Annotated in this window: 35 protein-coding genes and 1 riboswitch; of the genes, 16 read left to right on the top strand and 19 right to left on the bottom strand. The window is 59.2% G+C overall.

What is annotated here, in order from left to right; all coding sequences use genetic code 11:
- The first annotated feature begins 611 nt into the window (after positions 1–611).
- From ppk1 to I4W07_RS03400, 5 genes are all read left to right on the top strand, one after another.
- Positions 612–3,014: a polyphosphate kinase 1 gene (gene ppk1 / locus I4W07_RS03420; protein WP_230317455.1), complete on the top strand. Its 2,403-nt coding sequence runs from the start codon at positions 612–614 to the stop codon at positions 3,012–3,014.
- A 98-nt stretch (positions 3,015–3,112) separates the two neighbouring features.
- Positions 3,113–4,441: a 23S rRNA (uracil(1939)-C(5))-methyltransferase RlmD gene (rlmD, locus tag I4W07_RS03415; protein WP_195403982.1), complete on the top strand. Its 1,329-nt coding sequence runs from the start codon at positions 3,113–3,115 to the stop codon at positions 4,439–4,441.
- Between the two features lie 178 nt (positions 4,442–4,619).
- Positions 4,620–5,162: a DJ-1 family glyoxalase III gene (locus I4W07_RS03410; protein ID WP_195361188.1), complete on the top strand. Its 543-nt coding sequence runs from the start codon at positions 4,620–4,622 to the stop codon at positions 5,160–5,162.
- On the top strand, positions 5,159–5,740 hold the full coding sequence (locus tag I4W07_RS03405; protein WP_195361189.1) for a Maf family protein: 582 nt from the start codon (positions 5,159–5,161) through the stop codon (positions 5,738–5,740). Before I4W07_RS03410 ends, I4W07_RS03405 begins: the two co-directional genes overlap by 4 nt.
- Before the next feature lie 101 nt (positions 5,741–5,841).
- Positions 5,842–6,843 carry a P1 family peptidase gene (locus tag I4W07_RS03400; protein ID WP_195361190.1) on the top strand — a complete coding sequence of 334 codons (1,002 nt, stop codon included), beginning with the start codon at positions 5,842–5,844 and terminating at the stop codon, positions 6,841–6,843.
- A gap of 369 nt (positions 6,844–7,212) precedes the next feature.
- On the opposite strand, the gene I4W07_RS03395 is transcribed toward I4W07_RS03400, so the two are convergent.
- Both I4W07_RS03395 and glf read right to left on the bottom strand, forming a co-directional pair.
- Positions 7,213–8,244, bottom strand: a complete 1,032-nt coding sequence (locus I4W07_RS03395) for a glycosyltransferase family 2 protein (RefSeq protein WP_196025615.1) — start codon at positions 8,242–8,244, stop codon at positions 7,213–7,215.
- Positions 8,237–9,439, bottom strand: a complete 1,203-nt coding sequence (gene glf / locus I4W07_RS03390) for a UDP-galactopyranose mutase (RefSeq protein WP_196025614.1) — start codon at positions 9,437–9,439, stop codon at positions 8,237–8,239. Before glf ends, I4W07_RS03395 begins: the two co-directional genes overlap by 8 nt.
- 231 nt (positions 9,440–9,670) lie before the next feature.
- On the opposite strand from glf, the gene pta reads away from it, so the two are divergent.
- Complete coding sequence (gene pta, locus I4W07_RS03385) at positions 9,671–10,651, top strand: phosphate acetyltransferase (RefSeq protein ID WP_006234296.1); 981 nt, start codon at positions 9,671–9,673, stop codon at positions 10,649–10,651.
- Positions 10,652–10,749: 98 nt separating this feature from the next.
- On the opposite strand, the gene I4W07_RS03380 is transcribed toward pta, so the two are convergent.
- The 9 genes from I4W07_RS03380 to rnd form a co-directional block, all read right to left on the bottom strand.
- The gene (locus I4W07_RS03380) at positions 10,750–11,928 is read right to left on the bottom strand and encodes an acetate/propionate family kinase (protein ID WP_117820680.1); all 1,179 of its coding nucleotides are present in this window, start codon (positions 11,926–11,928) and stop codon (positions 10,750–10,752) included.
- A 164-nt stretch (positions 11,929–12,092) separates the two neighbouring features.
- Positions 12,093–13,271, bottom strand: coding sequence for an acetate/propionate family kinase (locus I4W07_RS03375; RefSeq protein ID WP_196025613.1), 1,179 nt, complete (start codon positions 13,269–13,271; stop codon positions 12,093–12,095).
- Positions 13,272–13,391: 120 nt separating this feature from the next.
- Positions 13,392–14,552, bottom strand: a complete 1,161-nt coding sequence (locus I4W07_RS03370; RefSeq protein WP_196025612.1) for an MFS transporter — start codon at positions 14,550–14,552, stop codon at positions 13,392–13,394.
- 119 nt (positions 14,553–14,671) lie between these two features.
- On the bottom strand, positions 14,672–15,562 hold the full coding sequence (locus tag I4W07_RS03365) for a LysR family transcriptional regulator (protein WP_196025611.1): 891 nt from the start codon (positions 15,560–15,562) through the stop codon (positions 14,672–14,674).
- Positions 15,563–15,603: 41 nt separating this feature from the next.
- A complete protein-coding gene (locus I4W07_RS03360; RefSeq protein ID WP_035137921.1) occupies positions 15,604–15,939 on the bottom strand; it encodes a histidine triad nucleotide-binding protein in 336 nt (111 codons plus the stop codon).
- Between the two features lie 49 nt (positions 15,940–15,988).
- Positions 15,989–16,255: an exodeoxyribonuclease VII small subunit gene (xseB, locus tag I4W07_RS03355; RefSeq protein ID WP_006234311.1), complete on the bottom strand. Its 267-nt coding sequence runs from the start codon at positions 16,253–16,255 to the stop codon at positions 15,989–15,991.
- A gap of 42 nt (positions 16,256–16,297) precedes the next feature.
- The gene (xseA, locus tag I4W07_RS03350; RefSeq protein WP_412766503.1) at positions 16,298–17,749 is read right to left on the bottom strand and encodes an exodeoxyribonuclease VII large subunit; all 1,452 of its coding nucleotides are present in this window, start codon (positions 17,747–17,749) and stop codon (positions 16,298–16,300) included.
- Positions 17,750–17,864: 115 nt separating this feature from the next.
- Entirely contained in the window at positions 17,865–18,569 is a 705-nt protein-coding gene (locus tag I4W07_RS03345; RefSeq protein ID WP_196025610.1) for a zinc metallopeptidase, read from the bottom strand.
- A gap of 64 nt (positions 18,570–18,633) precedes the next feature.
- Complete coding sequence (gene rnd / locus I4W07_RS03340; RefSeq protein ID WP_006234315.1) at positions 18,634–19,767, bottom strand: ribonuclease D; 1,134 nt, start codon at positions 19,765–19,767, stop codon at positions 18,634–18,636.
- Positions 19,768–19,865: 98 nt separating this feature from the next.
- Between rnd and I4W07_RS03335 the strand changes: the two genes are divergently transcribed.
- The 5 genes from I4W07_RS03335 to I4W07_RS03315 all read left to right on the top strand — a co-directional run bounded on the left by I4W07_RS03335 (position 19,866) and on the right by I4W07_RS03315 (position 26,799).
- Entirely contained in the window at positions 19,866–20,783 is a 918-nt protein-coding gene (locus I4W07_RS03335) for a diacylglycerol/lipid kinase family protein (RefSeq protein ID WP_196025609.1), read from the top strand.
- A 408-nt stretch (positions 20,784–21,191) separates the two neighbouring features.
- Positions 21,192–23,123, top strand: a complete 1,932-nt coding sequence (locus I4W07_RS03330) for a C69 family dipeptidase (protein ID WP_196025608.1) — start codon at positions 21,192–21,194, stop codon at positions 23,121–23,123.
- 399 nt (positions 23,124–23,522) lie between these two features.
- Complete coding sequence (locus I4W07_RS03325) at positions 23,523–24,095, top strand: hypothetical protein (protein WP_196025607.1); 573 nt, start codon at positions 23,523–23,525, stop codon at positions 24,093–24,095.
- A gap of 213 nt (positions 24,096–24,308) precedes the next feature.
- Positions 24,309–26,060: an ABC transporter ATP-binding protein gene (locus tag I4W07_RS03320; RefSeq protein ID WP_196025606.1), complete on the top strand. Its 1,752-nt coding sequence runs from the start codon at positions 24,309–24,311 to the stop codon at positions 26,058–26,060.
- The gene (locus I4W07_RS03315) at positions 26,053–26,799 is read left to right on the top strand and encodes an energy-coupling factor transporter transmembrane component T family protein (RefSeq protein WP_196025605.1); all 747 of its coding nucleotides are present in this window, start codon (positions 26,053–26,055) and stop codon (positions 26,797–26,799) included. Before I4W07_RS03320 ends, I4W07_RS03315 begins: the two co-directional genes overlap by 8 nt.
- Before the next feature lie 124 nt (positions 26,800–26,923).
- On the opposite strand, the gene I4W07_RS03310 is transcribed toward I4W07_RS03315, so the two are convergent.
- Together I4W07_RS03310 and I4W07_RS03305 are read right to left on the bottom strand one after the other, a co-directional pair.
- The gene (locus I4W07_RS03310; protein WP_040358337.1) at positions 26,924–27,670 is read right to left on the bottom strand and encodes an aspartate/glutamate racemase family protein; all 747 of its coding nucleotides are present in this window, start codon (positions 27,668–27,670) and stop codon (positions 26,924–26,926) included.
- An 84-nt stretch (positions 27,671–27,754) separates the two neighbouring features.
- The gene (locus tag I4W07_RS03305; protein WP_195361204.1) at positions 27,755–29,011 is read right to left on the bottom strand and encodes a carboxylate--amine ligase; all 1,257 of its coding nucleotides are present in this window, start codon (positions 29,009–29,011) and stop codon (positions 27,755–27,757) included.
- Positions 29,012–29,263: 252 nt separating this feature from the next.
- On the opposite strand from I4W07_RS03305, the gene I4W07_RS09305 reads away from it, so the two are divergent.
- Entirely contained in the window at positions 29,264–29,866 is a 603-nt protein-coding gene (locus tag I4W07_RS09305; protein WP_328291086.1) for an MOSC domain-containing protein, read from the top strand.
- 234 nt (positions 29,867–30,100) lie between these two features.
- The gene (locus tag I4W07_RS03295; RefSeq protein WP_196025604.1) at positions 30,101–31,234 is read left to right on the top strand and encodes a coiled-coil domain-containing protein; all 1,134 of its coding nucleotides are present in this window, start codon (positions 30,101–30,103) and stop codon (positions 31,232–31,234) included.
- 39 nt (positions 31,235–31,273) lie between these two features.
- Here the strand turns inward: I4W07_RS03295 and I4W07_RS03290 are convergent, their stop codons facing one another.
- The 5 genes from I4W07_RS03290 to I4W07_RS03270 all read right to left on the bottom strand — a co-directional run bounded on the left by I4W07_RS03290 (position 31,274) and on the right by I4W07_RS03270 (position 35,335).
- Positions 31,274–32,671: a serine/threonine protein kinase gene (locus tag I4W07_RS03290; protein ID WP_196025603.1), complete on the bottom strand. Its 1,398-nt coding sequence runs from the start codon at positions 32,669–32,671 to the stop codon at positions 31,274–31,276.
- A 71-nt stretch (positions 32,672–32,742) separates the two neighbouring features.
- Positions 32,743–33,003: a hypothetical protein gene (locus I4W07_RS09130; RefSeq protein WP_230317453.1), complete on the bottom strand. Its 261-nt coding sequence runs from the start codon at positions 33,001–33,003 to the stop codon at positions 32,743–32,745.
- A gap of 210 nt (positions 33,004–33,213) precedes the next feature.
- On the bottom strand, positions 33,214–33,657 hold the full coding sequence (locus I4W07_RS03280; protein ID WP_195544165.1) for an FxLYD domain-containing protein: 444 nt from the start codon (positions 33,655–33,657) through the stop codon (positions 33,214–33,216).
- 164 nt (positions 33,658–33,821) lie between these two features.
- Positions 33,822–34,145, bottom strand: a complete 324-nt coding sequence (locus I4W07_RS03275; protein WP_195502970.1) for a hypothetical protein — start codon at positions 34,143–34,145, stop codon at positions 33,822–33,824.
- Between the two features lie 2 nt (positions 34,146–34,147).
- A complete protein-coding gene (locus I4W07_RS03270) occupies positions 34,148–35,335 on the bottom strand; it encodes an amidohydrolase (protein ID WP_196025602.1) in 1,188 nt (395 codons plus the stop codon).
- Between the two features lie 145 nt (positions 35,336–35,480).
- Positions 35,481–35,649, top strand: a riboswitch (Lysine riboswitch).
- Between the two features lie 65 nt (positions 35,650–35,714).
- Here I4W07_RS03270 and dapA point away from each other — a divergent pair.
- Genes dapA through dapD form a run of 3 tightly spaced genes read left to right on the top strand, consistent with a single transcriptional unit; the run spans position 35,715 to position 39,516 of the window.
- Entirely contained in the window at positions 35,715–38,024 is a 2,310-nt protein-coding gene (dapA, locus tag I4W07_RS03265) for a 4-hydroxy-tetrahydrodipicolinate synthase (protein ID WP_196025601.1), read from the top strand.
- Positions 38,017–38,757: a 4-hydroxy-tetrahydrodipicolinate reductase gene (gene dapB / locus I4W07_RS03260; RefSeq protein WP_196025600.1), complete on the top strand. Its 741-nt coding sequence runs from the start codon at positions 38,017–38,019 to the stop codon at positions 38,755–38,757. Before dapA ends, dapB begins: the two co-directional genes overlap by 8 nt.
- Positions 38,758–38,796: 39 nt before the next feature.
- Positions 38,797–39,516 (top strand): 2,3,4,5-tetrahydropyridine-2,6-dicarboxylate N-acetyltransferase, encoded by a 720-nt coding sequence (gene dapD / locus I4W07_RS03255; protein ID WP_230317452.1) that lies wholly within the window; start codon positions 38,797–38,799, stop codon positions 39,514–39,516.
- Between the two features lie 133 nt (positions 39,517–39,649).
- On the opposite strand, the gene I4W07_RS03250 is transcribed toward dapD, so the two are convergent.
- Positions 39,650–40,654, bottom strand: coding sequence for a nucleoid-associated protein (locus I4W07_RS03250; RefSeq protein ID WP_022094136.1), 1,005 nt, complete (start codon positions 40,652–40,654; stop codon positions 39,650–39,652).
- Between the last annotated feature and the right edge of the window lie 261 nt (positions 40,655–40,915).

The raw sequence follows: 40,915 nt of genomic DNA, 5'->3' as shown, positions 1-40,915 counted from the left end.
GCAGACCTTCCTGAGCTTGCCGATCTCGGAAGGCACGTGCAGACCTTTCGTCATGGCCTCCTACCTTTCTTTCGGGCCTTACTGGCCGAATGTATCAGCGCCCCTCCATATGGGACGCTGCTTGCTGACAGCTCTAGTTATATCCAAATTCCATTCGTAATGCTACCTCGCCCCCGAACGGTCAGCAAAGTGCGATGAACGGTATATCTCATATGATTCCCCCATGATGCACTTCGGTTCTCTAAAGCAGGTTTTCAAAGGTAAATGTTCTTTTTTCTAAGGAATTAAGCTAGATTGCACAAATATTTTCATGTTTAGGAATTGCATAGCTAAAACGGTTTTCTGCATATATATGTCGTTTGTTCATGATTCAATTTGGATTCGATTATATTCAGCTCGCAATCATTCTTATTCATACATCCTCACCAATTGAGTATGGATATAGATTGTTTCTAAACGAGTTGGGCAGTTAGTTGCATGCCTTGGCAGCGTAAGAAGTAGGTAAAGATACCGTTCACGCAATACGTCCGTGCCACAGGTCGACTAAATTGAGACAATAGTGAATAGTGTTAGGCTACCGTCCCCTGTGGGGACTGAACGGACAGATGCATATGCCGAGCAAAATCGAAAAGAAGCAAGCCGCCGCAAAGCTGCGCAAACCGCCGCGCGACTTCTCATACACGCAAAACCGAGAGCTCAGCTGGCTACGCTTTGACAACCGCGTGCTCGACGAAGCCTTCGACGAAACCGTTCCGTTATTCGAGCGACTAAAGTTCGTCTCGATCTTCGAGTCCAACCTCGACGAGTTCCTTATGGTGCGCGTGGGCGGCCTGTCCGATCTGGCGGAGCTCAAAAAACAACCTGTCGACAACAAGAGCAATATGACCGCCTCCGAACAGGTCGATGCTGTCATGGCCGAAATGCCCGGGCTCCTTACCCGTTGGGAGTCCATCTTTAAGAGCATCGAGGGCAAGCTCGACACCTTGGGCGTTCACCGCGCCCACATCGATTCGCTTACGCCCGAGGAGCGTACCTTTGTAACCCGCTACTTCCAGGCCTACGTGTCGCCGGTCATCTCGCCGCTGGTCATCGATCCTCGCCACCCCTTCCCCAACCTGCGCAACGGCGCGCTCTATCTGGCCTGTGGTCTGGACGGCGCCACCGACGAGGAGAGCCTACTGGGCCTTATCGAGATTCCCGCCTCGATGAACCGCGTGGTCGAGATCCCCTCGCCCACCGGCACCTACTCCTACATCTTGCTCGAGGACGTCATCCTCGCCTGCCTGGACAGCTGCTTTGGCTCCTATAAGCCGCTGGATCGTGCGCTGATCCGCGTCACCCGCAACGCCGACATCGATCCGGACGGCGAGGGCGTCGAAGAGGAAGAGGACTACCGCCAGCACATGAAGCGCATTCTCAAGAAGCGCCTGCGCCTGCAGCCGGTAGTGCTCGCGGTCTCGGGGTCGCTCGAGAAGGCGACGCTCAAGACTATCCGCAAGGCGCTCGAGCTTTCGCGCCGCTCTGTCTTTACCTGCGATATCCCGCTCAACCTGGGCTACGTCTTTGGCATTGAGGGCAAGATTCCCGAGCGCCTGCGCAACGAGCTCCTCTTTACGCCGTTTAAGCCACAGCCCAATCCCACCATCGACATGACCCGCTCCATCCGCGAGCAGGTGCTGCAGCACGACAAGCTGCTCTTCTACCCTTACGAGGCCATGAATCCGTTCCTGGATCTGGTACACGAGGCAGCCTACGATCCCGAGTGCATCTCGTTGCGCATCACGCTCTACCGCGTGGCCAAGCAGAGCCGCCTATGCGAGTCGCTGATCGATGCCGCCGAGAACGGCAAAGAGGTCACGGTGCTCATGGAGCTCCGCGCCCGCTTTGACGAGCAGAACAACATCGAGTGGGCCGAGCGTCTGGAAGAGGCAGGCTGCACCGTCATCTACGGCTCCGAAGGCTTTAAGTGCCACTCCAAGATCTGCCAGCTCACCTATCGCGAGGGCATGGCGCTCACCCGCCTCACGCTTTTGGGCACCGGCAACTTTAACGAGAAGACGGCCAAACTCTACAGCGACTTTATGCTCATGACAGCCCATCCCGGCATCGGTGAAGACGCCAACCTGTTCTTCCGCAATCTGTCGCTGGGCAACCTGCGCGGCGACTACCGCTTCCTGGGTGTGGCGCCCGTCGGACTGAAACCGCTCATCATGCGCGGGCTTGACCGCGAGATCCAGCGCGCCCTTGCCGGCGAGCCCGCCCGCGTGTTCTTTAAGCTCAACTCACTGACCGACCGCGAGGTTATCGACAAGATCGCCGAGGCATCGTGTGCCGGCGTGCGCGTAGACATGATCATCCGCGGCATCTCGTGCCTCAAGCCCGGTGTTCCGGGCAAGACCGAGAACGTGCATGTCCGCTCCATCGTCGGACGCTTTTTGGAGCACGCGCGCGTCTATGCTTTCGGCGTGGACTCGGACATGATTTACCTGAGCTCGGCAGACATGATGACGCGCAACACCGAGCACCGCGTGGAGATTGCCTTCCCCGTGCTCGACCCCACCTGCCGCGCTCTGGTGCACGAGTACATGGGCATGCAGCTGCGCGACAACGTGAAGGCCCGCAGCCTCACGAGCGACGGCACCTGGGTCCCCGTGGAGCGTGCAGAGGGTGAGAAACCCTTCAACTCACAGGAAGCCCTGCTGGAGCGCGCCTATCGCAACGCCGAGGCCGCGCCCGAGCCCGTCATTGAGGCGGAACCTGCCCCCGAGGCCGAGCCGCAGCCAGTAGCACCCAAGGTCCAAGAGGTCCAGGCGACCGTCATTGAGCCCGAGCCTGCACCTGCACCTCAGCCCGAGCCGCAGGTCACCAAGCCCGCACCCGAGACGAGCGCCCGTCGCGATAAGCCCGCCGGCAAGACCAAGGCCATCGAGCGCCATCGCCCCGGTCGCGTGCGCATAGGCCTGGGCCTGATCGGCCTGGGTCTTAAGACGCTCATTACCGGCAAGACGAAATAGTCGTTTGTAGAAGCAGTTTGTAGAAGCGCCCCGCATTTGAGGAAAGCCTCGGATGCGGGGCGCTTTTCCCTGCTACCATGGTGCGAACAACAACGCGAATGACAGGCAGGAATATGAAGCTCACTATAGAATCGATGACCTACGGCGCCGACGGGCTGGCACACGCCGACAACGGCAAGGCCGTCTTTGTGCAGGGCGCCGTGGCAGGCGACACCGTCGAGGCCGAGGTCGTACAGGACGGCAAGTCGTTCATGCGTGGCCGCACCACCGAGATTCTGGAGCCAAGCCCCGATCGCATTCAGCCTCCCTGCCCCTTCGTGGGCATCTGCGGCGGCTGCTCGTGGGGCAATCTCTCACGCACGGCACAGCTCGCCGCCAAGGAGCAAAACCTACGCTCCACGCTCGAGCGCATCGGCAAGTTCGCTCCTGAGCAGGTCGATGAGTTGGTACAGCCCATCTGCCACACCAAGGACGACTGGGGCTACCGCAATAAAATCGAGCTCGAACCGACCGTCGTCAACGGTCGCGTGCGCCTTGGCATGCACGGTGTCGATCCTCGCAAGATCGTGACCGTCGATTCGTGCCCGTTGTTCGACAAACGCTTCCCCAAGGCACTCAAATCGGTCGTCGGCGCGCTCAATTATCTGAGCGGCAGCCACGACCTGGGCCTTGAGCGCGTGGGCATTCGCGCCTCGCGTCGCACCAAGGCACTCGAGGTGGCGCTCTGGACGCCTACGGGCTCTTTCCCGCGCTCGCAAGTCTCGCGCGTGTTGGCAGACGCCGCGCACCCCACAAGTGTCGTGCGCGTGATGAGCAAGGGCGAAAAGAAGGCCCGCCGTGTCTCCAAGGTCGAAATGCTCGCCGGAGAGGGCTCATGGACCGAGAATATCGCCGAGGGTCAGATGCGCTTGTCTGCCCCGTCTTTTTTCCAGGTCAACACCAAGGGTGCCGAGATTTTGATCGAGCTTGTCATGGAAGCGCTCGACCCGCAGGAAGACGAGCTTGCCGTGGACCTGTACTGCGGTGCCGGCACCTTTACCCTGCCGCTCGCCCGCCGCTGCGACTTTGTCGCCGCCGTCGAGGCCTACGGCCCCGCCGTGCGCGACCTGCGCCGTAACCTGGAGATCAACAAGCTTGATAACGTCGACGTCATTGGCGGAGACGCGGTACGCGAGTTCCCCGACCAGGATGCCGACGTCTTGGTGGTCGACCCGCCGCGCGCAGGCCTCGCCCCCGAGGCGATCGACCTTATCGCCAGCACGAGTGCCCGCGACGTCGCCTACGTGAGCTGCGACCCGGCCACCCTGGCGCGAGATCTCAAACGCTTTGTCGAGGAAGGCACCTTCTCCCCCGTAAAAATCACGCCAGTCGACCTGTTCCCACAAACCTTCCACTGCGAAACCGTCGTCCACCTCAAGCGCAACTAGACTGTTTGCCCAAGACCACGCCCGATGATTTTTCTGGGACGGGGATTAAATAATCAATTTGCACCGAATGATTATTTAATCCCCGTCCCTTTTTAAACATTGGGAAATCGAGCGTGGCAAGCGGAGGTCTTCGGGGTATAAGACGGCTAATTGTATGCCGTCTATGAAAGGAACCCTCATGCCCAGCGTTGCCGTTCTCGCCGCCGATGGCTTTGAAACTATTGAATGCTTGACCATGGTCGATGTCATGCGTCGCGGCGGCGTGCGCGCCACGCTCGTCTCGATCATGCCCACGCGTGAGGTCGTAAGCTCGCTGCAGATCCCCGTGACCTGCGATGCGCTCTTTGATGAGATCGACTTTGACGAGTACGACTGCGTCGTGCTGCCCGGCGGCCTGCCCGGTGCCACCAACCTGCGCGCCGATCAGCGCGTCTGCGACGTGGTCTGCGAGTTCGCCGCGACCAAGTACGTCGCCGCCATCTGCGCCGCCCCGTTTATCCTGGGCGAGCTCGACCTGCTCGAGGGACGCCATGCCACGTGCTTCCCTGGCTTTGAGAAAAGCTTCCCCGAAGGCGCCTATACCGGCGAGAAGGTTACGCAAGACGGCAACATCATCACCGCCAGCGGCATGGCCCAGTCGCTCCCCTTTGCGCTTGAGCTGCTGCGCACGCTCGCCGGCGACAAGGCCGTCGAGAAGGTCGCCGAGGGCATCCAACTATGATTTTGGCTTCGCAATCGCCGCGCCGCATCGAGTTGATGCGCGAGGCAGGCTACAACATTCGCGTGATTCCCGCGGATATCGACGAAACGCCCTTTGATGGCGAGGCCCCGCTCACGCTTGTCGAACGCTTGGCACGCGCCAAGGCGGCTGCCGTTGCTGCCGAGTATGCCGAACCCAATGAGCTGACGGTCGCGGCCGACACCATCGTCACCTTTGACGGCAAGATTCTGGGCAAGCCAGCAACCGAGGACGAGGCGCGCACCATGCTCCGTGAGCTTTCGGGCCGCACGCACCAGGTCGCAACCGGCGTCTGCATCGTTAAGGCAGGCGATACGGCCGCCCCGCATGCCGCCGAGAGCCTGTCCTTTGTCGATGTGACCAACGTGACGTTCTACGAGCTCACCGACGAGCAGATCGAGCACTACGTTGCCTCGGGTGAGCCCATGGATAAGGCAGGCGCCTACGGCATCCAGGGCACAGGCGGCCGCATGCTCGTGAACGATATTTCGGGCGACTTCTATAACGTGGTGGGCCTACCCATCGCCCGCGTCGCACGTGCCATTCAAAAACTCTCGTAATTGCATCTGGCGCCGGGTGTCCCCCAGCGCCTACAATTTTGGCGTACCGTACGGATCCCGACCGGGCACAAGGCGCGGCGGAAAACCGATAGGAGTTAAACATGGATACACTGCTCGAGGCCATTGACGTCTGCGATGTCGATGGCTTTTGCTATGGCAACTATACGGACGAGGAGGCCGGCACCGGTTGCACCGTAATCGTGGCACCCGAGGGCGCCACCGGCGGTGTTGACGTTCGCGGCGGTGCTCCCGCTTCGCGCGAAACCGACCTGCTGCGACCTGAGAACACCGTCGACAAAGTCCACGCCGTCTGCCTTTCGGGCGGATCGGCCTTTGGCCTCGAGGCTGCAAGCGGCGTCGCTCGCGAGCTTGAGAGCCGCGGCATCGGCCTTCCCGTCGGCCCCACGCAGGTGCCTATCGTGTGCTCGAGCTGTATCTTCGACCTCGCCTTTGGTAACCCCACCGTTCGCCCCGACATTGAGGCCGGCATCGCCGCCGTGCGCGAAGCACTCGACAACACCCCCACCAAGCTCGAACAGGGCAACGTAGGCGCCGGCACGGGCGCTACCGTGGGTAAGCTCATGGGCCCCGCTACCTGCATGAAGGCCGGCCTTGGCGCTGCCGCCGTGGCGCTCGGCCCCATCAAGGTGGGCGCCGTGGTCTCGGTCAACGCCTGCGGCAACGTTGTCGACCCCTTCACCGGCGAGTGGGTCGCCGGTATGCGCGCCGCAGCCGATAGCGACCAGATCGTCGACATGGAACTCGCAGCCTTTGCCGCCGCCGGATCCATGCAGATGCCGCTCGACCGCACCAACACCACCATCAGCTGCATCGTCACCAACGTGGAACTCACTAAGGCACAAGCCACCAAGGTCTCCCAGATGGCTGCAGACGCCTACGCACACGCCATCCGTCCCACGCACACCACCAACGACGGCGACACTATCTACACCCTCGCCAGCGGCAAACTGGGCGCCCAGGCAAGCGCCACCGTTCCCCTAGACCTGCTGGGCATGCTCGCAGTAAGGGCCCTGGAAACTGCCATCGTAAACGGAGCGAAAACCGCCAAAACCTCCCACGGCATCCCCGGTGCCGCAAAGTAAACTAGCTCGTCCGGTTGCCCGGTGGGCCTTGGTTATGTTTGCTGCTCTACAGTCCTGGCTCGCACGAAGAGCACATTAAGTGCTCTTCGGCTCGTGCGGAACTCGCGACAAACATAACCAAGCCCCACCGGGCAACCTACCAACCAGATTCTTTTCAGCCCAGGCCCCTGTGTACCGCGCGTCGAAGATCTTCAAATTCACCTATCTGACAATCGATTTATAGCAGAGGCCCCTTGGCCTTTAGTTTGATACAAGTTCCGCACGAACCGGAAAGCACTTAATGTGCTTTCCGTGCGAGCAGGACTGTTCGCAGTAGCAAACTAAAGGCCAAGGGGCCCAGTCAACCTATCAGCAGCGATTACTCAGCAGCTAGTTGAATTTGAAGATCTTTGAGGCAAGACGGTATAGGCCGAGTGTGGTTTTGTCTCCGGCCCGTCCGCGCAGATTGGTGAAGAACCCGACCACGCCGTAGCGGGCACGACGATACATGCGCTCGTCGTAGGCCTTCAAATCATTCCACAGCGTCTTTAGGCGCTCGTCGGCGCAATCTTCCTCAGAAAGCTTGGTGAGAACCGAGCAGATCGCCATCATCATGGTGAAGTAGCCCATCATGTACGAACGCAGGCGCGACGACTCGACATCGCTGTACAGGTGGTACGACTCCATCATGATACGCGTAACACGGAACTGCTGGTCCAGACGCTTGACCATCGTGGCCTCGTTGACACTCTGGCCCTCGCGACCGATAAAGTAGCGATAGAGGTCGATGTCGGCGTAGTACATGGTCTTGCAACGCGGCAACGGCACATAGGCGTAGATGTTGTCCACATAGAACGTGTGCGGCGGCATGGGAAGGTTGGACTCGCGCAGCACATCCGTGCGATAGCACAGGCTGTGCATGAGTAGGTTCTGGTCCAGGCGGAAATGACCGATCTGATTCCAGGAAAAGATCTTTTTGCGCGGCAGGGCAAATTTGTAGCCAATAGCGGTATGCGTGCCCTCGTAAACCTTCTCGTACACGTAGTTCGAGATAAACAGGTCAACGCGCTGATCGCGCTCTTCAAAGCCACGCAGAATCGACAGCATAGTCGAAAGAGCCGCAGCGTCGAGCCAGTCGTCCGAGTCGACGACCTTGTAGTAAGTGCCCTGTGCCTCGCGCTGACCCGAAAGGACGGCAATACCGTGGCCGCCGTTCTCCTGGTGTACCGCGCGAATGATACCGGGATAACGCGCCTCCCACTCGTCGGCCTTGGCGGCCGTCTCGTCCTTGGAGCCGTCGTCCACCACGATAATCTCGATATCGGTGGCGTAATTGCTCCCCTCCAAGATGGAGGTGATGCAATGGTCCATGTCCTTGGCGGCGTTATACGAGGGAATACAGAATGTTATGACTTTATGCATAGCAGGCGATAATCTCATCCGAAAGATCGAGGGCGGAATTGGTCACGGCGTCCATATCGTAGTAACGATACTCGGCCAGACGACCCACCGGGTGGAAGTTCGTCAGGTTCTGGACGCGCTCAAGATAGCGCTCATAGAGCTCACGGTTCTCGGGCTCAAGAATGGCGTAGTACGGCGTCTCGCCCGAGCCGGGCGTATAGGCCTTGGAATACTCCTTCATGATGGTGGTCTTGCCGGGCAGGATCTGACCGGTCATGTTCTTGAACTCGGTAATGCGCGTGTAGTCCTCGCTCGTGGTGTAGTTGACGGTGCCCACGGGCTGGAACTGGTCCATATCGAGCGTCTCGAACTTCATGTCGAGCGTGCGGTACGGTAGCGCGCCCAGATCGAGATTGAACAGCTCATCGAGCGGACCGGTGTAGACGATCTCGCCACCATAGACCTTGCCGTCGATCTTGACGGTAGTCTCGTCGATTTCAAAGAGGTCACGGGCGTCCACGTCGCAGAACACGTCGATCAGGTCGTGGTCGAGCATGTGCTCAAAGAGCGCCGTGTAGCCCTCCTGCGGCATGCCCTGGAAGGGAGCTTGCGGGAAGTAGCGGTCATCATCGCCCACAAAGACGGGAACGCGGCCGGTGATCGAGGGATCGATCTGATCGGGCGTCTGGCCCCACTGCTTCATGGTGTAATGCAAAAAGACGTTCTCGTAGACGTAATCGGCGACCTCGGCAAGATCCGGGTCGTTCTTCTTACGCAGCTCCATAATGGGCACCTTGACATCCTTGCCAAAGGTCTCCACAAGCTTCTGATACAGCTCCTCGCCGCGCTCGTCACCAAAGGCGAGCTTGAGACTCGCATGGTTGAAGGGCACGGGCATAAGGGTACCGTTGATGTTGGCGAGCACCTTGTGCTGATAATCCGTCCACTTGGTAAAGCGCGACAGGAAATTGTGCACGCGCTCGTTAAAAGTGTGATAGATATGCGGACCGTACTCGTGGATCAGGATTCCGGCCTCGTCAGTGCAGTCATAGGCATTGCCCGCAATGTGGCTACGGCGCTCCAAAACGGCAACACGATAGCCGATGGTCTCGGCAAGACGGCGGGCGCAAACGGCACCGGCATATCCAGCACCGACGACAATCATGTCGTACGCGCCGGCGTTAAAGCCTTCAGGCAGGCCTGAGGTAATCTGCATCGATACTCCTTGTCAAAAGCCACGGGCTCGTTAGCTGGGCTTTTCTCGAACATTCTTCGAGACATATTTATCAGAGCGATTATAGCGCTAATGCGTCCTATAATGAGCTTGCCACACAAGGAAAGCTCAAGCACCGCGGCGTACATAATTGAAAGGTAAACCCGCTAGCAGCGGGTTTATTCGTGAACAGCCGGGTGCCTGGAGCTTAGCGAAACGCTTGTAAGGAGTAACATGAGCGATTTCCTAAACCGTATGAAGTCTGCCGCCAAGGCCGACCTTAAGACGATCGTCCTGCCCGAGGGCGAGGATCCGCGCACTATCGTCGCGGCCACCAAAATCATCGAGGAGGGCCTGGCAAAGATCGTCATCCTGGGCAACCCCGACGAGATCAACGTTCCCGGCGCTACCGTCATCGACCCGCGCAATGCCGAGAAGCACGAGGAGTACGCGCAGAAGTTTGCCGAGCTCCGCGCCAAGAAGGGCGTTACCATCGAGCAGGCTCGCGCCCAGGTGATGGACGCCACCTACTTTGGCACCATGATGGTCAAGATGGGCGATGCCGACGGCCTGGTCTCCGGCGCCTGCCACTCCACCGCCGACACCCTGCGCCCCGCGCTTCAGATCCTCAAGACCGCCCCGGGCACCAAGCTGGTCTCGGCCTTCTTCGTGATGTGCACCGACACCCCGCAGTTCGGCACTGACGGCACGCTGATCTTCGCCGACTGCGGCCTCAACATCAACCCGTCCTCCGACGAGCTCTCCGAGATCGCCATCGCCTCCGCTCACTCCTGGTCCACCTTCATGGGCAACGTTGAGCCGCACGTGGCCATGCTCTCCTACTCCACCATGGGCTCCGCTGGCGGCGAGGTCGCCAAGAAGGTCCAGGAGGCTGTGAAGTTCTGCAAGGAGAAGGCTCCCGAGCTCGCCATCGACGGCGACCTGCAGCTCGATGCCGCTATTGTCCCCACCGTCGCCCAGCTCAAGGCTCCCGGCTCCTCCGTTGCCGGCAAGGCCAACGTGCTCGTGTTCCCCGACCTCGAGGCCGGCAACATCGGCTACAAGCTGGTCCAGCGCTTCGCCGGCGCCGACGCCTACGGCCCCATCCTGCAGGGCATCGCCAAGCCGGTCAACGATCTGTCGCGCGGCTGCTCTGCTGACGACATCGTGGGTGTCGTGGCCATCACCGCCGTCCAGGCTCAGATGGCTGAGTAGCGGACATATCCCCTCGGGACAGGAATTTCCACCTGCTAGCAAAAAGGCCTCCGGAGCTGTTGCTCTGGAGGCCTTTCGTTTACTTGCAAATGCGCGCGTTAGTTGTTCTTGGTCAGGCGCTCGACGTCGTGGGCGATCATGTATTCCTCGTCGGTGGGGATGACCATGACCGTGACGGCGGAACCGGCGGCACTGATAACCTGCGGGCCGTTGCCCACAGCCTCGCGGTTCTTGTTGTTGTCGATGCGTACGCCCAGCCACTCAAAGCAGTCGCAGAAGGCCTTGCGGATCGACCAGTCGTTCTCGCCGATGCCGGCGGTAAAGGTGATGGTGTCCACGCCCGCCATGGAAGCGATCATGGAACCGGCCTGCTGCATAGCCTTGTAGGCGAACATATCGAAGGCGAGCAGGCAGCGCTCGTCGCCCTCGGAGGCGCGCGTGCGGATGTCGCGGGCGTCGTTGGAGATGCCCGAGATGGCAAGCAGACCAGACTGCTTGTTCATCATGTCATCGACTTCCTGGTAGCTGTAGCCGCCCTCGCGCTGCAGGTAGCACACGGTGGCCGGGTCGATGGAACCACAACGGGTGCCCATCATCAGGCCATCGAGCGGCGTGAGACCCATCGTGGTGTCGCGGCACACGCCGTCCTCGATAGCAGCGAGCGAAGCACCGTTGCCCAGATGGCACGAAAGCAGGCGGTGGCAGCGCGAACCCAGGATCTCCTTGGCCATCATCCACTCATAGCGGTGGCTCGTGCCGTGGGCGCCGTACTTGCGCACGTGGTACTTGTCGCAAACGTCCTTGGGCAGCGCGTAGGTGTAGGCAACCTCGGGCATGGTCATGTGGAACGAGGTGTCGAAGACCGCCACGTTGGGCAGCTCCGGATACTTCTCACGGCAATACTCAATCGCTGCGGCCTCGCCGTAGTTGTGCAGCGGAGCAAGCGGTGCCACCTCAAGAATCTTGGCCATAACCTCGTCGTCGACAACCGCGGAATCATCGAAGTGCCAGCCGCCCTGAACGATACGATGCCCAATGCCATCAATCGTAAAGTCGGTCTTCTCGAGCTCCTCGAGCACGCGAGCGATAGCAGAGCGATGATCGGGGAAAGGGACCTCCTCGGTCTGCTTAGCGCCACCGTTCTCGGAGTGGCCAAAGATGCCCATGTCCGATCCGATACGCTCGCAGTTGCCCTTGGCGAAAACCTCGCGGGTATCGGTATCCAAAAGCTGATATTTGAGGCTTGAGCTGCCGGCGTTGACAACAAGTACGTTCATGAGACTCCTTTGCAGTGCAATACGGTCGACGCAGACCCCTTAAGGCGGCCGCATGTTAATAAGAAGTTATCATAACTTAATAAATAGCTATCAGGCATATCGCCCAACGAGCACAAAAGAAGGGCCGAACGGCACTCGGTCGTCCAGCCCCTCCCCTCTTACAATTACTTGCCGTTGACGATGCGCTCGACGTCGGAAGCGATCATGAACTCCTCGTCCGTGGGAATGACGAAAATCTTGACCTTGGAATCCTTGGCAGACAGGCACCAAGCGCCGTCACCACGCAGGGCGTTGCGCGCATGATCCATCTTGACGCCCATAAAGGCCAGACGGTCGGCAACGCCGGCGCGAACAGCCGGAGCGTGCTCGCCGATGCCGGCGGTAAAGACCAGGGTGTCCATGCCGCACATGGAAGTGGCCATCTCGGCAGCCTTGGCGGCAATCTTGTAGACGAACATATCGAAGGCGAGCTGAGCCTCGGGGTCACCGGCAGCGGCGAGCTCCTCGACGTTGCGGCAGTCGTTGGTCTTGCCGCCGGTCACAGCCAAAAGGCCGGACTTCTTGTTCATCATCTCATCGACCTCGTCGAAGGTGTAGCCGCCTTCGCGCTGCAGGTAGCACACGGTAGCCGGGTCGATGGAGCCGCAGCGGGTGCCCATCATGACGCCGTCGAGCGGGGTGAGGCCCATGGTGGTGTCCATGCACTTGCCGTCCTCGATGGCGCACAGGGAAGCGCCGGAGCCGATATGGCACACGACGACCTTGCGAGCCTCGCCGTTGGTCATCTCGGCGACCTTCTTGGAGATGTAACGGTAGCTGGTGCCGTGGGCGCCGTACTTACGGATGTGCAGCTTGTCGCAGACGTCCTTGGGCAGGGCGTAAGTCTTGGCGACCTCGGGCATGTTGAAGTGGAAAGCGGTGTCGTAGACCGTGACGTTGGGCAGGTCGGGATACTGCTCCAGGCAGTACTCGATAACGTTGGCCTCGGGGTTGTTGTGCAGCGGCGCCAGCGGAGCGACCTCGCGGATCTTGGCGAGGACGTCCTCGTCGACGAGGGAGGAATCGCCGAAGTACCAGCCACCCTGAACGATACGGTGACCAATGCCCTCGATCTTGACGCCGTTGGCCTCGAGGTCCTTCAGAACGACCTCGATGGCGACCTTGTGGTCGGGGAACTCGATGTTCTCGGTCACCTTCTTGGAACCGTTGGCAGCGTGGGTGAAGGTACCGCCGGTAAAGCAGACGCGCTCGCAGGAGCCCTTTGCGGACACCTTGCGGGACTTGGTATCGATGACCTGATACTTAAGGGTCGAAGATCCTGCGTTGACGACCAGAACGTTCATGTGTCTCCCTACTAACAGGCGGTGTGGCACCGCCAGGTTACATACGCTTCAATAATAAACCCAAACGCCCTCGCGCTCGGGTTTATTGCGTTGATATATAAGTTATCGGTGCCTAAATACTCATGGCCTTTGACTTGTAAGACGAAATAGCGCAGGGATATACACCAGGGAAGAAATCCCGAGCGCAACAAGCAATACGACTCGAATGCCCGCAACGCTACTCAGCACAGAGTTGAGCAGATAGAAAAGAACAGCACCCACCGCCACCATCTGGCTTTGAACCGAAATCAGTGAACAGCGCATCGATGAATCGACAGCATTTTGAAAAATTGAGTATTTAATTGGAGCAAATAACGAGTAGGCGACCGTCTGCAACACATAGAACACGGGCAGCAAATAGACCGGAGTAAAGGGAATCAAAAATAGAGCAGTCAGGGAAAGGCGCACGATGCCGCAAATACGCGCAAAACGGCCCTTGTCGACATGAGCAATCACACTGGGCACAATAAGCCCCATGGAGGCCGAGGCAAGGAGCTGGACCGCAATGATCACACCCGAAGCGACGGCATTCATTCCGCGACCCGCAAGCAACAGTGAGAAAAAGTCTTCCAGGGCGACAAAAGCAAATGCTTGAGAACAGTCCATGATGAACGCTGACCGAAGAATGCCATTACCCGCAATAGCAGCACCGATCATCTTCGGGCTAATTCCATACTCAGGTGTCACCGCGGTGCCCTCTCTTCTCACCTCAGGAATACAGACAACGACAACCAATGTCAGCACCATTGCGATGATATCGACCGAAAGCCCAATGAGATACGCGCCAGCGGACGAAATGAAACCGCCCACACAAGCGGAGAGGGCATAAGACACATAGAAGATGAATCGCTCAACGACATTAAGTCTTACGAGCTGGTCCTGAGAGACGCTGTCAATGTAAATCGCTTCTATGGATCCGCTCATACATGCAACGGCAAAACCTTTGAGAGCAAACGCGCCGATTAAAAGCAGAGGAGAACGGACGAGAAGCAGGGCGACATAGTATCCAAGCATCCCCACGACGCCAACGAGACCACTTGTCTTTCGTCCAAACCTATCGGCAATATAGCCAGTGGGAACTTCAAGGATGAACTTGCTCACTTGATATGCAATCATCATGCTAGAAATCGCCACCATCGAGAATCCGACGAATTCAAGGTAAACCGTCAGAAAATACAAAATGGTGCTGAAGTTCGACAGAAAAACAAACGTCATATAAAGCAAAATCGTACGATCGTTCATGCTCCGCCCTCCAAGAGCCAATAACCCAAACCGAAATCTTGGAAAAGCATGAGGGCAGAGCCGTCAGTCATGTGTTACAAGGCGTCAACATTCACTTGACGCCACGAGGCCAAATGACCTCACGAAGCAAGGTGACGCAATAGGTGAAGAAATACCGTCTGGTGTCGATCGGTCCAGACATTTTGTCGATAGCAAAAGTAGATGGGCAAGGCTACGTCATGCGAGCCTTCAATGGAGCACTCGCTCACTTCCAGTCCATCTGATGCGAGAGAAGAGCCAGAAAAACTCAATATCAATCCCCCGGCCTGAAGAAACTCAGCCTGTGCCCTGTTTCCGTATTCGACATCGCGAAAGCGGAAATTAACCAGCTGAGCTTCGGGGCATTGATTGATTGCATTGAGACAGGGCGACAAATTAATGGGAACAGCTAACCTGCCGCCCAGTAACTCACGAACGGTCATAGCGCCCACAGATTGATGACCCGCTGGGCAAGAAAGAACCTTGAGCTCCTTTTCACCCAAGTATTTCGAAGAAAGGACACTGTCCCTTGGCTCCTCAAATGAGATGGCCGCATCCGAAATGCCAAGCACAAGTGATTCAAAGCATGTGGCCGTTGGCTGATGCCAAACATCAAGGTGAATCTGGGGGTGCGAGCTTTCAAACGAGTCGTACCAGTTTTCGGCAAAAAGACGCCCCCGCCCGTGAAGACAGGGGGCGTAAAGACGAAAGTGGCCGTCGGGCGAAACGCCACCGTTCCCCGATTGAGCGTACTTTTTGAGATCGTCGACTTGTGCCAGGATCACGCGTGCACGACGCGCAAATTCTCTGCCCGCCGGAGACAAAACAGCCTCCCCCGCCGATCGGTCGAGCAAAACAATCTGATACTCAGATTCCAACTTTTTGATTGCCGACGAAACGGCCTGTGGGCTCACGTGAACGGCGCGAGCCGCTTTGCGCACGCCGCCGTAGTTCGCTACCGCTTGAAGGTATTCGAGTTGAGAAAGCTGCATAGGTTACTCCAAAGGCAGCCAAGGCGACGGGCTGTGCGTCCTCAGATGAGGTTCTCGCCCAGGTTCTTGCCGCCGAGGACGTGCATGTGGAAGTGCATGACGGTCTGGCCGGCATTGACGCCCTTGTTGGAGATGACGCGGAAACCGTCCTCCAGGCCCTTGGCCTTAGCGACCTCTTGGATGGCGTGGGCCATGGCGCCCATGGTCTCGGCAGGCACGTTGTCGGCGATGTCGCTGTAGTGCTTCTTGGGGATCACGAGCGTGTGGACCGGCGCCTGGGGATTGAGGTCGTCGAACGCGATGACCTGGTCGTCCTCATAGACAACGGTCGAGGGGATCTCGTGGTTGGCGATTTTGCAGAAGATGCAATCACACATGGTTGGTTCCTTTCTCACAGACCAAGGTAATTATATTTGGTCAGGATGGTTAGAACGAGAGGTTGTCGTCGGTGTTGGCGGCTTCGCCGTCGGCGAGCACGTCGTTGCCGTCGACGTCCTTAAGAAGCACCGAGACCTTCTGCTCGGCATCGGACAGGCGGGTGCGCAGGCTCTTGAGGAGCTCTACGCCGCGGGTATAGCTCTCGAGCGACTCCTCGAGCTCCATATCGCCCGACTCCAAGCTGCGGATGATGAGCTCCAACTCCTGCGAAGCCTGCTTGTACGTAAGCTGCTCGACCGGGGTTTTCTCTGCCATATCTGTTTCCTTTCCTAAAGGTTTATCGCTATGAAACGCGGCCTACTCAACCGCATCAACCGTTGCTGCCACGTTGCCGTCTGCCATGCGCACACGAATGGCATCGCCGGGCTTAAAGGTCTTGGCGCTCGTAGCCACACCATCATCGCTGTACGCGATGGAATAGCCACGGGCAAGCACCTTGAGCGGCGACAGGGCATCGAGCGACGCGGCGGCTCGGCCCAGGTCGGACGCGGGCTTGCTGAGCATCATACGTCCCTGATGCTCCAGACGGGAACTCGCAAGCGTGAGCGCATGGCGCTTGCCATCGAGCCCCGAGGTGCTTGCAACCAGACGCTCGGGCAGGTGCTCAAAGTTGGAGCGGAATGTCCCGACCGAGCGCGCTATGGCGCCCGACAGGCGATCGGCCGTCAGGGCAAGCTCAGACTCGCGACGCTCGACCATAAATGTGGGGTCGTTGAGGCACGGGCGGCATGCGGCGGCATCGAGTGCATCGCCCAGACGGGCCGTATAGGTATCCCAGGCGCGGCGACCGCGCTGATCGAGCATCTCCAGGTCGACCTGGGCCGACCCAATCATCGATGCCATCGCGGCACCCAGACGCTGATGGCGCGCCTCGAGCACATCGGCCAACTCCGTCATAGCCGGCGCCACCGATTCTGCCGCCGCCGTGGGCGTGGAGACGCGGCGGTCGCTCACCATGTCGCATATCGAGGTATCGGGCTCATGGCCAATGCCGGTCACCACGGGCACAGGACAAGCCGCCACCGCACGGGCAAGCTCCTCGTCATTAAAGGTCATGAGGTCCTCGAAGGATCCGCCGCCGCGCACCAGCAAGATGCAGTCGGGCGCTGGCGTGATGGCGGCGGCACGGCGCAGGCCCTCAATAAGCTCGGCCGGCGCACCCTCGCCTTGAACCTTGGCGCCCACGCAGACAAGCTCGACGAACGGATTGCGCCGACGCAATGTACGCTTGACGTCGTCGATTACCGCACCGGAAAGCGAGGTGACGACCGCCACGCGGGAGCAGAACACCGGGATGCGGCGCTTGCGCGCTTCGTCCATCAGGCCCTCGCGGCGTAGCTTTTCGGCCAGTTGCGCCACTTGTTGACGCAGCAGACCCTCCCCCGCCAGCGAAAACGAGCGAGCGACAAAGCTCATGCGGCCTGTGGCCTTATAGAGGTTGAAGCTGCCCTTAAAGCTCACCTGCATGCCGTCACGCAGATCGAAGGTACGCTTGAGATAGGCGCCCTTCCAGATGATGCAGTCGACGGCGGCCGAGTCGTCTTTAATCTGGAAGTAGCAGTGGCCGCTTCGGGCATTGGGGCCACGGAAGCCCGTGACCTCACCCAAAACGCTCAGCTGCGGAATGGCGTCGAGTGCGCCGGCGGCGATCTCCACCGCTTGGCTCACGCTGAGCTCTTTGCGCTCCTGCTCATCCGATCCGTCGAACTCGGCGGAAACGGTATTGCCGGTCAGATTCCAGCCTGCCACGCAGCCTCCTTTCGTTATCGAGCACAGAGACTCCGGCCCCGTGCGAAATTAAGTCCAACACATAGTACAGCGCCGCGAGGACACGAATCCCCGCGGCGCCTGCCTGTCCCATTTATTATCGGTTGGAGTTTCTGTTGTAGCGAGCCATAAGGTAGAGCAGCTGAATGATCGAAGTGAGCGCTGCGGCCACATAGGTAAGCGCGGCTGCCGTCAGCACCTTCTTGGCACCGTTGACCTGCTTGGAGCTCATACCCGACTGCTCGATATACGCCACGGCGCGGCGGCTGGCATCAATCTCGACCGGCAGCGTAACCAACTGGAACAACACGCTAAACGAGAAGAAGATCAGTGCGAGGGTCGTGAGTCCCGCGATGTTCATAAACAGACCCATGAGCAACACGATGGTCCAGGTGTTCTGGGTAAAGTTGACGACCGGCACGAGGGCGGTGCGTACCTTCATCATGGCATAGCCACTTTGACGCTGCGCGGCATGGCCTGCCTCGTGACAAGCGACAGCAACGCTTGCGACCGAGCCGCCAGAACGGTTGGCGTCTGACAGATATAAGTTGTTGTCCTGCGGGTTGTAATGGTCGGTGAGCTCACCAGCGACACCCTTGATACCCACGGCGTTGCAGCCGTTGGCGTCGAGCATGCGGCGAGCGACCGTGGCGCCCGTGGCGCCGTCCGAGCGAACCTTGGACCAGGTTTTGTACGTCGAGTTGATATAGTTCTGTGCGGCAAGGCCAAGCACCGTGCAGACAAGAACAACCAGCAGGTACAGCGGGTCGATGCCAAAGCCGTATCCATAGTAATAAGGCATGCGAATTCCTCCGAGTCGAGTTACACGTTGGAGGCATTTTACCCACTCAACCGACTAGGCTTCCCTACAGGAGCTCGATTTTGCCGTCCTTCACCGTCAACCCCATATTGCCGGAAAGCAGATCGTCCAGACGCGAACCTACAAGCTCAAAACGCCAGCCTTCGCGCAGGGGGCTCTGCTCGGGGTGCTCAATATAGTCGGCCAGGTCATCGCGCGAGGCAATGACCGAGGTCGCCACGCCCGAGCGCTCGGCAACTAGGCGAATGAGCGCATACATCAGGTCCGTCACGCTCTCCAGCTCCGGCGAAATCTGACGGTGCCCGCGCACCATGAGCGGCAGGCGATCGTGCGGGCAGCTCGCGCCGCGCTTGATGGCCATGAGCGCGCCGTCCACATCGCGCTCCCCCAGCTGATCGGTGCCGCGGATGCTGCGGAACTCCTCAACGCGCACAGGATTGCGCTTGACGAGCGCCAGCAGCGTGTCGTCGGACATGACCCACTTGCGCGGGATGTTACGGCGTTCGGCGCGGTCCTCACGCCAGGCGGCGAGCTCGCGCGCGATGCCCAACTGGTGACGGCTGCACGAATTGATGCGTTTGACCTTGCGGAACGCCTCGTGGCGATCGGCGCGATAGTGCGACTCGTCAGCCAGCGGGCGCAGCTCATCGAGCACCCAGTCCACACGGCCCAGCTCGCGCAGGCGGCTCATCATCTCGGTATAGGCGACGATCAGGTACTTGACGTCATCGATCGCATACTCAATCTGCTTATCGGTCAGCGGGCGGCGCGACCAGTCGGTCAGCGACTCGGTCTTGGGCAGCGATACGCCGCAGAACGTCTGAACAAGCGCGCCATACGAAATCTGCTGGCGCTCGCCCAAAAAGGCGGCGGCGACCTGCGTATCGAAAATCGGTCGTGGCAGCACGCCCACGGTATGGAGCATGACCTCCATATCCTGCGAGCACGCGTGGAAGACCTTGGTCACGCTCTCGTCGGCCATAAGCTCGGCCAGCGGCGAGAGGTCGTCGATCACCAGAGGGTCGACCGCTACGCTCTCGGCAGGGGTGGCAATCTGAACCAAGCACAGGCGCGGGTGGAATGTGCGCTCGCGCAAAAACTCGGTATCGACGGCAATCGCGTCGAACTCACGGGCGCGCTGGCAAAAGTCGAGTAGAGCCTGATGTGTGGAAATGTACATATCAACCCATCGAATAAGGTTAGGCCCGAAAAACACGGGTAGGATATCGGCATTGCCTTACAACTATACTCGGTTAGTCACAGAACTGGAACGTAAGTATGCGCTGCCTTATCATCCACAACCCGGCATCGGGCCCCAGCTCAGATGAAATCTACGCATTCACGCACGCCCTCGCGCAGGGCGGCGACGAGGTCGTGATGCGTTTTATCGGCGATGGCATGGAGCCCGAGGATGCCGTGGCAGACGTGCGCGAGTTTGATCGCGTGGTCGTTTCGGGCGGCGACGGCACCGTCTCCAACGTGCTCGACCAGATGCGCGGGTGCGGTGTCCCCACGCTCGTCTTCCCCTCCGGCACAGCCTGCTTGTTCTTCAACAACATCGGCAATGCCCCCGAGGCAGCGGCGCTCGCCAAGGCCTGCCGTGCCGGTCGCACGGTCAAAGTCGACATGGGTGAGCTCTTTTGGCTCGACGAGAACGGCAACGAGAAGCGCCACGGCTTTATCATCATCGCCGGCTCGGGCTTCGACGCCGAGATCATGATGAAGGCCGACCCCACCAAAAACGACATCGGCGAGATCGCCTACTTCCTCTCCGCGCTCGCCACGCCCAATCCCACGGTGGCGCACTTTACGATTGAGCATGACGGCATTGTCGAGGAGCTCGACGGCATCTGCTGCATGGCCGGCAACACCTCGGTCATCCAAAACGACATCAACCTGTTCCCCGACTGCCGTATGAACGATGGCATGGTCGACATTGCGGTCATCGAACCCGTAAAAACTGTGCAGCTTCTACCGACTGTGATCACCGCCGCACTCGACCCCGCCGGCAAGGTACTCGGCCGCCCGCAGTTCAAGATCATCCAGACCAAGGAAGCCAAGATCACCTGCACCCCGTCGCTGGGCATGCAGTTCGATGGCGAGATTATCTCCAGCAATTCGGGCGTCTTTGGAGCCCGCGCGCTTCCGCAATGCCTCGACCTCATCGTCGACGAATTCTCCCCGCTCGGAAAATAGGAGGACCCTATGAACGACAATCCCCTACTCGGCTTTATCATCATCGTTTTGGCCATGCTCGTCGGCTATGCGATCAACGTGATCCACCGCCGGAAGAAGTAATTCCACATTGGTATGATATTCATCCAATTATCGTCTCCCCTGCTGTTTATGCATTTGCCAAACAGCGGGGGATTTTCTTTGCGCCCCGTGCAAGGCGCTTTATTCAGGTACGGTAATTGCAGGACGTCTTTATTAAAGTAAAGCTACAAACCGAGTATAATTAACCACTCATCGCATATTTCATTACGCTTATCGAGTAAGTTTCTTTCATAGATGAATATTGTTTCCAGTTCGTTACGCTAATGGGGTGTCTTTATTGGCTGAAGCTCTCTGGCAACGGAGAGCTTTCGCACGCTGGGAGGGAAAATGAGGAAAACTCACCCCGTCAACGCGCTCAAAAAGCTTGGCATAGGCCTCGCCTTTGGAGCCGCAACCATCATGTCCATGCCGACGTCTGCGCTCGCCTGCACGCAGATCTACATGGGCAGCAAGCTCACGGCGGACGGCAACACGTACTACGGCCGCGCCGAGGACTTTGGCAAGCGCTATCTTAAGCACTACGGCATCGAACCTGCCCACGAACCTGGCTTTAAGTACAGCTCGATTGAATCTGCTTTTGAATACACTTCGAACAAGCCTACCTATCGCTACAGCTATGTACGCGACCACCCCTCCAACTGGATGGGTCGCACCGACGCCTACTCCGAGGCCGGCATCAACGAGAAGGGCGTCTCCTGCTCCGCCACGCTAAGCACCTCCTATAACGAGGAGGCCGCTGCAGCAGACCTCATCGATGAGGAAGTGGGTCTGGGCGAGTACAGTTACGGCAGCATCATCCTGGGCGAGAGCGCCACGGCCCGCGAGGGCGTCGAGCTTCTCGGCAGCCTGATCGATGATCAAGGCGTCTGCACCAACGACCAGATCATCATCGCCGACAACAACGAGACCTGGCTGTTCGCCACACTTTCCGCCCATCAGTGGATCGCCATGAAGCTCGCTGACGACGTCGCGTCGCTCAACCCTAATATCGGGAGCCTCAACTACGATGTCGACCTCAATGACACCGAGAATTGCCTCCACTCTGAAAAGATCCAATCCATGCCCGAAGAAAAGGGTTTCGCCAAATACTCCGCTGACGGCAAATTCGATGTCGCCCAAACGTATGGCGAAAGCCTCGCCGATTCCGGCGTAAACCAGTGGTCCCGCTATGTGCAAGGCCGCGATTATTTTGGTAGTCAGCTGACCGAAGGCACAGATTACGACATTATCACAGTAAAGGAGAAAGGAAAACCTGACCAAAAGGGAGCCATGGTCAGCGAAATCCAGCCCCTGTTCTTCAAGCCTGGCAAGTCTGGTTGGAGCACTTTCGAGTTGATTCGCGCCTTCGGCAACCGCGGCGAGAACGTCCCTGGCCTCAACGCGAACACTGATGGTGTTTATTGCATCGGCAGCGAGCGCAACACCGAGATCAACCTCTTCCAGATTCGTCGCGGGTATGACCCCGAAGTCGCTACCATCCAGTGGGAAATGCTCTCCCGCGCCGCGTACTCCGTCGCCATCCCGTTGTACTCCGCTCTGATAACTGAGGTCAGCCCGTACTTCAGCGATCAGACCGTCTCCTTCGATCACTGCAAACAGACTGACGTCGTGTACAACGAGGAGCCCGAGAACTCAATCAACTACGTCCTCATGGACATCAGCTCGCTCTGCTTTGAGAACCCTGACACCCTTGGTATCAGCGTCCGCGCCTACCTCGATGCGCTCCAGAACGAGCTCATCGAGCAGAACAAGGAAGTCGACACCGCCATGCTGGCCGAGACGACCACCGAGGGCCGCACTGCCCTGGCCAACAAGGCCGGCAAGGCTGCTACCGAGAACACCTACAAGAAGTGCAAGGCGCTGCTCCAGGAGATGCGCGCCTATCAGAAGGCCGAAAACTTCGACCAGCCCTTCACTCCGAGCGATCTGAACACCGAGACCAACGGCCTCAAGGTGTCCATCACCTACGCCAAGGACGCTCTTGCCACCGACCCGGTAACCCCTGATCAGCCTGGTACTCCTGAGCAGCCCGGTACCCCCGAGCAGCCCGCTAAGCCCGAGCAGCCCACCACCAAGCCCGAGAAGCCTGGCAAGTCGGACACCACGACCACGGTAACCACCAACAAGACGAACACCAAGGGCGGCCTGCCCACCACCGGTGATCGTTTTGATGGCCGCGTGGTGGCTGCATTCGCCATCGCTGGCGTTGCCGTCATCTCCGCGGGCGGTTACTTCCTCTACCGTCGCAATAAGGAGTAACGTCTTAGCTGAGCGAGCGAGGCAGCAATGGCAGCCTCGCCCGCTTAACCCGCCTTTTTGACCGACGGGAAACCCGCCTGAAATCTTTTCAAAAAAGATTTCCCCGCACACACTTTGCTGTGCTATAGTGCAGCGCAACAGCAACTAGGTGCGACCGCGCCATGGCATCACGAAAGGAGCCACCAACATGAAGAACACAATGAAGTCTCTCAACAACTGGTGGTGGCGTGATGCGAATACGATCGGTCGACAGTGAGTCCCTCACGCCTGTTTTGCGCTCTAGGTGATTGGAAGGCCTCCGGTTTCGACCGGGGGCCTTTTTCTATCTCGAGCCCGATTGCATTCGCATCACGCGCCTCCGTTTTTCTCTTGCACTCCCATTCCGAAAGGATTTTCACCATGTCTCAGAACACCACCGCCACCCAGCCCCGCACCGTCCAGACCGCCGACCGTGGCAAACTCGATGTCCGCGCCCTCGTCCTGCTTGCCATCCTGCTCGCCGCCGGCTTCATCCTCAACTTCACCGTCGGCAAGGCCATCTCGGGCATCTCGGGCGGCATGATCAGCCCCGAGTTCATCATCTCGGCCTTCTGCCTCACCATCCTGGTCGTTCGTCCCAACATCGGCCAGGCGCTCGTCATTGGCCTCATCTCGGCTGCCGTGATCCAGATCACCACCACTTCGCCGTTCGTCGATTTTGCCGCCGAGGGCATCGCCGCCATGCTCATGGCCGGCATCGTCAACGCCGCCGGCAAGAACGGTCAGGTCAAGCCCGCCATCGCCATTGTCGCAACCTTCCTGACCACCTTTGTCTCCGGCGCCATCTTCATGGTCATCAAGATGGCCATGCTCGGCGTGGTAGGCGAGCTCGCCGCTGCCATGCTTCCCGTCGTTGCCATGACCGCCGTCTTTAACGCCATTCTGGTCGGCGCCCTCTACTTGCCCATCCAGAAGGCCCTTAGGCTCAACTAACCCGCTCGGCTTTACGAGCCACCCCATCTTGGCGTTCATTCGTCGCTCGCGTACCCAAGTACGCTTCGCTCCTCTTTCGCGCCAACCTGGGGCCCCTCGTAAAGCCGTCTCCGTGCTTCACTACCAAAGACCGTCCCAAACAACGAGCTTTTTTGGGACGGTCTTAAACAACTGGTCATTTAAGACTGTCCCCAATGACTATGAAAGGTATCCATGGAAACGATCATCAACGTCGACGATGTCTCGTTCTCCTATGGCACGCAGACCGAGCAGGCGCTCAGCCACATCTCGCTCAGCGTGAACAAGGGAGATTTCATCGGCATCATCGGGCCCTCGGGCGCCGGCAAGTCCACGCTTGCCGCCTGCCTGTCAGGTGCCGTGCCCCACCACTACACCGGCGCGTTCTTTGGGTCCGTCATGGTTGACGGCCATGACACCTGCGAGGTCTCGCTGACCGACGTGTCACAGATCGTCGGCAGCGTGCTGCAGGATATCGACACGCAGATGGTCGCCTCGGTCGTCGAGGACGAGATGCTCTTTGGCCTCGAGAACTTTGGCGTTCCCCACGACCTGATCGAGCAGCGCGTGAGCGAAACGCTCGAGACCGTCGGCATCAGCGACCTGCGCGACCGCGAGATCGCAACCCTCTCGGGCGGACAGAAGCAAAAGGTAGCCATCGCCGCCATCCTCGCCATGCGTCCGCGCGTCTTGGTTCTCGACGAGCCCACCGCGGCACTCGACCCCGCCAGCTCCACATTGGTCTTCGAGACGCTGCGTGAGGCAAACCGCGCACTTGGAATCACCATCGTCGTCGTTGAGCAAAAGGTCGCCCTGCTCTCGGAGTACTGCAACCGCGTGCTCGTGCTCAACCATGGCGAAATCGCGCTGCAGGGCGAGCCACACGAGGTCTTCGCGCATACCGACGAGCTCCGTGCCATCGGCGTCGACTGCCCTCGCGTCACGCGCATCTTCAATAGCCTCGAGGCCGATGGCCTGGTAAGCGGTACCCCTTGCTTGGATGTCGATGAGGCCGAGCGCCTGATTTCGGGCATCGTCGACCCCGCACGCGCGGCTATCGAAGCCCAGGCGCCCGCCGGTTCCCCGCATGCACCGTCGTTGCGCCCTCATGCCAAGGACGCCGAACCCGTACTCACCTTCGACCATGTTGAGTTTGCCTATCCCAATGGCGGCGCCGCCGTACACGACCTTAGCCTGACGCTCTATCCCGGCGAGCTCGTGGGCATCGTCGGCCAGAACGGTGCCGGCAAGACCACGCTCACCAAGCTGCTCACGGGTCTGCTCAAGCCCGCCTCGGGCAGCGTGCGCGTCACGGGACTGGATACAGCAGCCGTCCCCACGAGCCGCATCGCCCGCGAGGTCGCAACGCTCTTCCAAAACCCCGACCGCCAGATCTGCAAGGATACCGTACTCGACGAGGTCGCCTTTGGCCTGGAGCTTGCCGGCATCGACCGCGCCGAGGCACTGCGCCGTGCTCAGCTCGTCATCGACCGCTTTGGTCTGCCCGCCGATGAGGCGCCTTTCTCGCTGTCGCGCGGTCAGCGACAAATGGTGGCACTCGCCTCCGTCGTGGTCGTAGAGCCCAAAATCGTGGTGCTCGACGAGCCCACGAGCGGCCTTGATTACCGCGAGTGCATGACCGTCATGGAAACAGTGCGCACCATGGCCGAGCGTGGCTGCGCCGTAATCATGGTCTGCCACGATATGGAAGTCGTCTCGGATTTTGCCGAGCGCATTGTGGTAATGGCCGACGGTCGCATCCTCGACCGCGGCCGCACGCACGAGCTGTTCTCGAACATCGATCTCATGCGGCGTGCCTACGTTGAGCCGCCCCAGGTCATCGAACTCTCGCGCCGTCTGGCATCTTCCGTCTCGCCCGCTTTTGCGCAGGTGAGCGAGGTCACCGATGTCGTTCGAATTACCAAGGAGATGGTCCACCGTGGTTAACGTCATCGACTACATGCCGGGCGATACGCTGCTGCATCGCCTGAATCCCGTCGTCAAACTGGGCCTCGCCGCCGCCATCATCGTCGGCATCTTCTTGTCCGACACCTACGTGGCGCTGCTGGGCTTTTTGGCACTCACCCTTGCGCTGGGTGCCTATGCCGGTGTCGTCGACCGTCTGTTCTCGCTGCTCAAGTTGCTGATTCCGCTCGCGCTTATCATGCTGGTGCTCCAGCTGGCCTTTATGCGCGATGGCAACGTGGTGTGGAGCTTTATCACCGACACGGGTCTCATCACAGGATCGAAGGCCTGCCTTCGCCTGCTGGGTGTGGCGTTACCACTCATCCTCATGCTCATGGTGACCAAGCTCAACGACCTTGCCAACGCCTGCGTCGAGGTGTTGCACGTGCCGTATCGCTATGCCTTCACCTTTACCACGGCGCTGCGCTTTGTGCCGGTGTTTGGTCAGGAGATGAATGCCATCATGGAGGCGCAGACCGCACGCGGCGTCGAGTACGACACCAAGAACCCCATCAAGAAGCTTAAGCTCATGCTGCCACTGTGTGTGCCACTGCTCATCTCGAGCGTGGGCAAGACCGATGCCACAGCCTTGGCGGCAGAACAGCGCGGCTTCTATCTGCGTACGCGCGCCAGCTCGTACAAGCGCTACCCCATCAAGGGCCTGGACATCGCCGTGCTCATCGTCAGCATCGCCCTCATCGCCATCGGCTTCCTGTTCTAGTTCACCACCGACAGCAACCGCCCAACGCAAAAGGCCTCGGCTCGCACCAAACGAGCCGAGGCCTTTACTGTTTCACCAGATAAACCCACCAAAATTAACCTGCCCCTTTTTGACAGGCCGGAAGCTAGAGGCGGTAGGGGGCGCCGCTGCGGATGATGGATTCGCGCACCAGGACATCCATGGCGTCGAGGGTGATCTCGGGCATCTCTCGGTACTTCTGCAGCACCGAGAGCTCGGTGCAGGCCAGAATGACGCGGTCGCAGCCGCTACGGGCGAACTCCCACATCACGCGGTCGAACTTATCCATATCGGGCTCACGTCCGGCCTTCACATCATCGTAGATAAGCGACATCACATCGTTCTGACGTTTCTCGCTGGGATAGACAACCTCAACACCCGCAGCCTTACATTCGCGTCCGTAGACGCCCGCGCCCACGGTGCCATCGGTTCCCATAATGCCAATCTTGTGCACCGGCTCGGCCGGCATACTCAGGTTGGGGTCGAACTCGCACTCCCCCATCACCGCACCGGCCAGAGCATAGCGCACCGACTCACGCGGCATGTGGATAATCGGCACCTTCGTAAACGACTGGATCTGGTCGTAGAAGTAGTGTGACGTGTTGCAGGGAATGGCAATGTGCGCACAGCCCAGCGACTCGAGTGCCTGGGCGCACTCTTTCATGGTCGCCAGCAGCTTGGCATGCTCGCCGGTCTTAATGGCCAGCGTACGGTCGGGCATGGTCGACTTGGAGAGCACCACCATGTCGATATGTTCCTGATCGCAGGCAGCAGCCGTATGACGTACCACCTGGTCGTAGTAATACGACGTGGCCTCGGCGCCCATGCCGCCGATAACTCCCAGCTTTTCCATCGCCGCCTCCTTGGTGACGCTTGCGCAATTGCGCGTATCATACCCGCGCCCGCCCGATGTAAACCGGACGGGCGCCGCACTCATCTACTTGTAATACGTCTTGAACAGCTTAAAGTGGCGCAGCTTGGTGTGCCACATGCGCAGCCAGCGGTTAAAGACAAAGTCGCCCTTCATAAACGAAGGGTCGGCGCCCTTGCCTTCCTTGTCCAGGCGATGCACCTTAGCGCGCAGCTCGGGATCCTTGACGTACTTGTCGACGACGCCCATGGGGACGACCATCCACAGCGCCTCGTCCTGCGCCGTCACAAACTCCGGCTCAAACGGGCGGTTGAACACATACTCGTCCACCACATACTTGGCAACGTTAAAGCCGCTGTTGGTGACGTAGTAGTTGCTGCGACCCTGGCGCGTGTTGAAATCGAAGAACTTAAACGAGCCGTCGCGCTCGTCGTACTTAACGTCAAAGTTGGAATAGCCCACAAAGTGAAGGTCCTCGAGCAACTTGCGCACGCCGTCCATGAGCTCGTCGTTGGGCTCGGTAATGATACAGGCATGGTTGCCGACACCGTGGGGCTGATGCTCCTCGAGCAGCACATGGCCCAGGCACATCATGCGCACCTTGCCGTTGCGGTCGGAATAGCTGGTGAGCACGCGCATGTACTCGTCGTTGCCGGGCACGCGGTCCTGCAAGATCAGATCGTCGGTGTAGCCGCTGGCATACGAATCGCGAATGACCTGTTCCAGCTCGGCGCGGTCGGCAATCTCATAGGCCTTCTTCTGGCCCTCGAACTCGTGCTGCCACCACATGATGCCGTCAGAAGGCTTCAGAATCATCGGGTAAGGAAAATCGATCTGGTCGAGCACTTCGGCAGGTGCCTCGCCTTGGGCGTTCAGCATCGCCTTGGTAAAGGTAAACGTGTGCGGATAGGGCACGCCATGCTTCTCGCACAGCTCGTAGAAGATCTCCTTCTTCTGGCACTGCTCGAGCATGCTGTAGGGCGCGTAGGGAGCGACGATGTTATCCGCCAGCTCATGAGCATCCTTGGCTTGAGCCACGAGAGCGACATAGTTGTCGCCACAGCCCACAAGGACAATCGTCTTGTCGGCATGCGCTTGGGCAATGCCGTTGACGGTTTTGAGCATCACGGGCATGGTGTCGATATCCACGTTGGGCGTGTAGTCGATAATCTGGCTGCGGTACGCGGGACCCGTCTGATACTTGCCAAAGACCAGACTCTTGACCTGGTACTCCTCGTAGAAGGCGCGCGCCACCGAATAGGCGTTGATGTCGCCACCAAGCAGCACGGGAATGAACTCGCGCTCTGTAAATTGCAATGCCATGGAAACTTCCTATCATGAACTGCCCACACAACGGGCGGTCTTTGCGCAACTGATTTATTCTAGCGTGCCAAGCCGCCGGCGCCCAAAGCTCCACCGTATCTATGGCAATCGACGTAATCGTCCAGCACGAAGACGGCGCCCACCGTTGTATGACAATAGGCAATGAACCTACCGTTGTTGTAGGATTCAGCGTATTGACATCTTCGAGCGAAAGGCGCACACGTACCCCAAGACCATCCGACCGATAATCCCATCCTCAATGCCGCGAGGCGCGAGCTGGCGGAACGTGCAAAAGCGACCGCTCCCCTGTGCACGGCAAACGACGCCTACAACGGACCCGCCCGCATCGTCTCGATCAACACGTCGGCACACAAGGGCACGCGCAAGTCGCCCGTCGCCGATGGACACGACACCGTTATAGAACAATTTGGCCTTGCCTCCGACGCACACGCCGGGCATTGGCACCGCCAGGTTTCCTTTTTGGCCGCAGAGTCCATCCAGACGGCGCAGGCCCGCGGACTCGATGTGCACGAGGGCGACTTTGGCGAGAACTTCACAACCCGGGGCATCAACCTGCTCTCGCTCCCCTTGGGCACACAGCTCAAGCTTGGCAGCGAGGTGCTTGTCGAAATCAGCCAAATCGGCAAGGTCTGCCACACACGCTGTGCCATCTACTATCTCGCCGGCGACTGCATCTTTCCCCACGAGGGCGTTTTTGGCGTGGTACTAAAGGGCGGAGAGGTCTACGCCGGCGACGATATCCAGGTAATCAAACTCGGCGACGGCACCTGTTCGTTCACCCCCGCCGAGGCCCTCGAAGAGATTGAGCAGGCTCGCCAGAAGGGCACGCTGTAGTTATAAAACCCCACGTTGAGATGGCTTTTACAGCCCAAAACTCCTCTCAAACAGAGCTCTGTAACGTTAAAGTTGAACTCTATGGTTTCTCAACAATTCATCATAACTGCAGGTCAAAGCCAAAGCCTCAAGTTCAACTTGACCCTTTGGAACCTTTAAGGTTCAAGTTGAGGTCGAAAGCAGTAGTAGAATACCGTTCGAACCATAACCTACGATTGATTGCAGAGGGACTGGATGCAGCATTCGAATCATCGCACCGCAGCGCTCATTGCGTCGAAGCCGGCTCGTATCATCACGAGCGCCGCGCTCGCTGTTGCGCTGACGGCCACGCCGATGCTCTCCCCCGTTGCGGCGTATGCCGCCTCGCAGGCAACGCAGGACCAGCTTTCCGCAGCCCAGCAGAAGATCGAAGCCGCCACGAGCGCCTACAACGACGCCCGCACCAAACTCGATGACCTGCAAAAGCAGATTGACTCCAATGAGGCAAGCATCGAGGAAATCGAGGCCAAGCTTCCCGAGCAGCAGGCCAAGGCAAGCTCCGCCATGCGCGATCTGTACAAGTATCAGAAGGGCACCAACCCCATCGTGAGCTTCCTGGTCAACGCGCAGAGCCTGGGTGAGTTCATCACGACCTGCAAATACACCAACCAGATCACGAGCTCGAGCGTCGACGAGATCGAAGAGCTCAATAACATGCAAACCGAACTCGAGCAGAACAAGGCTGAGCTCCAGCAGGCCAAGTCTCAGCTTGAAACAGAGCAGAAAAACGCCGAGGATGCGCTGGCGCAGGCCCAGCAGCTCCGCAGCGAGGCACAGGCAAAAGCCGAGCAGGAAAATGCCGCCGAGCTTGCCAAGCTTGAGGCCGATAAGGCCGCTGCCGCCGAGAAGCTCTCGGGCGAGGGCGTAAGCGGCAGCAATTCCAGCAGCCAGGCCACCAACACCAACACCACCATCGACACCACGGTAAACAACGCCAATACCGGTAGTTCCGATTACGATTCGTTCATTAATGAGTGGACGAGCCGCATCGACAATTATCTCGCCGGCTCCCCCATGGCAGGCCAGGGCTATAACTTTGCCGTCGCCGCTTGGAATACCGGTGTCGATCCCCGTTGGTCCCCCGCCATCGCCTGCATCGAGAGCACCAAGGGTGCTTATTGCGCCAATTCTTACAACGCCTGGGGCTGGAGTGCCCGTGGCGGCGGTTGGCGCAGCTTTGGCAGCTGGAGCGAGGGCATCTCCGCCCACGTTGCCTATCTGGGCGCCAACTACGGCTCCACCCTTACCCCGGCAGCGGCCAAAAAGTACTGCCCGCCCACGTGGCAGGACTGGTACAACAAAGTCGCCGCTCAGATGAACCGCATCTAAGATCAACGTCAAAGGGCCCCAATTGGGGCCCTTTTTCTTTTACGCGACGGAGGTATCGACGACGCCAGTCGCGTTTGCAATGGCAACAATGATAATCATTGCCAACAAGAGCACACCCATAGCCTTGAGCCAAAGCTTTGCAAGCTTTTTACCGCGGTATCTATCGAGTAGCTCAAACCGCCGGCGAAGGCGGCGTTTGTCGAGCATCACAAAATGGATGAGCACTACGAGACCGTCGACGAAGATAAAATACTCAATCGCGAGAAACCACATCGGGTAGTTTTGGTTGGCGCCCGTAGGATGAAAAACGGCAAAATGGCTTCCGGCAAAGAAAACAAGTAGCGAAAGATAGACGAATGCGTTCCAAATGCGCCCAACGGTGTCGGGAATGCGGGAGAGTAAATTCGGGCGCTCAGGCACCAACGGCAATCCACCCTGAGACTGATCCGTGGGGAGCACGGGCGCAGGGCACACGGCTCGCCGCTCCGGAGGCTCTTGAAAGGAAGCAGCATTCGGCGCGGACGACGCATACGATGCGCGTGCAGCGTGCCCTAGCGCCTTCGCGCTTGCAAAGCGCTTGTCCGGATCGAGCGCCATCGCCATGCAAATAACATCGGCAAGCGAGGCGGGGACGTCACGTGCCTTGCATTGCTCGCGTATGTTCCGACCTGGCTTGGGATCGGCCCCCGTCAGACAAAAGAACAGCAGGGCACCGAGCGCATAGACATCGCTGCGCACGCTCGTCTGGCCAAAACCATACTGCTCGGGCGGCGCATAGGGACGCGTGCCAAACTTAACGGTATCGGCATCGGCTCCCTCGCGCCACACGCGAGCGATTCCCAAATCGATAATCACCAGCGATGAAAACGTCATGCCTGTATCGGGCGTATAGTTTGCGCCCGACACGATGATATTCGAGGGCTTTAGGTCGCGATGGATCACCGGAGCGGCCATCTCCCCCGCCGACGCAAAGCCGGCATGGAGCTCCGCAACTGCATCACAAAGGGCGCCAAACAGCTCACAAGCATAATCGGGCGTCGCACCCAAACGCCCCACCAGGGCCCCGAGCGTTTCGCCTTCGATGTATTCCATGACCACGCAAAGCTCGTCGCCCACGCGGCGGCAATCGACAATCCGAGGCAAGTGTTCGTAACGTCGCCCAGCATGCTGGGCCGCAAACAGGCGTTCATACGCCCCGCCAATCTGGGCCGACGCGTCGATGCGCTTGCGAACAAAGGGGCCAAGAGATCCTCCGCCGGAGCCCTCAAAGTACACGAGCTCGGTCGTCTCGACGTCGGAGTGCTTGAGCACACGGTCTACGCGATAACTGTCATCACGCTCAAGTGACGCCAGGTGTCCGGTGAGCGCAGCAGTCAGCTCATCATCGGAATATGTTGAGCTCTGAGTATCCATAGCGTCCATAATAACGCAGGGCACGGACGCCCCATGACGCCCGTGCCCTGCACGTTCTAAATATCGTGAACACCGCTTCCGCCGGCAGCTAGCTGTTAGCTCACCGTCTCTTCATCAAAGCGATACAGCTCCTCGTTCACCTTTTGCAGGCTGCAGCCACGATCGATACAGAAAATGATGATGGCGTCACGGCGGTCCTCGCAGTTGAGGACATTGACGCCCGCCGCCGTCAAGGCGCGGTTGGTCTCCTTGAGCGTCAGCGCCATGGCAAAGGCAATCTGCAGCACCTTATTGCGGCTCGGATGCCGCGCACCGGTAAAGATCTGATAGCCAAACGTCTCGTTGAGGTCGGCCATACGCACCACGCGCGAACGCTCCAGCCCCTTTTTCTTCCAAAAGCTGTTTCAGATACCCCGAAAGCGACGGGGCGGTAAAGTCGTGCTCTTTGATATAGCCCTCGATACTCGGAGCATCGAGCAGCTCGTTGAGCAACTCTTCGGTTAGCTTCTTATCGGGCATATGGCCTCACCCCCCAGCTCGCATAGTAACCATGTTTTTAATTCTAGTTAAAAACCGCTCACGTCAGAACGTTCCCAGCTGGCAACCTGGTCGGGAGATACCGTGCTCATCGCTTCGAACTTCCAGGTGCCGCCCGCTTTGAGATGGTTGGTGTTCGCAAGAGCCGTTCCCACCTGATTGCCGTCTGCGTCATACAGAACATACTCAATCTGAATGTAGCTTTGCTCTTTATCCGTATTATTGGTCAATGTGCCAGTGATCTTATACGCGAACTGATTAGACGCATCCCCGGCCTCATCCGAAACCGTATAGGGTTCTTGTGCCTCTTTTTGCTCCTCGACTTGCTGAGTCTGTTCGGCAGGCTTTGCTGCATCACCCGTAGACGAATCAGACGAGTTACCGCCCATAGAACCTACGACGCCGGCAACAACAAGCACCACGATGACACCCAGAATGATCTTGCCGATCGGCTTCTTTCCCTCTTTTGCCATTATGCATCCTTCCCACGATCCGGCTACCGTGCCGGCACACAGCACATCGTAGGAAGGATTGAACTTGAATTCATTAGCTGAGAGCTAAGGTTGCGATAAACGGCCAATGCAGTTATCCAAACGCCGAGCAAACGCACTTTGCGCGACCGTCTGCTGGCAGCGCATCAACCCACCGTGACGGATTCCCCGGTAAAGGCACTGATCATCAACAGGACAAAGAAAACAAGGTAGCTGGCACTCAGCAGGTACGCAATGATCAGAAAGACGACCCAGCCGACATTGGTTTTACCGTCGGCACGGCGTTGCTCGCGATTGCGGCAGAGCCAAATCGTCACGCCGATGGCAGTGATAAACAGCACGAGCGCCGCCGCGGCAAGCCCGGCAAGCGCAAACATCACGCCAATGCTCACAGCAATAACCGGAAGCAGCAGCAAACCGCACCCGCATCCACCCGGACTATATACGGCAGACTGTCGGCGTCGTTCCATCGTCACTCCATCACAAGCAATCGTTTATAGACATCGAGGCCTTTGAGTAGGATTTCCTCGTCAAAGAGCATGCTATCGGTATGCAGAGCACTTGTGGCATAGGCGGGGCAGCCATCCGAATCACTCGGGTTGTCTTGGTCCTCTGGCATACCCGTGCCCAGCAGGAAAAACACGCCCGGCAGATGGCGTTGATAGAACGCGAAATCCTCGGCGATCAGCAGCGGTTCCTCCACAAGCTGCAGCCCGGGCAAGGCAGGCGCGGCGCTGGCAAACAACTCGGGGTCGTTGTCGACCGGCGGATAGCCCTCGGCAAAGTCGAGATCATACGTGCAGCCCGTTGCGGCACAGGCATCGTCCAGCACGCGGCGCACGCCTTCGCGCGCCCGGTCGAACATGTCGTCCGTAAACACACGCAGACTTCCGGCCACATGGGCCTCCCCCGCCACCGCGTTGCAAACCGTACCGGCCTGCAGCAGACCAAACTTACCGATACAGGGCTCGTCGGTGCCCAGCTCGTCCATCAGTTCGCGCTCGGCAACCAAGAACTTGGCAGCCGCCAGCGCCGCATCGTGCGACTCCTCGACCGGAACGCCATAGGTCTTAGCGATATGGATGCTCGTCCCGTGAATATGAATGTGTGTCTCACTCGAACGCGCCAGCAGCGGACCGGAACAACTCGCCAACGTGCCGGCAGGCAGATCGGGCCACACGTGAAAGCCAAAAATGCGGTCGACCCCGTAGCGCTCGAACACACCGCTCTCGCAAACTGTCTTGGCGCCACCAGTCGTCTCCTCGGCAGGCTGGAACACAAAGAGCACGTTGCGCTTGATGGCACCTGGCTGCTCACGAATCGTGCGATCGACAAAGGTTGCCGCCGCAAGGGCCATGGCCATGTGTCCATCGTGTCCGCAAGCGTGCATCTTTCCGGGATGCTTCGAGGAAAAGGCCGCACCCGTCGCCTCCGCGATGGGCAGTGCGTCCATATCGGCGCGAATCGCCGTGGCATGCGCGGCGCCCGTGCCAGCGTCGAAGAAAGCACAAACACAGCTGGGGCAGGGATGGGTCACTTCACAGGCAAGCGAAGCGAGCACGCCCTCGATATAGGCTATGGTTTGAGGAAGATCGAAATCGAGCTCCGGAATGCGATGCAGGTCGCGACGATAGCGACGAAGTTCTTGGAGCTCGGTCATAAAGGATCCTTTCATGGGGCATATCCATTCACACAATATTGTGATACAGGATTGTGGCACACATGTTTCCAGCATATTGCTGCATTTTTTAAACGTTATATACAAATACTCTTGTTTGGTAAAGTGCAACGTGATAGGGTCTTTACCACTTGATAGAGGCGCGGGCACGAAGAACCGCGGGCGAGCCAGCAGGCTTTGACCCCGTGGGGAGGCGAAACCCGCCGAACTGGGTTTTTCGGGCACGAACAACCTGGTGGGCCTGTGGGAAACACCCACAGGACTGTCTGCAGCAATGCGGGAGCGCTATCCGGACATTGGGTCCACGCTATGCGGATTCGATGCGCAGATGGCGCCGTCTGGATAGCGAGGTTTACGGGACATGGCATTGACCCCCAACGAGGCATATGCGGCCAAGCAGCCGTTTGTGGACAAGGAGACGCTCGAGCATATCGTCGAGCAGTTCCCCACGCCGTTTCATCTATATGACGAGGCGGGCATCCGCCGCAACATGCAAGAAGTGCGCGACGCCTTTGCATGGAACCCGGGCTTTAAGGAATACTTTGCCGTCAAGGCCAACCCCAACCCGGCGCTCATCTCCATTCTCAACGAATACGGCTGCGGCTGCGATTGCTCGAGCTATACCGAGCTTATGATCGCCCGCTCACTGGGTATCACGGGACGCGACATCATGTTCTCGTCCAACGACACGCCGGCTGCCGACTTTGAGCTCGCCGACAAGCTGGGTGCCATCGTCAACTTTGACGACATCAGCCACATCGATTTCTTTGAGCGCGTTGCGGGGCCCATCCCCAAGACGGTCAGCTGCCGCTTTAATCCAGGCGGTCTGTTCCAGCTCTCCAACGGCATCATGGACAACCCGGGCGACTCCAAATATGGCATGACCACCGAGCAACTCTTCGAGGCGTTCCGCATGCTCAAGGCCAAGGGCGCCGAGGACTTTGGCATCCACGCATTCCTTGCCAGCAACACCGTCACCAACGACTACTACCCCAAACTCGCACGCATCCTCTTTGAGCTTGCCGTGCGCCTGGAGCGCGAGACCGGCGCACATGTCGCCTTTATCAATCTGTCCGGCGGTGTGGGTATCCCCTACCTGCCCGAGCAGCAGGCTAACGACATTCACGCCATCGGTGAGGGCGTACACGCAGCCTACGACGAGATTCTGGTCCCCGCCGGCATGGGCGATGTGGCGATCTGCACCGAGATGGGTCGCTTTATGATGGGCCCCTACGGATGCCTGGTCACCAAGGCCATCCACGAGAAGCAGATCTACAAGGACTATATCGGCGTGGACGCCAGTGCCGTCGATCTGATTCGTCCTGCCATGTATGGCGCTTACCACCACATTACGGTGATGGGCCAGCCGGGTGGCGACGACAAGACCACAGCGCCCGTCACGGACACCTACGACATCACGGGCAATCTGTGCGAGAACAACGACAAGTTCGCCATCGATCGCGAGCTGCCGCATATCGACATGGGTGACCTGCTTGTGATTCACGATACCGGTGCGCATGGCTACTCCATGGGCTACAACTACAATGGACGCCTGCGCTCCGCCGAGGTCCTGTTGCGCCCCGATGGCTCGGCCGACCTCATCCGCCGCGCCGAGCGCCCGGGCGATTACTTTGCCACGTTCGACGTGCTGCCGAGCGGCCGAGAGCTGCTGGCCAAGTCGCGCGCTGAAAGTGCCCGCCGTCGCGCCCAAGACGAGCGCCTGGCAGTCGCCACCCAATGGAACAAACGCATCCAGATCGCGGACGCGAAGGAGAAGAACATGGACATCCGCAATCTCGAGGGCTCAATCGTCGCCCTCGTCACGCCGTTTAAAAAGGATGGCAGTGTCGACTTTGACGCACTCGAGCGCCTTATCGATTTCCACCTGCAAAACGGCACCGACGCCATCCTCACCCTGGGCACCACCGGCGAGAGCGCCACGATGACCGACGACGAGGACAACTCCGTCGTCGCCGCCGTGGTCAAGCATGTTGCAGGACGCGTCCCCGTCATTGCCGGCTCGGGCTCCAACTCCACGCAGACCATGCTCACCAAGTCGCTTACTTACCAGGGCTTGGGAGCCGACGGCCTGCTGCTCATTACCCCCTACTACAACAAGTCCAACGAAGAGGGTATCTATCAGCACTTTAAGACCGTCGCCGATGCCGTGGACATCCCCTGCATCCTGTACAACATCCCCGGCCGCTGCGGCTGCGGTATCAGCGAGCGCAGCGTAGAGCGCCTGGCCGCGCACCCCAACATCATGGGTATTAAGGAGGCCTCGGGCAACGTCGCCTACGCGGCCAAGATCGCCCACCTGCTGTCAGACGACTTCCGCATGTACTCGGGCGAGGACGCGCTTACCGTGCCGCTCATGAGCCTGGGCGCCTCGGGCACCATCAGCGTGTGGGCAGACGTGCAGCCGCAGCTCGTGCATGACATGTGCCGTGCCTATTTGGACGGTGACGTGGCGCGTGCCCGCGATATCCAAATTGCCGGCCAGCCGCTCATCAATGCCCTCTTTAGTGAGGTCAACCCCATCCCCGTCAAAGAGGCGCTCGCCCAGATGGGTATGATCGAGGCAAACTACCGCATGCCGCTGTGCCCCATGGCAGACGACACGCGCTCTGCACTTACCGATGCTCTGAAGGGGGCTGGTCTGCTTGATTAAGACCGTCATTATGGGAACGGGCCGCATGGGCTCGCTCATCCGCACCACCGCCGAGGGCGTTGTCGACGCCGCCGGTCAACCCGTTTTTGATATCGTGGCCCAGATTGGCTTCGATTTGAGCAAGCTCGAGAACGCACCGGCTGCCGATGTGATTATCGACTTCTCGAACGTCGTGACCTTCGATGCCGTCGTCGCCTATGTCGAGCGCACGGGCGCGGCGTTGGTCTCGGGCACCACAGGCTACACCCCCGAGCAGATGGACCGTCTGCGCGAGCTGGGCCAGAACACCCGCGTTATGCACTCGGGCAATTACTCCATCGGCATCGCAGCCCTGCGTCATCTAGTGGCCCAGGCCACGCGCGAGTTGCCCGGCTTTGACTGCGAAATCGTCGAGACGCACCATAACCAAAAGGTCGACGCCCCCAGCGGTACCGCCAAGCTGCTGCTCGACGCCGTAGTCGAGGCCGAGCCCGAGACAGGCTACCACCCCGTCTACGGACGCGAGGGCATGTGCGGCGCGCGCGATCCCAAGGAGATCGGCATGCACTCGCTGCGCGGTGGCACTGTCGCCGGCGTCCACGAAGTGAGTTTCTTTGGCCAGGACGAGGAGGTCACGCTCACCCACCGCGCCACGAGCCGTCAGATCTTCGTCAACGGCGCCCTGGCCGCCGCCCAGAAGCTCGTCACCCGCGAACCCGGCTTCTATACGTTCGACCAGGTCATGTTTGCCTAACCAGGTATCAACCGAATCCACCCAAAGGAGAGATAGCAAATGAGCAACGCAGCCGAGATGGATGCCCAGGAGATTATCAACTACATCGCCACCGCGCCCAAAAAGACACCTGTCAAGCTGTACGTGCGCGAGAAGCCCGGCATGAAGGTTGCCTGGGGCGACGCACATGTCTACGGCGGCCGTCGCGGCAAGACCGTCTTTGGCGACTGGGATGAGCTCAAGGCCATCCTCGATGCCAATGCCGACTCCATCGACTACTACGATGTCGAGAATGACTGCCGCAACTCTGCCGTGCCCATGCTCGACCTCAAGGGCATCAACGCCCGCATCGAGCCGGGCGCGATCATCCGTGACCGCGTCGAGATCGGCGATCGCGCCGTCATCATGATGGGCGCCATCATCAACATCGGCTCCGTCATTGGCGAAGGCTCCATGATTGATATGGGCGCCGTGCTGGGCGGCCGCGCCACCGTGGGCAAGAACTGCCACATCGGCGCCGGCACCGTGCTGGCAGGCGTTGTGGAGCCCGCCAGCGCCACGCCCGTCATCATCGAGGACGATGTCATGATCGGCGCCAACGCCGTGGTCCTGGAGGGCGTGCACGTAGGCAAGGGCGCTGTCGTTGCCGCCGGCGCTGTGTGCGTCGAGGATGTCCCCGCCGGCGCCGTCGTGGCCGGTGTCCCCGCCCGCGTCATCAAGATGCGCGACGAGAAGACCAACAGCAAGACCGGACTGGAAGAGGGCTTACGTCAGCTTTAATAGTTACGCGGTTTTGACAAACCGCGTTTTCGCTGACGTATGCTCAACCTGCGGGATAATTCATCCCTAAACAAAATGGCCGAAGTCCCGAAGGGCTTCGGCCTTTGCTTTCTCGCTGTAGGCGCAACGCAACTTATCGATTCTCGATGCTACCGATATTTTTGAGCTCGATGGAAATGAGGCCGTTGGGCTCGTTGACGAACTCAATGTACTCGGAGTTCGAACCCATCTCGGCCGGGAAGCTGATCTCGATACCCGTGTCGGTACGGATCTTGTGATTGCGCACGGCCGCGCGCTCGACCTGCTTGCGCTCCACGGGCACGCGCTCGGGCACCTTCTCCTCGGTCAGTGCCGCACGCACGCTCTCCTTGATAACCGGCTCGTCCTCAAAGACCTCATCGACGATATCCCAAGGCGGCAGCTCCTCGTCGTCTTCAACCTTCTCGGCAACGGCGGCTTTGACCTTGGCGAGCGCTACGGCCGTGTTGGCGCCGTGCTCTTCAGCGACCTCCTCGACCACGCGCGTCACCGTGTCGATGACCTCCTTACCCGAAACGCCCGTGTCGCATTGCAGCAGGCCGTCGGGAATGAGCATGCGATCCTCGCCGGCAATCTTGCGCTTCTTATCCACATAGCCGATCTCCATGGTGCTTGCACGCACGATTGCATAGCTCGGCACCTTTTGCGAAGGGTTCGGCAGAATGGCATAGTGGCGCGCGATGTCGTTACGCACCTCGCCCTCTTCGCGACCCACCTCGTGCATGAATGCCTGCTTGGAGCCCAGCAGCATCACGGCAAACCAGCGGGCATCCTCATCGTCATCAAAGTCCGCCACAAGCACGTCAGTGGACTCGGCTTTCTCGGCTTTGGTGAGCTCGGAGGAGATAAACTCCGCAATCTGCTGCGACAGGTCCACGAACTCGCGCTCGCCAAAGAAATAGCCCTTGAGCTCACCACCAAACGCAGAGTTCTCGGCAAACGTGGCGCGTTTGTTGTCGGCCGAGGTACGAGCGCGCCGCAGGTGCGTGGTTACGAAATTACGCACGGTGCGGCTCTCGATATCGAGCTCGCGCTGGCTCATAACGTTGACGGCAGAGTCAAAGTCCAGGATATGCAGAATCGCGTGATTGATTTTCATATACGGCATTCCGTTCTAGATCGATTTCGGCACGAACCAGTATAGCGGTCGATCCCGCCCCAGGCGCATCGAAGATTGGTGCATCGGGGACAGGTTGCTTTGCACCAATGGTTAGCGCAGGAGCTCGGACTGCCAAGCCTCGAGCTGTTCTGCCAAGCTCTTGCCGGCAGCGGGCATGTCGATCTGGGTGTTCCTATAGTTTTGTCAACCGTCGGGGCTACTCCCGGTAGGGCACCCGGTCGCGCATCACGGCGTATATCG

This window comes from Collinsella aerofaciens (assembly GCF_015670745.1).
Lineage (GTDB): Bacteria > Actinomycetota > Coriobacteriia > Coriobacteriales > Coriobacteriaceae > Collinsella > Collinsella aerofaciens_T.
The sequence above is the reverse complement of the archived record's forward strand: the minus strand, read 5'-3'. Positions and strand labels throughout refer to the sequence as shown.

Bases quoted from the DNA above. Each gene is read 5' to 3' on its own strand.
- rnd (WP_006234315.1), bottom strand. From the start codon at position 19,767: ATGTACATTTCCACACATCAGGCTCTACTCGACTTTTGCCAGCGCGCC.
- I4W07_RS03275 (WP_195502970.1), bottom strand. From the start codon at position 34,145: ATGGAACGACGCCGACAGTCTGCCGTATATAGTCCGGGTGGATGCGGG.
- I4W07_RS03400 (WP_195361190.1), top strand. From the start codon at position 5,842: ATGGATACACTGCTCGAGGCCATTGACGTCTGCGATGTCGATGGCTTT.
- pta (WP_006234296.1), top strand. From the start codon at position 9,671: ATGAGCGATTTCCTAAACCGTATGAAGTCTGCCGCCAAGGCCGACCTT.
- rlmD (WP_195403982.1), top strand. From the start codon at position 3,113: ATGACAGGCAGGAATATGAAGCTCACTATAGAATCGATGACCTACGGC.
- I4W07_RS03295 (WP_196025604.1), top strand. From the start codon at position 30,101: ATGCAGCATTCGAATCATCGCACCGCAGCGCTCATTGCGTCGAAGCCG.
- I4W07_RS03310 (WP_040358337.1), bottom strand. From the start codon at position 27,670: ATGGAAAAGCTGGGAGTTATCGGCGGCATGGGCGCCGAGGCCACGTCG.
- I4W07_RS03370 (WP_196025612.1), bottom strand. From the start codon at position 14,552: ATGAACGATCGTACGATTTTGCTTTATATGACGTTTGTTTTTCTGTCG.
- xseB (WP_006234311.1), bottom strand. From the start codon at position 16,255: ATGGCAGAGAAAACCCCGGTCGAGCAGCTTACGTACAAGCAGGCTTCG.
- I4W07_RS03345 (WP_196025610.1), bottom strand. From the start codon at position 18,569: ATGCCTTATTACTATGGATACGGCTTTGGCATCGACCCGCTGTACCTG.
- ppk1 (WP_230317455.1), top strand. From the start codon at position 612: ATGCCGAGCAAAATCGAAAAGAAGCAAGCCGCCGCAAAGCTGCGCAAA.
- I4W07_RS03405 (WP_195361189.1), top strand. From the start codon at position 5,159: ATGATTTTGGCTTCGCAATCGCCGCGCCGCATCGAGTTGATGCGCGAG.
- I4W07_RS03365 (WP_196025611.1), bottom strand. From the start codon at position 15,562: ATGCAGCTTTCTCAACTCGAATACCTTCAAGCGGTAGCGAACTACGGC.
- dapD (WP_230317452.1), top strand. From the start codon at position 38,797: ATGAGCAACGCAGCCGAGATGGATGCCCAGGAGATTATCAACTACATC.
- I4W07_RS03270 (WP_196025602.1), bottom strand. From the start codon at position 35,335: ATGACCGAGCTCCAAGAACTTCGTCGCTATCGTCGCGACCTGCATCGC.
- I4W07_RS03395 (WP_196025615.1), bottom strand. From the start codon at position 8,244: ATGCATAAAGTCATAACATTCTGTATTCCCTCGTATAACGCCGCCAAG.
- I4W07_RS03380 (WP_117820680.1), bottom strand. From the start codon at position 11,928: ATGAACGTACTTGTTGTCAACGCCGGCAGCTCAAGCCTCAAATATCAG.
- I4W07_RS03375 (WP_196025613.1), bottom strand. From the start codon at position 13,271: ATGAACGTTCTGGTCGTCAACGCAGGATCTTCGACCCTTAAGTATCAG.
- I4W07_RS03330 (WP_196025608.1), top strand. From the start codon at position 21,192: ATGAGGAAAACTCACCCCGTCAACGCGCTCAAAAAGCTTGGCATAGGC.
- I4W07_RS03360 (WP_035137921.1), bottom strand. From the start codon at position 15,939: ATGTGTGATTGCATCTTCTGCAAAATCGCCAACCACGAGATCCCCTCG.
- I4W07_RS03280 (WP_195544165.1), bottom strand. From the start codon at position 33,657: ATGGCAAAAGAGGGAAAGAAGCCGATCGGCAAGATCATTCTGGGTGTC.
- I4W07_RS03410 (WP_195361188.1), top strand. From the start codon at position 4,620: ATGCCCAGCGTTGCCGTTCTCGCCGCCGATGGCTTTGAAACTATTGAA.
- I4W07_RS03250 (WP_022094136.1), bottom strand. From the start codon at position 40,654: ATGAAAATCAATCACGCGATTCTGCATATCCTGGACTTTGACTCTGCC.
- I4W07_RS09130 (WP_230317453.1), bottom strand. From the start codon at position 33,003: ATGGCCGACCTCAACGAGACGTTTGGCTATCAGATCTTTACCGGTGCG.
- dapA (WP_196025601.1), top strand. From the start codon at position 35,715: ATGGCATTGACCCCCAACGAGGCATATGCGGCCAAGCAGCCGTTTGTG.
- I4W07_RS03320 (WP_196025606.1), top strand. From the start codon at position 24,309: ATGGAAACGATCATCAACGTCGACGATGTCTCGTTCTCCTATGGCACG.
- I4W07_RS03305 (WP_195361204.1), bottom strand. From the start codon at position 29,011: ATGGCATTGCAATTTACAGAGCGCGAGTTCATTCCCGTGCTGCTTGGT.
- glf (WP_196025614.1), bottom strand. From the start codon at position 9,439: ATGCAGATTACCTCAGGCCTGCCTGAAGGCTTTAACGCCGGCGCGTAC.
- I4W07_RS03325 (WP_196025607.1), top strand. From the start codon at position 23,523: ATGTCTCAGAACACCACCGCCACCCAGCCCCGCACCGTCCAGACCGCC.
- I4W07_RS03335 (WP_196025609.1), top strand. From the start codon at position 19,866: ATGCGCTGCCTTATCATCCACAACCCGGCATCGGGCCCCAGCTCAGAT.